This window comes from Kocuria sp. SM24M-10 (assembly GCF_001027955.1).
Classification (GTDB): domain Bacteria; phylum Actinomycetota; class Actinomycetes; order Actinomycetales; family Micrococcaceae; genus Kocuria; species Kocuria oceani.
This window is the reverse complement of record NZ_LDNX01000176.1, coordinates 1-56245: the sequence shown is the minus strand read 5'-3', so window position 1 is coordinate 56245 and position 56245 is coordinate 1. Positions and strand designations below refer to the sequence as shown.

The following is a 56245-nucleotide window of genomic DNA, read 5'->3' as shown; positions in this document are numbered from 1 at the left end:
AGGAAGGTGGCGACCACCGCCACGAGGGCCAGCACCAGGGCGATGCCGGTGGTGACCGTGCCGCCCGGGGTGCGGTAGCCGCGCGGGAGGTCGGGTTCGCGCACCCGCAGCACGATGTGGGAGAGGTTGAGCAGCACGTAGGAGACGGTGGCGCCGAACACCGCGATGTTGATGAGCAGCCCGCCGTCGCCGGTCGCGGCCGCGAGCACGAAGCCGATGGTGCCCGGCACGATGAGCGCCACCCAGGGGGTCTTGCGCTTGCCGGTCAGCGAGAGCCAGCGGGGCAGGTAGCCGGCCCGGGAGAGGGCGAACAGCTGCCGGGAGTAGGCGAACATGATGGAGAAGAAGCTCGCCACCAGCCCGGCGAGGCCGGCGTAGTTGACGATGTTCGCCATCACGCTGTCCTGCCCGGCGACCGTGCGGATCGCCTCCGGCAGCGGGTTGTCCGAGGTGCTCATCGCCTCCGCGCCAGCAGCGCCGGGCACCAGGACGAGCATCAGCGCCCCCGAGACCAGCAGGAAGGCCATGGCCACGATGATCCCGCGCGGCATGTCCCGGCGGGGGTCGGCGGTCTCCTCGGCGGCCAGCGGCACGCCCTCGATCGCGAGGAAGAACCAGATGCCGTAGACGAGCGCCGCCATCGCCCCGGCCCAGCCCATGGGCAGGAACGCGCTCGCCCCCACCGCGTCGTCCGGGACGATGTCGAAGAGGTTCGCGGTGTCGAAGTGCGGTACGAGCGCGACGACGGTCACCCCGAGCGCGAGGACCGCGATCACCGTGATGCCGAACATCAGCTTGAGCGCCTCGCCGACCCCGTACATGTGGATGCCCATGAACACGAGGTAGGTGACCAGGTAGACGGGCCAGGAGTTGGTGATCCCGAACAGGCCGAGGGCCTCGATGTAGCCGCCGATGAAGGTCGCGATCGCCGCCGGGGCCACGGCGTACTCGATGAGCACGGCCATCCCGGTGGCGAAGCCGCCCAGCGGGCCGAGGGCGCGGCGGGCGAAGCCGTAGCCGGCGCCCGCCGTGGGCAGCGTGGAGGAGAGCTCGGCGAGGCCGAACACCATGCAGGTGTACATCAGGCCCATGAGCACGAAGGCGATCAGCAGCCCGCCCCACCCGCCCTGGGACAGCCCGATGTTCCAGCCGGAGAAGTCCCCGGAGATGACGTAGGCGATGCCCAGGCCCGCCAGCAGGACCCAGCCCGCCGCCCCGGACCGGAGCTGGCGGTGCTGGAAGTACTCGTCGGTGCGCGTCGGCTGTGCTGGGGAGTCGGGCATGGGACGATCCCTCCGGATTCCGCAAAGGTCTGAAAACAGACATATGGCGTCGGTGCTGACAGTCTGTGGGGTCGACCGGGGGCCGTCAAGACCCTGCGGGCCGCGACCGCCCGCCGCCGGGGGCCAGGCACCGGCCGGCCGGCGCGGCCGTGGCACGATGGGCGCAGGACCGAGCGCGAGGAGGTGCACGACCGTGAGCGACCCCGTCCAGCACCCGCTGATCCGGCCCGTCCGGCAGGGCAACGCCTTCGAGGAGGCCGTCGAGCGGATTCTGGACTCGATCCGCCTCGGCCTGTTCCGCCGGGGCGAGCGGCTCCCGCCGGAGCGGGAGACGGCGGCCCTGCTGGGCATCTCGCGCGCCACGCTGCGGGAGGCCCTGCGCGAGCTCCAGGCGGCGGGCGTGCTCGAGGTGGTGCGCGGCCGGTACGGGGGGACCTTCGTCACCGGGCGGACCGCCCTGCCGGACGAGGACCTCCCCCGCGTGGACCCCGCGGAGGTCGAGGACGTGATCGTCTTCCGCGCCGTGGTGGAGCCCGCGGCGGCCGAGCTCGCCGCCCGGGCCGCGCTGAGCGCTGCGGCACGCAGCCATCTGCGGGCCTGCCTCCGTCAGGTCGAGGAGAGCCCCCCGGAGGACTACCGCCCCGCCGACGCGCGGTTCCACATCGCCGTGGCCGAGCTCGGCGGCTGCCCCAGCCTGGTCCGGGCGGTCGCGGAGGTCCGCTCGCGGGCGAGCGACCTGCTGGACCGCATCCCGGTGCTGCCGGTCAACCTGGAGCACTCCGACCGCCAGCACCGCGAGATCGCGGACGCCGTCCTCACCGGCGACGCGCCCGCCGCCCGGGCCGCGGCCCTGGCCCACCTGGAGGGCACCGCGGCGCTGCTGCGGGGCTTCCTCGGCCACGGAGCCGGGGAAGCCGCCTCGGCCCGGGGCGAGGCCGGGGACCGGGGCGGCGCCGAGGCCGGCACGCGGCCCGAGGACGCGGACGGCGGTCCGACCGAGGGGCGGGGCGGCGCCGGGGCCTGAGCCGCCTCAGCCGCCGGCGTCGGACATCCCGCCGCCCTGCTCCGTGCCCTCGGCCCGGCGCCGGCGGTAGGCCGTCATGTTGGTGCGGTTGGCGCAGCGCTGGCTGCAGAAGCGCTTGGAGCGGTTGCGGGAGAGGTCCAGGAGCACCCCTTCGCAGTCCTCGGCCTCGCACACCCGCAGCCGGTCGGTCTCGCCCGAGCGGATCACGTCCACCAGGGCGAAGGCCGACTCCAGGCGCAGCCGGGTGGCCAGGGGCGCGTGGGACGGAGAGGCGTGCAGGTGCCAGTCCTTGCCGTCGTGCCGCGCGAGCTGCGGGGCGACGTCGTCGGTGTCCAGGACGGCGTTGACCGCCGCCACCATGGCGTCCCGCTCCAGGGCCCAGATGCGGCGCAGGTCGTGCCGCACCCCCAGCACGTCGGACAGCTCCTGCTCGTCGCGGTCGAAGCGCCCGGACCAGCCGTGCTCCGCGAGGAGGAACCGCAGCTGCTCGGTGTCCACCAGTTCCTCCTCCCCGGAGCGGGAGGCGCCGGGGGCGGTGTTGAGCAGCGCCACGTCGAACTCGAGGACGTCCTCGGTGTCATAGGCAAAATGCACTTGACTACTTATCCTTTCCAGGCCTAGCGTGAGTGGCGTAGTGATTTTAGACCATTACGCGACATCGGTCGCGAGAAGGAGCCCCTCATGGCCGGCGGAGTCTACATCCTGGTGCTGCTCGTCCTCCTCGCCACCGTGGGGAGACTGTCCGTGCCGCGGCGGGAGCGCACGGCGCTGCGCACCTGGACGCTGCGGGACGTGTACTACAACGTCCGGCGCGGGCTGGCCGTGCTCGGCGCTCACGGGCCGTCCTACCCGGCCCTGCACGAGGCCGCCCGGCCGGCGGCGCAGCGGCGGAGCTGATCCCGCGGCGGGCGGCGAGGGCACGGCACCCCGCAGGGTCGCTCAGCCGTCGAAGTGGGTGCTGGTCGGCCCCTGGGACACGGTGGCGACCAGATCGGCGGCCAGGTTGCGCAGCTTCACGTTGCGGTGGCTGGAGGCGGCCCGGAGGATCTGCACGGCCCGCTCCTGGCTGCAGCGGTTCTGGGCCATCACGATGCCCACGGCCAGGTCGATGGTGGTGCGGGACTCCATCGCAGCCCGCAGGTCGGTCTCGGTGTCGCGGTGGCGGGCCAGGCGCACGGCCAGCGCCAGCGACGCCGACACCGAGGCCACCTGGCGAGTGACGACCTCGATGGTGGCCGCGTCGAAGGTCCCGGGCCGCTCGGCGTAGACGTTCAGCCCGGCGGCCGCCTCTCCCCCGAGCTCCAGGGGCACGCCCAGGGCGGCGCCGATCCCGGCCGCGGCCGCGGCCTTCCCGTAGTCCGGCCAGCGGGTGTCCGCGCTGGTGTCCTCCACGTGCACCACCCGGTGCTCGCGGGCGGCGGCCAGACACGGCCCGTCGCCGTAGTGGTACTGGATCTCGTCCAGGGCCTCGGCCCGCGGGCTGGAGGAGGCCACCGTGGCCGAGCGCCGCGGCCGCAGCAGCGCCACCGCGCACCACACCTCGTCCCCGTCGGTGGACAGGGCCTGGGCCATGGTCGCGGTGAACTCGTCGAGGAACGCGGTGATGTCCTCGGACTCCAGCAGCAGCTCCTGCAACTGGGCCACCGGCACCCCGCTCGGGTCGTGCTCGGTCATGGGGTCCCCTTGTCGTCGGTACGGGTGCCGGATCGGCGGCCGCCCCGGAGGTCCGTGGCGGTCTGGCTCCATCGTGCCAGGAATCCGGGCCGGTGCGGACGGCCGGCGGGTGCGCCCGCGGCGGGGCGCACCCGCCGGCCGGGACCCTGCGCGGCGGATCAGACGAAGAGGGCGGTGACCTTGAGGGCGGTCTGGGTGATCCCGTAGAGCAGCGGGACCCCGACGAGGACCCAGCCGAGTGCCAGTCGTGCACGGCTCATGTCATGCCTCCTTCGCGAGGATCTTGGTGTCGGACGGGGCGGTGTCGGGCTCGTGGTAGCGGGCGTCCACGGGCTTGACCAGGAGGTTGGCGACGAAGCCCACGACGAGCAGTCCGACCATGGTCAGCAGCGCGGGCTGGTAGGCCTGCGCGGTGAGCTCCCCGGGGGTGCCCTGGGCGTCGAGGAACGCGTTCACGATGAGGGGCCCGGCGACGCCGGCGGCGGACCAGGCCGTGAGCAGCCGGCCGTGGATGGCCCCGACCTGGAACGTCCCGAAGAGGTCCCGCAGATAGGCCGGCACCGTGGCGAAGCCGCCGCCGTAGAAGGAGATGATGACGAAGGCCAGCAGCACGAACAGGAGCGTGGAGCTCGACCCGAACAGGGCCAGCACGGTGTAGAGGACCGCCCCCACGCCCAGGTAGATCATGTAGATGCGCTTGCGCCCCAGGACGTCCGAGGTCGTCGACCACACGAAGCGCCCGCCCATGTTGCCGATGGACAGCAGCCCGACGAACCCGCCGGCCACCCCGGCGGTCACGAGGGACGCGCCGTCCGCCTGGCGGAAGAAGTCCTGGATCATGGGGGCGGCCTGCTCGAGGATGCCGATGCCGGCCGTGACGTTGCAGAACAGCACGATCCACACCAGCCAGAACTGCCGGGTCCGGATCGCGTTGTTCGCGGAGACGTGGTTCTTGGTGACGAGCGCCTTCGTCTCGACCGTGGACGGGTCGAAGCCCTCGGGCTTCCAGCCGTCGGCGGGGACCTTGATGGTGAACGCCCCGAAGAGCATGTAGGCGAGGTAGACGACGGCGAGGGTCAGGAAAAGCTTGCCCACGGCGTCGCCGCTCGCGACCCACCCCTGACCGCCGGACTCCGGGTCGTAGGCGTTGAGCAGCGCCGCGGAGAGCGGGCTGGCGATCAGCGCGCCGCCGCCGAAGCCCATGATCGCCATGCCCGTGGCCAGTCCCGGGCGGTCCGGGAACCACTTGATCAGCGTGGAGACCGGAGAGATGTAGCCGATGCCCAGGCCGATCCCGCCGATCACGCCGTAGCCGAGATAGACCAGCCACAGCTGCTCGGTGAAGATCCCGGCCGCACCCACCAGGAACCCGCCGGACCACAGCAGGGCGGCGGTGAACATCGCCTTGCGGGGCCCGTTGGTGTCCACCCACGTACCGAAGACGGCCGCGGACAGGCCCAGCATGACGATCGCGATGGAGAAGATGATGCCGATCTCCGTGAGGCTCGCGTCGAAGTGCTCCACCAGCGCGGTCTTGTACACGCTCGTGGCGTAGGCCTGGCCGATGCACAGGTGCACCGCCAGGGCGGCCGGAGGTATGAGCCAGCGGTTGAAGCCCGGGGGTGCCACCGTGTGCTCTCGATCCAGCCAGCCCATAACCCCACTCCTCGTGTCGACGTCCGGCAGGCGCGGGCCGGATCGATGCCGCCTGGGCCCGCGTCCCTGTGCCAGTGTGAAGCATGGCACAGCCTGCTGATCATCGGAAGGGACGCGCCGTCCGGCCCCATGGAGAGGGCGGCGCGTCCCGTGCACGGCCCTGCACGTCGCCGTGGGACGCTGCTCCGCGGTCAGGGAGTGAGGCGCGGATCGCCGATCACGAGCACGGAGTCCCCGGCGCCACCCCCGGTGCGGGTCACCTCGATCTTCAGGCGCAGGCCGTTCTGCACGTCCACGGAGAAGTCCGTGGCGGCACCAGCCGTGACAGTCGTGGTGAACTTCTCCGTGCCGTCCACGAAGAACTTCACCGCGTACTCCGCCGAGGAATCTTCGGTGAGCTCGTCGTCGAGTCCCAGATGGCCGCTGAAGGTCGTGTAGTCGCGGCTCAGGTTGTACTCGGTGGAGGAGGTGGAGTTCTCCGCGGTCATCGCGCGGGTGATCGAGTTCGGGTAGGCGGTCCCGCCGATCGTCGCGCCCCCGGCGTAGAACATGTCGTCCACCACGGCCTGGAGCTCGGCGAGGTAGCCGGCCGAGGGCGCCTCCTCGACCGCGGCCGTGGGCAGAGGCTGCGCCCCGATGACGAGGCGGACACTGCCCAGGACGCCGGCCGAGGACTGCTCGCCACCCTGCAGACGGGTCACCTTGATCTCCAGGGTCCTCACCCCCGTGACCGGCACATCGACGGGAGCCGTCGCGCCGAAGGCGACCTCCTGGGCGCTGAGCAGCTCGCCATCGCCGAAGACCTCGTACCGGAAAGTGCCCTGGGTGCTGAGACTCATGTCGCTGACACCCAGCACGGCCTGGAACCGGTCGTACTTGGCCGCCAGGTCGTAGGAGACGGCCTGGGGGACGTCGTCGTTGAGCACAGTGGTCATGACGGAGTTCGGGTAGGTGGAGCCGTCGACCCCGGCGTCCCCCCACGGAACGAAGTGCTCGGTCTCGACCAACGGCGTGAGCTCCGTCAGGTACGCCGGCATCCCGTCGGCCGGGACAGCGTACCGATACAGGAACGCAGCCATGGCGTCGCGCGCGATCGGCTGCAGCGGCCGGAAGGTGCGGATCGTGTCCGACTCCGTCCAGCCAGTGGTGATGCCCATGGACTCCAGCCAGTGGATCTCCTTGTAGAACTGCTGGCCGGGAACGATGTCGATGAATTCGGACTCGGCAGGGGCGGTGTGCTCGGGCTCACCCGCGTAGCGGTACATGAAGGCGGCGATCGCGTCGCGGTTGATCGACTGCAGCGGCCGGAACGTTCCGTCCTCGTAGCCGGTGGTGATGCCCCGGTCGTGCGCCCAGGTGATCTCCTTGTAGAACTGGTTGGTCGTGGGCACGTCCTCGAACGGAGACTCGGCCGGTGCTTGGAAGTCCGGCTGGCCGGCCAGTCGGTACAGGAACGCAGCCATCGCGTCACGATTGACCGGCGACAGCGGCCGGAAGGTGCCGTCGGGCCAACCCGTGGTGATGCCCCGGTCGGCCAGCCACTGGATCTGGGTCCGGTACTGGTTGTTCGCGACGTCGCTGAGCTGCACCGCGCTCGCGACCGAGACCATCGACTGCGACAGGGCCGCGGGTGGCTGGGGGACCGCCTGGGCGGGCGCGAATCCGCCCAGCATGGTGACTGCCACCGCTCCCGCAGCGACCTTGACGGCCATGGACGTTCGGCATTGCTGGTACATGAGACTCCCCCGATGTGTTGAACGTTGTCGGCGAGCGCGGACCCCGATCCGCTCCGCCCACGGCCTGCAGCCAAGGCCGACAACAACCATGCATATGTTTGCAATAGTGATGATCTCATCGGAATATCGCGCGTTTGAGAACCCCCACATGTGGGGACACCGGCGCGCGACCGGGGGCACGGGAGGCGATGCCCCTCCGGCGGTCCAGCTCAACGGCGGACGAGCCTGCGCCATTTCCGTTTGAGATAGCCGAAGAAACTGTTGTCCGCGACCACGTTCTCCAGCACCGCGATCCGCTCGTTCTGGTGACGCACCAGATCGAGCAGCTCCCGGGCGAGTTCCTCGGAACGGTCCATCCTGTGATGCAGGCTCACCGCCTCCCTTTCCACCGCCTTGGTGAGGTACAGGGGCAGGCCGATGCCGTTCTCGTCCACCCACTGCTGGAAATGGCGCTCGCGCACCTGGAGGTCGTAGGTGTGGTGAGCGTGGGAGGGATCGAAGACCGAGTTGCGCAGAGGGCCTGTCTGGCCGGGACGCTGGTTCCAGATCGCCAGCGGACGCCCGTCGAGGAAGCCGATGGTGAACGTCTGCACGAACCGGAGATGAAACTCCCAGTCGCCCACGACCGGCAAGGACTCGTCGTAGTCTCCGAGCACTCCGTGCACGGCACGTCGATAGAGGAAGGAGATGGGCACTCCACGGTTCGCCTTCATGAGGTCGACCAGGGTGATCGATCGGAGGTCGGGTTCGAGGATCTCGCGTCCTCGCTCGATGACAGAATCCCCTTCGACCTCTTCGTAGACGATCACGGTCCGCACCATCACCCCGTCGTCGGTGGTACGAGGGTCCTCGAGGTGCGCCACTGTGCGCTGGAGGAAGGTGGGATGCCACTGGTCGTCGTCATCATGGACGACCACGAATTCGGAGTCCAGGGCTCGCAGGCCCCGATTGGTGGCTGCCTCCATGCCCACCGAGCGCCGGTGGTGCAGCACGGTGGCGCGGCCGGCGAAGGCGTCGGCGCGCCGGGCGATGAGTTCGTCCACCGGCCCGGGCGCCCCACCGTCGTTGACCACCACGAGCCGCCAGTCGGTGAACGTCTGCAGCAGAACGTCGTCGAGCGCGCGACGCAGTAGGACGGAGCGGTCCTTGGTGCGCATCACGATCGCCACCGCGGGCCGTTCGGAGGGCACCTGCGGCGTCGTGTACCGGTGGCGCAGGGCGGCCGGCAGTTGCGCGCCGACGCCCCGAGGCGGCGCACTCACCGCGGTGGGCAGGTTGTTCGGGCGGCCGCCGCCGAGGACGTCCACAACGGCGTCCCACCACTGCCCGTACTGGGACCGGACGTGCGGCACTGTCTCAGTCAGCGCCAGATGGACGGCCTCGCGTCGCTCGACGGCCTCTGCGGCCCACTGCTGCACCGCGGCGTGGGTGTCCCAAGCGTTGTCACCGGGAGTCAGGAGAGCAGCCAGCGGGACGGCTTGCTCAGCGAACCCCCAGTTATCCAGTGCCCCTTGCATACGAACATCGGCATATGTGTCCACGGCGACCGGGAGCACCGTAGCGCCCCCGGTCAGGCCGAAGACGACAGGGTGGTAGCGGGAGGTGACGACATAGTCGGCCGAGGCGGTCAGCTCGGCGGTGCGCCGGGCGGAGTCGATCGTCTGCAGCTCCGCGCCACTGGTCATGAGCCCGGCCACCTGCGCGTGGAAAGCCTCGTCGCCGTCGCCCTGGCCCGGGTGCGCCATGTGGGGCAGGAAGGAGACTGTCGCTCCAGTGCGGCGCACGAGCGCATCGAGCAGAGCCGCGTACGCGGCGGCCGCCTCCTCCGGCTCGAATGGACCGCTGCCCGGGGCGAAGGTCGCAACGATGCGAGGTCGACCGGACTTCTCGGACCCTTCGGCCTCCACGGCGAGAATCTTCCGGGGCCCTCCATCAGGGCCGGGCGCGTCGATCTGGACGGAGGAGCGCGCTCCTGCTTCGGCATCGTCGCCGGATGGCCTGCCGACGGGGCCCTCCGCGATGAAAGTGGCATCGTCGTAGCCGCCGTGGAGTGCAGGGTGGTCAGGACACAGCCGCCGGGCGAGCGCCAGGGAGCGGGACTCCCTCAGGCCCACCAGGGCGGAGGCCTCCAGCAGCTCTTTGAGCACAGGGGTGTCGGCGTCCGACAGGACCGGGCCCAGCGTTTGCCCGCTCACCACCACGCGCTTGCCCAGCGCGGAGGCGATCCTGACGATGGCAGCCCTCTCGTAGAGCAGCCATCCGTAGGTCGAGTTGAGATTGCCCCCTCCCGCCACGAGCAAGGCGTCGACATCCCGTAGTTGCTCCAGGAGGGCGTGGACCGGATCCTCAGGCGGCAGTGCTGCGGTATTCCCGGCTATCACGGCCAGAACCCGTTGCAGGTGACGCCTCCTTTCCGCCGGCTGCCACGGGAACTCCAAGGTCCTGGCCGTGGCGATGCCGGCACCGAAGAAGTGCCGGGTGTGCTCCTCGTCCCGCGTCAGCAACAGCACGTCAGTGACACCGCGCACCTGCAGCTCCGCGACGGCCGCGTGCGCCATCGCCTCGTCGCCGACGTGGTAGCTCGGCTGGCCGATGTCATTCAGTACCGCTACGCGCATGCTGGCTCACTCTTTCCTCGGGGATGGCGGGTGCCATTGTCCCAAACTTCGCCGCGGCTGCTCGTGCACGCCCCCCGGTAGTGGATGGGGCGTACGGAGTTGCAGGTCCGCACGGATAGCCCTTGCCCGTGCGCAAGTCGGTCCGCCATCGTGGAGGGGAACAGTCCACAGCCTCCGCCGAGGGTGATTCGCCGCGAGCATGCCGCATCGAACGGTCCCCGCTTCGCAACGTCATGTATGCATCCGTCGACATACAGTGGGCCGGGCGGAACCGACCTCCGAGCACGATCCGCCCGCCGGGACGAGCCGGCCACCCTCGGCTCCGGAGGCCCCGCCCACCATTGCGCGGAAGACGTCTAGGAGCCCACCATGTTGACCGCCGCCGTCGTCAGCCCCCAGCCCATGACCCGCATCGCGATGCAGCGGGAGTCCCTGGAGCACCCCGAGCACGGGGTGCGGATCGGCACCGTGGCGGGGACGGTCCCGGAGTTCCTGGCCCAGAACGCGGCGGAGGCCGCCGTGGTGCTCCTGAGCCTCAACACCCAGGACGGCCGCACCCTGGTGCAGAACATCACCGACCTCGTCGCGCACGAGCACACCGTGGTGGTCCTCACGCCGCCGGACGAGCTCGTCCGCGTCCGCTCGGCCTTCACGTGCGGGGCTTCGGGTGCGGTGGGCAAGTGCGAGCCGATCAAGGCGGTCTTCCGGACCATGCGGCTGGCCAAGCAGCTGGGCCACTTCGTGAGCGACGGCCTCCAGGCCTCCCTCGCGGAGCTGCCCAGCCGGGCCCCGGCCAAGCTGTCCGCCCGGGAGCGCGAGGTGCTCTCGCTCTACGTGGACGGCCTCCAGGAGCAGGAGGTGGCCACCCGGCTCCGGATCGCGGAGTCCACGGTCGAGGAGCACCTCAAGCGGATCCGGCGCAAGTACGCCCTCGTGGAGCGCCCGGCGCGCACCAAGCTCGAGTTGTACAAGCGGGCCATCGAGGACGGCATCATCCCGCCCGTCCTGCCGCTCGCCTGAGGTCCGCCGCACCGGGACGGACACCGCTGCGGCGGGCCGGAGCCGGGCGGGGCCACCGTGACCGGCCTGTTGCGCGCCGGCCGTTGTGCCTCCCCACGACCCGTTCCTAGACTGGGACCGGCACCATCGTGCGCGGGTCCGCGTCCTGCACCGGACCCGCGTCCCCGGCCCGGCCCACGCGCACGACCAGGGCGGCCCGGACCGGCGTCGTCGGCGGTGGCGTGCGCGCCGCCGATCGCAGAGGTTCGTCCGGGGGCGAGCGCCTCCGCACACAGGAAGCCAGTCCGATGGGGATCGTGGACCGTGGGGAACATGACGACGAGGTCTCGCGGGCGCTCGAGGCGCTGCGGACCCGACTGACCGGCACACTGGTCGAGCCCGACGATCCTCTCTACGACGAGGCACGGCGGGTCTGGAACGGCATGATCGACGTGCGGCCGCGCGCCGTCGCCCGGGTGGGCTCCGTGGCGGACATCGACCCGGTGCTGGCCACGGCCCAGCACACGGGCCTGCCGCTGGCCGTGCGCGGCGGAGGGCACAACGTGGCCGGGCACGGCACGGTGGAGGGCGGGCTCGTCCTGGACCTGAGCGCGCTGCGCCGGGTGCACGTGGACCCCGGGACCCGGCACGTAACCGTGGAGCCCGGCGCGACCCTCGCCGACGTCGACCGCGCCACCGTCCCGCACGGACTGGCCGTGCCCCTCGGCGTGGTGAGCGCCACCGGCGTCGCCGGCCTGACCGTGGGCGGCGGCGTGGGCTGGCTGACCCGCAGCAACGGTCTCACCCTCGACAACCTCGTCGGCGCCGAGGTGATCACCGGAACCCGGGAGCACCTGCACGTCGACGCGGAGCGCAACCCGGACCTGTTCTGGGGAATCCGCGGCGGGGGCGGGAACTTCGGCGTGCTGACCTCCTTCACCTTCCTCGCCCGGCGGCTGCCGCCGTCCGTGCTCGGCGGGAACCTGTTCTACCGACGGGCCCAGTGGCGGACCGCGCTGCAGGCCTACGCCCGCTGGACCGCGGACCTGCCGGACGAGATGAACAGCATCATCTCGATCCTGCGCCTGCCGCCCGGCTTCGGCATGGGCGACGAGCCGTTCCTCATCGTCGGCTTCGCCTGGATGTCGCCCGACCACGAGGACGGCCTGCGCCTGGTCGAGCGCCTGCGCGCGGACGCGCCGCCCGACGAGGAGGAGGTCGGCCCGGTGCAGTGGCCCGAGTGGCAGTCGGCCATGGACGAGCTCTTCCCCCGGGGCGCACGCGGCTACTGGAAGAACGCCTCCTTCTCCCGCCTCGACGACGAGGTGATCGACGCCCTGCTCGGCTTCGCCACCGAGGTCACCTGGTTCGGCACCGGCATCGACATCCACCACATGGAGGGCTTCTTCGGCCGGGTGCCCGCCGGGGCGACGGCCTTCCCCAACCGGTCATCGCGGTACTGGCTCAACGTCTACGGCTACTGGCAGGACCCGTCCGAGGACGCCCGCCTGACCGCCTTCGCCCGGAGGGCCCACGCCGCCATGGCGCCGTTCGCCGAGCTCGGCCAGTACGTGAACTTCCTCGGCGCCGAGCAGGGCCCCGTCACCCCCGAGGCGGCCCGGCTGGCCTACGGGGAACGGACGCACCGGCGGCTCGTGGAGCTGAAGGATCGCTACGACCCGGGCAACATCTTCCGGCTCAACCACAACATCGTGCCGAGCGCCGCCTGACGAGCCCGGCGGAGGAGGGCAGACCCGTGGGACAGCACGTGCGCGCCGGAGAGCTCGAGATCTGGACGGAGCAGGTGGGCAGCGGACCCGACGTCCTGCTGATCGGAGGGCTGGGCGACACCGTCGAGTCCTGGCAGTTCCAGTTGGACGGGCTGGCCGACCGGTACCGGCTCACCGCCTTCGACAACCGCGGGGCGGGACGCACCGCCATGCCCGGCGGCCCCGTGTCGGTGGCGGCCATGGCCGACGACGCCGCCGGGGTGCTCCGGGCCCTCGGCGTCCCCGCCGCCCACGTGGCGGGCTTCTCCGGGGGCAGCATCATCGCGCAGGAGCTGGCGCTGCGCCACCCGGAGCTGGTCCGGAGCCTCGTGCTGCAGAGCACCTGGTCGGTCCCGGACCCCTACCTCCGGTCCTGGGGTCGCTTCGTCGGCTGGCTGGTCGGGGCCGCCCCCGGGGAGCGCGAGTTCCTGGAGTGGTTCTTCCTGTTCATCTACACGCCGCGGGCGCACAACGACGGCACCGTGAGCCGGTTCATCGACGAGGTGCTCGCCTTCCCGTACCCGCAGCCGGCGGAGAACGTGCAGCGCCATCTGGATGCATTCCTCCGCCACGAGACCACCGACCGTCTGCCCCGGATCGCGGTCCCGACATACGTCCTGGCCGGTGGTCTGGACGTCACGGCCCGGCCCGAGCTCTGCCGAGCCGTCGCGGACCTCATCCCCGGCGCCCGGTTCCAGGTGCTCGAGGAGGAATCCCATCAGCCCTTCCAGGAGGCCCCGGAGCAGTGGAACGCGCTGGTCGACGCCTTCTGGCGGGACCTCGACGCGCCGGACGCCCCGGACCCCGGCTGAGGACGCGGCTCAGGCGGCCCCGAGCAGCCGCAGCACGGCCGCCGCGGCCGCGCCCAGGACGACGACCAGCAGGAACGGCGCCCGCAGCATCAGGGCGACCCCCGCGACCAGCAGGGCCCCGAGCCGGGCGTCGAGCACCAGCGCCTGGCCGGAGCCGAAGGCGTTCATCACCACGAGGGCGGCGAGCAGGCCCACCGTGACGGTGCCCGCCATCCGTCCCACCCGGGGGTCGTCCAGCACCCGGTCCGGCACGAGGTAGCCCACGAGCTTGAGCCCGTAGGCCAGCGCGCACGCCGCGAGGACCCAGAACCACATGCTCATGCCCCGGCCTCCGTCCGGCCGGGCGCGGCCGCGCCGGCCCCCCGGCGGCGGGAGCGGCCGAGGAGCGCGGCGACCACCGCGGCCACCAGGATCGGCAGCCCCGGCGGAAGCACCGGGATGGTCAGCGCCGTGACGAGGGCGCAGACCACCGCGACGGCCACGGGCTCCCGGGCGCTGAGCCGGGGCCACAGCAGCCCGAGGAAGGCCGCCACGGCGGCGCCGTCCAGACCCCAGCGGGCGGGATCGCCGAGGGCGTTGCCGAGCAGGGCGCCGACCACGGTGAACAGGTTCCAGAGCAGGAACACCCCGACCCCCGCGGTCCAGAACCCCCGTCTCTCCTCGACGGGGTGGGTCTGGGAGGACGCCGCCGCGTTCGACTCGTCGATGGTCACCTGCGCGGCGAGCAGCCGGAGCCCGCCGCGGGGGCGGACCAGGGCGTTCATGCTCATGCCGTAGACGGCGTTGCGCACCCCGAGCAGGGTCGCAGCACCCAGCGCGGAGGCCCCGGCCCCGCCGCCGGAGACCACCCCGATGAACGCGAACTGGGACCCGCCCGTGAACATGAGCGCGGACAGCGCCACCGTCTGCCAGAAGCTCAGACCCGCCGCCACGGACAGCGCGCCGAAGGAGATCCCGTACAGCCCGGTGGCCACGGACAGGGACAGCCCGATCCGCACCGCCGGCGAGCTCCGCCAGCCGACGGGGAAGGTGTGGCTCACGGGGTGACCCCCGAGGCCTCCCGGGGCTCCGGCGCGGTGCGGCGCCCCTGTGCGGCGTCCAGGGCGTCCATCGCCTGGACGAGGGCCAGGTGGGCGAAGGTCTGCGGGAAGTTGCCCGTCATCCGCCGCCGGTCGGGCGACCACTCGGTGGACAGCAGGCCGAGGTCGTTGGCGCGGGAGAGGACCAGGTCCACGAGCTTGCGGGCGCTGTCGGTGCGCCCGGAGCGGGCGTACTGGGCCGCCAGCCACAGGGACGCGCCGAGGTGCGGGTTGTCCTGGCCCGAGAACCCGTCCACGCCGATCACCCCGGCGTAGGCGTCGGGGTCCTCGGGGTCCACGGGCCCCAGGACGTTGCGGTAGCGGTGGATCAGCCCGCACGGGTGCCGCAGCTCCTCCTCGATCCGCCGCACGGTGCCCAGCATCCGTTCGTCGTCGTGGGCCACGAAGCCCACCTGCGGCAGCTGCAGCAGGGAGGCGTCCACGGCCTTCGACCCGTAGTACTGCACGAAGGAGCCGACCTCCGGGTCGTAGCCGCTCGTCCAGATCTCCTCCGCCAGGGCGTCCCGCAGCTGCTCCCACACCGGCGCGTCCCCGGGCAGCCCGTGCAGGCGCACCGCGTCCACGCCGGACTGCAGGGCCGCCCACATGAGCACCCGGGAGTGCGTGTAGTACTGCCGCTCGCCGCGCATCTCCCACAGGCCCTGGTCCTTGACCTCGTAGTTCTCCACCACCGAGCGCAGCATCGCCTGCTGGAGCGGCCAGGAGAGGTGGTCCTCCACCGCCCCGCGCCGGCGAAGCTTCTCGAACACGACCATGACATGGCCCACGGCGTCCGTCTGGTGCTGGCCCGCCGCGCCGTTGCCCTCGCGGACCGGGCGGGAGCGCTCGTAGCCGGGCAGGTCCAGCTGGTGCTCGCGGCCGCGGCGCTCCCCGGCGACGCCGTAGATGTTCTGCAGGTCGTGGGGGTCCCCGGCCACGGCCCGCAGCAGCCAGTTGCGCAGCTGCACGGCCTCCCGGTCGTGGTCGTGGTCGAGCATGATCTCCAGGGCCATCGCCGCGTCCCGCAGCCAGGAGAAGCGGTGGTCCCAGTTGCGCTCGCCGCCCACCACGTCCGGCAGCGAGGTGGTGGGCGCGGCCACCAGCCCACCCGTCTCCTGGTGCATCAGGGCCCGCACCACGAGCAGCGAGCGCCGGACCACGTCCGAGCGCCGGGCCACGGCGTGGCCGCGGACCGGGACGATGTGCACCGGCTCGTCCTGCTCGGCGGCGGGCGGGGTGTAGAGCCCGGACCAGTCCTGCCACAGCTCCACGGTGCGGGTGAGCTGCTCGTTGACGTCCACCGGCGCCGGCGGGGTGCGGTGGGACGGGAAGTGGGTCAGGACGAAGTCCCGGGCCTGGCCGGCGGAGACCGTGAAGGTCCCGCGGTGGCGGCGCACGTCGTCGTCGGAGGACTCGGGCAGGGGCTCGCCGCGCAGCACGAGCGCGTCCGGCCCGGCCATGGCCACGAGCATGGGCGGGGCGGGGTCCCCGCCCTCGGGGTCCTCCTCCCCCTCGAAGCGGCTGACCCAGGGCACCACGGCGCCGTAGCCGAAGCGGACCCGCAGCTCCTGGTACATCTCGACCTCCCCGGTGAGGCCCTCCACGCGGCGGATGAGATCCGTGCGGGAGGTCAGCGGGAGGAAGTCGGTGACGCGCACGGAACCGGAGTCCGTCACCCACACGGTCTGCAGCACGAAGGTGTTCTCCACGTAGAACCGCTCCGCGACCTGGGCCCCGCTCTCCTCCTCGTCGAGCACCTCCCCGCCGGCCTCGTCGGCGACCGTGCAGGAGGGGGCGAGCAGCCAGCGCCCGTGATCGGCCTCGCCCAGCAGGGCCCCGAAGAACGAGGGGGAGTCGAAGCGCGGGGCGCACAGCCAGTCGACCGATCCGGTGCGGGAGACGAGCGGACCCGTGCGCATGTTCGAGAGCAGGGCGTAGTCCTCGATCAGTGAAGCCATGCCTCAAGATTGGCACATCGCCGCGGTGCTCCCGGCCCATCCCTTGAACCATACCCCCAAGGGGTATACAGTGTCGGCAGGACGACCGAGGAGGACCCATGACCCAGACCCTGCCGCCGCACGGGTACACCCAGGACAAGGACGCGTACCTCAAGCGCCTGCGGCGCATCGAGGGCCAGGTCCGCGGCATCCACCGGATGGTCGAGGAGGACAAGTACTGCATCGACGTCCTCACCCAGATCTCCGCGATCCAGTCGGCGCTCAAGGCCGTGAGCCTCGGCCTGCTGGACGAGCACCTCAGCCACTGCGTCGTGGGCGCCGTCGAGGCCGCCCAGGAGTCCGGGGACGTCGCCAGCGTGGACGACAAGCTCCAGGAGGCGTCCGCGGCCATCGCGCGCCTGCTCAAGAGCTGACCCGCCCCGCGCGCGCTCCCCGACCCGCACCCACCGAAACCCCAGAGGAGACCACCGTGCAGACCACCACGCAGACCACCGTCAACGTGTCCGGAATGACCTGCGGGCACTGCGTCATGTCCGTCACCGAGGAGCTGACCGAGCTGGACGGCGTCCAGTCCGTCGACGTGGACCTGGTCGCCGGGGGCGTGTCCCCCGTCGTCGTCACCGCCTCCCGCGAGCTGACGTCCGAGGAGATCGCCGCCGCCGTCGAGGAAGCGGGGTACTCGGTTGCCTGAGACCCGCACGCGCGCGGCGGTGCCCGGCCGGGCGGCCGGGCCCCTGCGCACCCTCGAGCTGGAGATCACCGGCATGACGTGCTCCTCGTGCGTGAGCCGGGTCGAGAAGAAGCTCGGCAGGCTCGACGGCGTGGACGCCTCCGTGAACCTCGCCCTGGAGACCGCCACGGTCCACGCCCCGGAGGGCGTGACCGACGAGCAGATCCTCGGGACGGTCGAGAACGCCGGCTACGGGGCCGTCATCAGGACGGCGCCCCACCGAGGGCCCGACGACGACGGGAGCGGCGGCGGGTCCGTCTCCGCGATGGAGCGGATCTCCGGCCGGGAGGCCTCCTCGCTGCGCTCCCCCGACTCCCTGCGCCGACGCCTGGTCGTGGCCGGCGCCCTCTCCGTGCCGGTGCTCGTGATCTCGATGCTGCCCGGCTTCCAGTTCCCGCACTGGGGCTGGGTGGCCGCGCTGCTGAGCCTGCCGGTGGTGACCTGGGCCGCCTGGCCGTTCCACCGCTCGGCCGCCCTCAACGCCCGGCACCTCACCTCCACCATGGACACCCTCGTGTCCCTGGGCGTGTCCGCCGCGTACCTGTTCTCGCTGTGGAACCTGCTGCGCGACCCGGCCATGACGGCCGGGGCGATGCTCGGCCACACCATGGACATGAGCGGGCACCAGCTGTACTTCGAGACCGGCGCCCTCGTGACCGCCTTCCTCCTGCTGGGCCGCTACCTCGAGGCCCGGGCGAAGGCCCGCTCCGGGGAGGCGCTGCGCGCGCTGCTCGAACTGGGCGCCAAGGACGCCGTCGTCCTGCGGGACGGCGTCGAGACGAGCGTGCCGGCCGAGCAGCTGCAGCCCGGGGACCGGATCGTGGTGCGCCCCGGGGAGAAGATCGCCACCGACGGCGTGGTCCTCGAGGGCCGCTCCGCCGTGGACACCTCCCTGCTCACCGGCGAGTCCCTGCCGGTCGAGGTGGGCGTCGGCGACACCGTGACCGGGGCGACGATCAACACGAACGGCCGGCTGCTGGTCGAGGCGACCCGCGTGGGCGCCGACACGACCCTGGCCCAGATGGGCCGTGCGGTCGCCCGGGCACAGACGAGCAAGGCGCCCGTGGCCCGGCTCGCCGACCGGATCTCCGGGGTCTTCGTCCCGGTCGTGCTCGTGCTCGCCCTGCTCACGCTGGTGGGCTGGCTGGTGCTCACCGGCGACGTCGACGCCGCGTTCGTGGCGGCGGTCTCCGTCCTCGTCATCGCCTGCCCGTGCGCCCTCGGCCTGGCCACGCCCACGGCCCTGCTCACCGGCACCGGCCGCGGCGCGCAGCTGGGGATCCTCATCAAGGGCGCCGAGGTGCTCGAGGACACCCGCACCGTGGACACCGTGGTGCTGGACAAGACCGGCACGGTGACCAGCGGCCGGCTCTCCGTGGCCGCGGTGACCCTCGTGGGCGCCTACTCCCGGGACCAGGTGCTCGACCTCGCCGCCTCGGTGGAGCAGCACTCCGAGCACCCGATCGCCCGGGCCGTGGCCGAGGCCACCCCGCACCGGTTCCCGCTCTCCGGCTTCGTCTCGGCCCCCGGCGGCGGCGTCCGCGCGCACGTGGCCGACGGGATGCACTCCCGCTCGGTGGTGGTCGGGCGCACCACCTGGCTCGCCGAGAACGGCGTGCGCCTCGACACCGCCCAGCTGGACGCGCTGCGGCGCGCCCAGGAGGGCGGGTTCACCACGATCCTCGTGGCCGTCGACGGGGCCCTGGCCGGATTCGTGGACCTGCGCGACACCGTGAAGGACGACGCCAGGCAGGCGATCGCGCGGCTCCAGGGCCTGGGGCTGCGGCCCCTGCTCCTGACCGGCGACAACGAGCCGGTGGCCCGCGCGGTCGCGGCCGAGGCCGGCATCCCCGCCGGGGACGTCGTCGCGGACGTCAGCCCGGAGGGCAAGGTCGCGGTGGTCCGCGACCTGCAGGACGAGGGGCGTGTGGTCGCCATGGTGGGCGACGGCGTCAACGACGCCGCCGCGCTGGCCCAGGCCGACCTCGGGATCGCGATGGGCTCCGGCACGGACGCGGCCATCGAGGCCGCGGACATCACCATCGTGCGCAGCGACGTGGGGTCGGTGCCCACCGCCATCGCGCTGTCCCGCCGGACCTTGTCGATCATCAAGTCCAACCTGTTCTGGGCCTTCGCCTACAACACGGTGGCCATCCCGGTGGCGGCCGCCGGACTGCTCAACCCGGTGATCGCGGGCGCCGCCATGGCCTTCAGCTCCGTGTTCGTGGTGCTGAACTCCCTGCGGCTGCGCGGCTTCGGCCGCTGAGCCGGGCACGGGCCCGAACACGCGGACGCCCCGGGAGGACATCGGTCCTCCCGGGGCGTCGCCGTGTGCGCACTCCGCGGGTCAGGCGTCGCTGCTGCCCGGGGTGGCCACGCTGTCCTCGTCCTCCTCGAGGACCGGCAGGTCGCTCTTCTGCCCCTCCTGGGGAGCGTTCGAGTAGCTGCCCTCCGGATCGGCGTCCGGGGTGTCCGCCATCCGCTGCTCGACCTTCTGCTCGAACTCCTCGTCGCCCTCGGTGGGCGGCTCCGGCTGCTGGCTCATGCTGCTTCCCGTCCTTGCGTCTGGAGCGGGGGCGCGGGTCGGCCCGGCTGCTCAGGTGGTGCCCAATCTACTGAGCGGGCGGACGGCGGCCAAGGCCCCGGAGCGGGGGCCCGAGGCCGGCCGCCGGGGCTCAGGGGCGGGGGGCTCCGTCGTCGCCGCCCGTGCGCTCGCCCGTGCCGCCGGCCGTGTCCCCGCCGGTGTCCGGGGCCGGGTCCTCGGCGGGGCGCTGGCCGAGCAGGTCCTCGCCGCGGGTGTCGGGACGGACGCGCTGGCCGAACTCGGCCTCGCCGGGCGGCTGTGCGGCGGCCTCGCGGCGGGCGCGCGCCTCGGCGTAGAGCTTGGCCGAGGAGCGGTTGACGCCGGTGCCCTCCCCGAGATGGGGGTCGTTGGGCTTCTCGACGATCATGAGCGTGGCGCTGACCACCAGGGCCACGATGAACACGATGCCGGCCGCGGTGAAGGCCAGGTCCAGCCGCAGCTGGTTCTCGGTCCCGCCGCTGGCGAGGACCGCGACGCCGCCGAAGGTCACGGCCGCGAGCACGGCGGACAGGATCAGGGGGCCCTTGACGTCGGCCCGGAAGCCGCCTCGCGAGCCCTTGCGCTGTGCCACTCGTCCTCCTCGTGAACCGGTGTCGTCGGCAGGTCGGGGCCTGCTGTGCGGTTGACCAGTCTACGCCGTTCCGGCAGGGGCCCGGCCCTGCCGGTCCTCGTGCCGCAGGCTCAGCGCGGCGAGCAGGTGGGTGACGCCGATGACCACCGCGGCGGCGCCCACCACGCCGAAGAGGGCCTTGGCGCCGAGATCGGCCACCAGCACGAGGCCCGTGGCGGCGAGGACCGTGACGAGCCCGGCGATGGTCCAGTCCCGGCCCAGCGGGAAGGTGGTGCGGGACGACAGCCCGAGCGCGAGCTCGGTTAGCCCGGCGACACCCATGACGAGCCCGGCGTAGAGCACGAGGCCGCCGGGGCTGTCCGCGCCGAGGACCGTGAGCACCCCGCCCACGGCGTAGAGCAGGCCGTAGGACTGCGGGCCCTGCCGGCTGCGGCCCAGGTCCACGTGCTCGTTGCCGTTGAGCCGCAGCTGCAGCAGGATGCTCGCCGCACCCGTCAGCAGGAGGTAGAGGCCCACGCCCCAGACCACCACGCCCATCGACGGCTCCTGCCAGAAGATGGTCACGGCGGCGAAGCACAGGGCCACGAGCGCGCGCAGCAGCGTGGGCGCGAACAGGTCGCGGTGGATGCCGGTGCTCGGTTCGGGGTTCACGGTGAGGCCTTTCGGGGACGGCGCGGCGGGCGGGGCCCCGGTGCGGCGGCCCGGGCGGGGCGGCCCGGGCGGGGCCCGCGGGCCACGGCACAGTCTAGCGAGCGGCCCCGACTGCCGGTCCGGGCGCCGGTCCGGGCGCCGTGAGCACCCGGGCCAGCACCGCGAGGGCGTCCGGCAGGGCGTCGCCCTCCGGGGCGGCGCCGGTGGCGCCGAAGCCCACCACGACGCCGCGGCGCCCACCGCGCGCGCCCTCCGCCCAGTAGGAGCCCAGCGCGGCGACCCGCACGCCCGCCGCCGCGGCGCGGGCCACGACGTCCTGCTCCTCGAAGGCCACCTCCCCGGTGAACTCCAGGACCGCGTGCAGCCCGCCGTCCATGGGCACGGCCCGCACCCCGCGGACCCCGGCGAGCGCCGCGCCGAGCAGGTCCCGCCGGCGCCGGTACTCCCGCCGCATCCGGGCGGTGTGCCGGCGCAGCCCGCCGTCGGCGAGGAAGCGGGCCATCGCGTCCTGGGCCACCGCCGAGGCGGGGTTGCCGAGGTCGGTGCGCAGCCGCAGCAGCTCCTCCCGCAGGGCCGGCGGGGCGACCAGGTAGCCGACCCCCAGCCCCGGCGCGAGGACCTTGGTGAAGGAGCCGAGCGTGGCCACGTGCCCGCCGCTCCCGAGCCGCCGGCCCGGGGCGGGCGGGCGCGCCACGGCGCCGGGCCCGTGGTCGAGGGCGGACAGCGCGGGGAGCGGCTCGCCGACGTAGCGCAGCTCCGAGTCGTAGTCGTCCTCCACGATCAGGGCGTCGTGGGCGCGGGCCCAGTCGAGCAGCTCGAGGCGGCGGGCCGCGGGCATCGAGGCCCCGAGGGGGTACTGGTGGCTGGGGGTCACCACCACGGCGTCGGGGGCCCGGTCGATCTCCCAGTCCCCCGACCACGCCCCCGACCACGCGCCGGACGGCAGCCGGGCGGGGTCGAGGCCGTGGTCGTCGATCGGCACGGGCAGCACCCGGTGGCCGAGCCGTTCCGGCACCCGGCGCAGGGAGGGGTATCCGGGGTCCTCCACGGCCACGCGCAGCGGGCGGCCGGCGAGGCCGCCCAGGGCGGCCAGCAGCAGCTGCAGCCCGTCCCGCGCCCCGGCCGTGACGAAGAGGTCCTGCGGGTCCCGGACCACGCCGCGCATCAGCCGCAGGTGCTCGGCGATCTGCTCGCGCAGCGGCTCCGCCCCCTGGGCCGGGGGCGCGGCCGCCCCCGCGGCGGCGGCCGCGGCGTCCCGCCACGCGGCCCGCCAGCCGGGGGTGGCCAGCCGCGCGGTGTCGGGGCGCCCGGGGGTGAGGTCGATCATGGGCCGGTCCCGGGCCCGCCGCGGCGGCGGCGCCGTCGGCCGGGACCCGGACCGGTCGTCCGGGCGGGGTTCCGCCCGCTCGACGCGGGAGCGGGCGAGGTCGGGATGGACGACGGTGGCCCCGTTGGTCGCGTGCAGATAGCCCTCGCCGTGCAGCTGGTCGTAGGCGGTCACCACGGATCCCCGCGAGACGCCCAGCCGGGCGGCGAGCCCCCGCGTGGAGGGCAACGGGTCCCCGGGGCGCAGCACGCCGGAGACCACCAGCTCCCGCAGCTGCTGGACGAGCTGGGCGGGCAGCGGGGCAGGGTCGGCGCGGTCGACGCGCACGGGCAGGTCGACGTCGTGGGAGTGGCGCACGGGCACCTCGGGTCCTGGTCGGGGCCGGGCGGAGCCGGACCGCAAGTGGTCCAACGAATTCTACCGTCGGTGGACCTGTTGGTGGACCACTCAGGGGCGGAGGATGGTCGCATGACCGATCTGCAGACCACTCCTGCCCAGAACTCCGCCCGGACCACCTCCCCCGCGGACGCCACCCCGCTCACCGGCTCCCCGCTGGTCAAGCGCGGCCTCGCCGACATGCTCAAGGGCGGCGTCATCATGGACGTCGTCACCGCCGAGCAGGCCCGCATCGCCGAGGACGCCGGCGCCGTGGCCGTCATGGCCCTCGAGCGGGTGCCCGCCGACATCCGCGCCCAGGGCGGCGTGGCCCGCATGTCCGACCCGGACCTGATCGAGGGCATCCAGGCCTCCGTGTCGATCCCCGTGATGGCCAAGGTCCGCATCGGCCACTTCGTGGAGGCCCAGGTCCTGGAGCACCTGAAGGTCGACTACATCGACGAGTCCGAGGTCCTCTCCCCCGCCGACTACGTCAACCACATCGACAAGCAGCGCTTCACCGTCCCGTTCGTGTGCGGTGCCACCAACCTGGGCGAGGCCCTGCGCCGGCTCGCCGAGGGCGCCGCCATGATCCGCTCCAAGGGCGAGGCCGGCACCGGGGACGTCTCCGAGGCCACCAAGCACATCCGCACCATCCGCGGCCAGATCGCGGAGCTGCAGGCCCTGTACGCGGTCTCCCCCGACGCCCTCTACGTGAAGGCCAAGGAGCTCGCCGCCCCGTACGACATCGTCCTCGAGGTCGCCCGCACCGGAAAGCTGCCGGTCGTGCTGTTCACCGCCGGGGGTGTGGCCACGCCCGCGGACGCCGCCATGATGATGCAGCTCGGCGCCGACGGGGTGTTCGTGGGCTCGGGCATCTTCAAGTCCGGCAACCCCGCCGCCCGGGCGCAGGCGATCGTGAAGGCCACCGCCTACTACGACGACCCCGAGAAGATCGCCGAGGCCTCCCGCGGGCTCGGCGAGGCGATGGTCGGGATCAACGTGGGCGACCTCCCCGCCCCGCACCGGCTCGCGGAGCGCGGCTGGTGAGCTCCGCGCCCCGGGTCGGGGTCCTCGCCCTGCAGGGCGGGGTCGCCGAGCACGCCGCGATGCTCCGGGAGCTCGGCGCGGAGGCCGTGCTCGTGAAGACGGCCGAGCAGCTCTCCGGGCTGGACGCGATCGTGCTGCCCGGCGGGGAGTCCTCCACCATGGACCGGCTGCTGCGCCTGTTCGGGCTGCGCGACCCGCTGCGCGAGGCCGTGCTCGGCGGGCTGCCGACCCTGGGCACGTGCGCCGGGCTGATCCTGCTCTCCTCCGGCATCGAGGACCCGGCCCCCGGCCAGCGCACCCTCGAGGTCCTGGACGTCACCGTGGCCCGCAACGCCTTCGGCTCCCAGACGGCCTCCGAGGAGGCCGTACTGACCTGGGGCGACGACGGGGCCACCGTGCGCGCGGCCTTCATCCGCGCCCCCGTGGTGACCCGCGCGGGCGAGGGCGTCACGGTGCTGGCCCGGCACCGCGGCGAGGTGGTCGCGGTGGCGAGCGGCAGCGTCGTGGGCATCTCCTTCCACCCCGAGCTGACCGGGGAGACCGCCGTGCACCGGCACCTGCTCTCCCTCGTCGCCGCACGGCAGGCCCTGCCCGCCTGACGGGAGCCGGCGCGGCGCCGCCCACGGGACGGTGCCGCGCCGGCGGGCGCCCGGTCAGTAGCTGCCGGAGGCCCCGCCGCCCGTGAAGCCGCCGCCCCCGCCGAAGGAGGACCCGCCCGCGCCGCCGCCGTCCGTGCCGCTGCCCGAACCGCCGGAGTACAGTCCCGGGTTGGCCAGGTGGAGCGGCAGCCACACGGCGGGGTTCGTCACGGCGTCGTCCTTGCGGTGGTGGTAGCGGTACGTCCGGTACGCCTTCTGCTGCTCCTCGGTGAGCCGCAGGTCCGGGTCCCGCTGCCGGGCCGCCCGCAGCTCCTCGTCGGCGATCCGCCGCCGGCGGCGCAGGTCCGCGGCGATCCACCAGGCGACGAGCACACCGACCAGGCCGAATCCGCCGGCGACCCCGCCGAACAGCGCCCAGTCGAAGGGTTCCTGCGGGGGCTCCTCGCCCCGCGCGTAGACGTAGACCTGCTCCACGGCCTCGGCCAGGCCCTCCGCATAGTGCCCGTCCGCGAAGGCGGGCTCGAGCACCTCCTCCACGACCCGCTCCGCCTCGTCGTCCGTGAACTGCTCCCGCACCCCGTCCGCCGACTCGATCCGCAGCTCCCGGTCCCCGGTGGCCGCGAGCACGAGCACGCCGTTGTCCGCCCCGGCGTCGCCCACCTCCCACGCGGTGGCGATCTCGCGGGCGCGGTCCTCGATCGGCCCGCCCGTCTCCTCCACCGTGAGCACGGCGACCCGCGCGGCGTCCGTGGCCGCGTTGTGCTCCTGGATCAGGGCGTCGAGCTCCCGCTCCTGCGCGTCCGTGAGGACGCCGGCGGCGTCCAGGACGTCGGAGTCGACGGGCGGTGCAGGAACTCCCGGCGCCGGGGCGGAGCACGCGGTGAGGACGGCGCCGCCCAGAGCGACCGCGGCCAGTGTCCGTCGGCGCACGGCTCCTCCTTCCCGGCCCCGGCGGTCCGGGGCTCGTCCCCACCGTCGCAGACCGCGGCCGCGAGCGGATCCGCCTGCCGGGCGAGCTTCGGCGCCGCGGGGCCGGGCACGCTCCGCCTGCGGGCGGACGGCGCCCGGACGGACTCAGCCCTTCCGGCGGGTGGGGACCACCATCACCGGGCTGCCGCCCTCGTTGAGCACGGCCTGGGAGACGGAGCCCATGAGCAGGCCCCGGAAACCGCCGTAGCCGCGGCTGCCGACCACCACGAGGTCCGCCGTCCGCCCCGCCCGCACCAGCTGGTCCGCGGGCGAGCCCGAGAAGACGTACGTCTCGACGTCCAGTCCCGGGTGGTCCTCCCGCACGCCCGCGGCGACCTGGTCCACCAGGGCCTGGGCGGGCTCGGTGAGCTGCTCGCGCACCGCCCGGTCCAGGTCCGCGGAGCCCGTGGGCACGCTCGCGGCCTCCGGCACCACCGTGACCAGCGTCAGCCCGGTGCCGTGCCGCGCGGCGTACCGTGCGGCCGCGACGACCGCCGGGTTGTCCCGCCCCAGTCGGTCCACGCCGACGAGCACCCGGCCCCTGAACGGACCCTCGGCGCCGCGGTCGGCCCGCGGGTCCCAGCGCTCCGGGAGCACGACCACCGGGCACCGGGCGTGCGCCGAGGCCGCCGCCGAGACCGAGCCCAGGCGTCCGCGCACCCCGCGGCGGCCGCGGCGGCCGAGCACCAGCGCCGCGGCGTGCTCGGACTCCTGCACCAGCACGCCCGCCGCGTCACCGCGCTCGGCGACGCCGACGGCCGGGACGCCGGCCTCCCGGGCCCTCGCGACGGCGGTGCCGGCGACCTGGTCGGCCTCCGCCTCGATCGCCTCCAGGAACGGCCCGTACAGGCTGGGGTCCACGGCCACGGGCCGCCCCATGGAGACCACCACCCTCAGCTCGGACCCGAGGGACCGCGCCTCCTGGATGGCCCAGTCGAGGGCACGGTCGCTGTTCTCGGAGCCGTCGTAGCCGACGACGATCTGCTCTGCCATGGGTGGCTGCTTCCTGTTCTCGCGGCGCGCACCCCCGGAGGAGTCGCTCAGGCGGGGTGGGCCGGCACGATCATGACCGGTCCGGCGGCGTTCTCCAGCACGGCCTGGGAGACCGAGCCGAGCAGCAGCCCGCGGAACCCGCCGATGCCGCGGGAGCCGACCACGACCAGGTCCGCGGAGTGCGTGGCGTTCATCAGGATGCGTCCTGGGCGGCCGACGAAGATGTGGTGCTCCACGGTGAGGCCGGGGTGCTCGGACGCGATCTCCCGCGAGATCTCCTCGAGCTTGCGCTCGGCCTCGCGGAAGTACCGGGCCTGGTTGAACTCGTCCTGGAACCAGGAGGGCGTGCCGGACAGGGCCCCGTTGACGGAGACCAGGGCCAGGGGCTTGCCGTGCTCCTCGGCGTACTGCACGGCCTGCCACAGCGCCGGGTTGCGCGAGCCGAGGGCGTCGAGACCGACGACCACCCGCCCCGAGAAGTCGATCTCCTCCGCCTTGACCGGCCCCTGGTCCTCCAGCGCGTAGTCGGTGCCGCCGCGGCTGCGCTCGCCGTGCTTCTTCTCCGCCGGTTCCGGGACGACCACGACCGGGCACTTGGCGTGCGCGGCGACCGCCGCGGACACCGAGCCGAGCCGGCCGCGCAGGGCCCCGCCGCGGCCGCGCTTGCCCATGACGACGAGCGAGGCGCTGCCGGACTGCTCCACGACGGCCTTGGCCGCGTCCCCGGCGGCCTCGACGGTCTCCACGGGCAGCCCCGCGTCCTCCACGACCCGCCGGGCCTCGGCGAGGTGCTCCGCGTTCTCCTTGGTCACCGCCTCGGTGAAGCGCTGCTCGAGCCCGGGGTCGCCCACCCCGATGACCGGATAGGCGCCGACCAGGCGGACCGAGAAGTCGTGCGCCCGGGCCTCCTCGACCGCCCGGTCGAGGGCGTGCCGGGCCTGGTCCGACCCGTCGATCCCGACGAGCACGACGTCGTGCCCGGCAGCGGGCTGGTTCTGCGTGCGGGAGTCGTTGTCCATGGGCGCAATTTTAGGTGATCCACCGCACATCCCGCCGTGGGTTCCCGGTTGTTACCGCGCGTTCCGGAGCAGCCAGGCGTCACCGCGGGCCCGCAGCCCGAGGGTCAGCGCCCGGGCTCCCAGATAGCCTCCTGCGTAGGCGATCCACAGCCACACGAGTCCGCCGGTGCCCGAGCCGCCGGAACCGGCCACGAGGGCCAGCAGCGGGGCGTAGACGGCGAGGTTGAGCACCCCGGCCACGGCGAGGTAGCGGGCGTCCCCGGCTCCGATGAGCACCCCGTCGAGGACGAAGACGTAGGCGGCCAGCGGCTGGCCCGCCGCGATCACGAGCAGGGCCGCCGCGAACAGGGCCTGCACGGCCGGGTCCGGGCTGAGCAGGAAGCCCAGACGCGTCCCGAGCACGGCCACGGCCAGACCGGTCACCACCCCGAAGCCGAGGCCCCAGAGCACCAGCCGGCGCATCAGGTCGCGGATCGCCTGCCGCTCGGCCGGCTCCGCCAGGTCCCGGGCGCCCATGTCCCGGCCCAGCAGCGCCTGCGCGGCGATGGCCAGGGCGTCGAGGGCGAAGGCCAGGAAGCTGAACACCGTCATCACGAGCTGGTGGGCGGCGAGGTTCTGGGCGCCCTGGGCCGTGACCACCAGGACGGTCGCGAGGATGGCCACCCGCAGGGACACCGTGCGGAGCATCAACCAGGACCCCACGGCCAGGTGGGAGCGCAGCCGGGCCCACGAGGTCGCCGGCCCCACCCCGTGCCGGCGGGCCAGCCGGTGCACGATCCGCAGGTAGGCCAGGGCCATGGCCCACTGCACGGCGCTCGTGCCGATCGCGGCGCCGGCCACGCCCAGGCCGGCGCCGTGCACCAGCACGAGGTTGAGCACCGCGTTGGCCGCGGCCCCGATCCCCGCGATGAGCAGCGGGGTCCTCGTGTCCTGGAGCCCGCGGAGCACGCCGGTGGCCGCGAGCACGAGGAGCATGCCGGTCAGCCCGGGCAGGGACCAGTGCAGGTAGGCGACCGCGTGCTCCAGGACCTCGCCGCGGGCACCCATCCGCTCCAGCAGGGGCCGCCCGAGCACCCAGCCCGCCGCGGAGAGCAGGACGCCGAGCCCGGCGGCCGCCCAGAGCCCGTCCCGGCCCACCGCCACGGCCTCGGGGAGCCGGCCGGCGCCGAGGTGCCGGGCCACCGCCGGCGTGGTGCTGTAGGCCAGGAAGACCATCAGCCCCACGACCGTCTGGACCAGGGCGGCGGCCACGCCCACCCCGGCCAGCTGCGGGGTGCCCAGGTGCCCGACGATCGCCGAGTCCGCCAGCAGGAACAGCGGCTCGGCCACGAGCGCGCCGAAGGCGGGCACCGCGAGGGCCAGGATCTGCCGGTTGAGCCCACGCGGGCGTGCGGTGGTGGTCACCGGACCAGGGTACCGACGCCCCCGCACCCGCCGGTGCGGCCGGCCGTCCCCCCGGAGCCGCTCACAGCCCCCGGAGGCGATCCATCTCGCGGCGGTCCTTCTTGGTGGGACGTCCGGCGCCCCGGTCCCGGCGCGGCACGGCCGCGTGCAGGGCGGGGGGCGGGGGCGGGCTGTGGTCCACGTAGGCGGCCGCGGCCACGGGAGCGCCGACGCGCTTGGTCAGCAGCTGCACCACCTCCAGGACCTGCTCGTGGCCGGGACGCCGCACGGTCACCCGCTGGCCGGGCCGCACGGGCTGGGCCGCCTTGACCGAGGTGCCGTCGATCTTGACGTGGCCCGCCCGGCACGCGGCCGTGGCGGCGGACCGGGTCTTGAACACGCGCACCGCCCACAGCCACGCGTCCACGCGCACGCTCGCCGGTGCGACCGTCATCGGTGTGCCCCCGCGGCGAGGATGTCGTCCGTCCGAGTCATGAGCCCATTGTGCCGAAGACCGGGCTCCGGTGCGGACCCGGCCACCGGTCCGCGTGGACAGCAGTGGGGACAGCTGATGTGCTACCGGCCAGTGGTGCGCAACACACCGGCAACCCCGGACGCCCTACACTGAGGCACATTCAGCAGTGGCTCCCTCTCCGGCACGACGCCGCGCCGGGGGCGGACGAGCCAACACCTCCCGAGGGAAGGAAAGATCCATGAAGAGCAGGTTCCACGGGGCAGCGACCCTGTCCGTGCTGGCCGTCTCCGCGCTGGCGCTGAGCGCGTGCTCGGACACGGGCGGGGGCGAGCAGGCCGGCGGCGAGGCGACCGGCGGGGAGATCAGCCTGATCAACGAGGGCACGCTGACGGTGTGCTCGGACATCCCCTACCGCCCCTTCGAGTACACCGAGAACGGGGAGACCGTCGGCTTCGACATCGACCTGGTCAACAACATCGCCGAGGACATGGGGGTGGAGACGGAGTTCATCCGCACCGCCTTCGAGGGCATCCAGTCGGGTGTGGCCCTGGACTCGGACCAGTGCGACCTCGCCGCCTCCGGGATGACCATCACCGAGGAGCGCGAGTCGGTCATGGACTTCTCCGAGCCCTACCTCGACGACAACCTCGCCCTGCTGGTGGCCCCGGACGCCGACATCGACTCCCTGGCCGACGTCGAGGGCAAGCGCGTGGGCGTGCAGCAGGCCACCACGGGCGAGACCCAGGCCCAGGAGAACAACGCCGAGGTCGTGCAGTACGAGGACTCCGCCCTGATGATCCAGGGGCTCAACACCGGCGACGTCGAGGCCGTGATCGGCAACATCTCCGTGATGGGCCCGGCCATCACCGACAACCCGGAGCTGCGCCTGGTCGAGGAGATCGAGACCGGCGAGCAGCTGGGCCTGGCCGTGAAGACCGGCAACACCGCCCTGCTCGAGCAGGTCAACGAGTCGCTGGCCACCATGGAGGAGAACGGCACCCTCGAGGAGCTCGAGGGCAAGTGGCTGGGCACCGGGGAGGCCGCCGGCTCGGCGAGCCCGGAGCCGTCCGCGAGCTGATCCGCCCCGCGCCCACCCGGGTGTGACCACCACCACGGACGCCGTGGCCCGCCGACCGCGGGCCACGGCGCTCCCGTCCGTAGGCTGGGACCGGGCGGGCGGCGTCGTCGGCCCCGTGCGTTCCGACACGCCCCACGACCACGACAGGGGATGCGCCCGTGACGACCGCCTCCGGCCTGGACCTGCAGCACCTCCACCCCGGCGTCCGCCCGCAGGACGACCTGCACCGGCACGTCAACGGCGGCTGGATCGACGCCCACGAGCTGCCCGCGGACCGCGCCTCCGACGGCGCGTCCGCGCTCCTGACCGAGCTCAACGCCCGGAGGGTGCACGAGATCGTCCGGGCGGCCCCGGCCGGGTCCCCGATGGCGGTCCTGCACCGCTCCTTCCTCGACGAGGGCGCCGTCGAGCGCCGCGGCCGGGACGCCCTGGACCCCGACCTCGAGCTGCTCGGCGCCGCGCGCGGCAAGGATCAGCTCGCCGGGGCCTCGGCGGCCCTGCAGCGCACCGGGGTGGACGGCCTGCTGTCCTTCTTCGTGGAGAACGACTCCGGGGACTCCTCCCGCTACTCCTTCTTCCTGTGCCAGGACGGACTGTCCCTGCCCACGCGGTCCCACTACACCGACGCCGTGCACGGGCCGCTGCGCGCGGCGTTCACCGGCCACGTCGCGGCGATGCTCGAGCTCGCGGGCCTGCCGGCGCGGTGGGGCGTGACCGGCGAGGAGGCCGCCCGCACGGTGCTGGCCATGGAGACGCAGCTGGCCGCCGCGAACTGGGACACCGTCGCCGCGCGGGACGTGGCGCAGATGCACAACCCCGTGGACGTGCCCGGCCTGGTGGCCATGGCCCCCGGCTTCCCCTGGGCGGCGTGGCTGGCGGGCATCGCCCCGCAGCGGGGCGCGAGCGCCTTCGACCGGATCATCGTGCGCCAGCCCTCCTTCACGTCCCGGCTCGGCGAGCTCTGGGCGGAGTGGTCGGAGCAGCAGATCCGGATCTGGCAGTCGTGGCGGATCGTGTCCCGGCGCGCCCCGTTCCTGCCCCAACCCTTCGTGGCGGAGAACTTCCGCTTCTACAGCACCGCCCTGTCCGGGATCACCCGCCCCCGGGAGCGGTGGAAGCGCGCCGAGTTCCTGGTCACCCGGGTCCTGGGCGACGACGTGGCCCGGGCCTACGTGGACCGCTGGTTCCCGCCCGCGCACCGGGCCCGGGTGGAGCAGCTCGTGGAGCACCTGCTGGCCGCCTACCGGGAGCGGATCGGCCGGCTCGAGTGGATGTCGGAGGCCACCCGGGCCCGGGCCCTGGAGAAGCTGTCCACGTTCACCGTCAAGGTCGGCTGTCCCAGCACCTGGCGGGACTACTCGGGCCTGGACCTGGACCCCACGGACCTGCTCGGCAACGTCCGCGCCGGCCTGGCCCTGGAGCACGACCGCGCCGTGCGGAAGATCGGCACGCCCGTGGACCGCGGCGAGTGGCTGCTCCACCCGCACTGGGTCAACGCCTACTTCCACCCCGTGCTCAACGAGGTGGTCTTCCCCGCCGGGATCCTGCAGCCGCCCTACTTCGACGCCGACGCCGACGACGCCGTGTGCTACGGCGCGATCGGGTCCGTGATCGGCCACGAGATCGGCCACGGCTTCGACGACCAGGGCGCCCGGTACGACGCCCACGGGCACCTCGTGGACTGGTGGACCGACGAGGACCGCGCCGAGTTCGCCCGGCGCACCGCGGCGCTCGTGGCCCAGTACGACGGCTTCACCCCGCGCGGCCTCTCCGCCGAGCACCACGTCGACGGCGCCTTCACCGTGGGCGAGAACATCGGGGACCTCGGCGGTCTGGAGATCGCCCTGGTGGCCTACCGGATGGCGCTCGCGGAGCAGGGCCTGGACCTGGCCACGGCGCCGGTGCTGGACGGGCTCACGGGCGCCGAGCGGTTCTTCTACGCCTACGCCGGGCTGTGGCGCTCCACCGCCCGGGAGCAGGAGCTGATCAACCGCCTGGCGGGCGACCCGCACGCCCCGGACGAGTTCCGCTGCAACGGCGTGGTCCGCAACATGGACGCCTTCCACGAGACCTTCCGCACCCGCCCCGGCGACGCCCTGTGGCTCCCCCCGGAGGACCGCGTCACCGTCTGGTGACCACCCCCTCCCCTTCCCCCTCCCACTTGCCCGCGAGACGGCACGTGGCGGCGACCGCAGCGTGCTGGGTCCCCGCCACGTGCCGTCTCGCGGGCAGGAGAACCGGGAGGGCCGGGCGGGTCAGGCGGGCAGGGGTGGGGTGCGCGGGGGGACGGTGCGGCGGGCGCCGGTGGCCTCGAACGCCGCGGCGAGGCGCAGCAGGGCGGTGTCGTCCCACGCGCGGCCCGCCAGGGTGAGGCCCACGGGCATGCCGGTGTCGGCCATCGTGCCCATCGGCACCGTGACGGTCGGGATCCCCAGGTGCCGGGGCACGAGGTTGCCGTTGGCCACCCACACGCCGTTGCGCCAGGCCAGGTCCGCGGAGACCGGGTCGACGTCGGCGTCGGCGGGCCCGACGTCCGCGACGGCGGGGAAGACCACGGCGTCCAGGCCCAGCTCGTCCATCCACTGCTCCAGGTCGACGCGGCGGGTCTCCTCGAGCCCGCGCACCCCCTCCGCCAGGTGCGGGATCCGCGTCAGCACGGGCACGCCGTGCTCGCGCACGAAGTCCGGGTAGTCGGCGATGTCGTCGTCGAACCCGTCGTAGCGGTCGGGCAGGGCGCCGGCCGGGTGCGGGAAGATCCGGGAACCGTCCACGTCGGCCAGCCGGTGCAGGGCGGGGTCCCCGTTGGCCTCGAGGAAGTCGTGCCACGCCCAGGCCGAGAGGTCCACGATCTCCCGGTGCAGGTACTCCGCGCTCACCAGTCCGCGGGTGGCGAGGGTGGGCGCTCCGGGCCGGTCGCCCTCGTAGTTGCTCACCACCGGGAAGTCGACCTCGACCACCGTGGCGCCGGCGGCCTCGAGGTCGTGCCGGGCCGCCTCCCACAGCGCGATCACGGAGGGGCGGGTCTCGATGCGCCGGCCGGTCGGGCCGCCGATGCCCGGGGACTCGGCGGTGCCGGCCCCGGGGTCGGCGTTGACGTACATCCGCGGCACGCCCAGCCGCCGTCCCGCCAGGACGACGGCGGCCGCGGCGGCGTCGGGCACCGCCAGGGCCGGGTAGGAGGCCGGCCGCACCGCCGAGGCGGCCGGGATCTCGATCCAGGGCTGCACGCGCCAGAAGTCCCCGCGGGTCTCGGGGTCGTCGGCGACCACCACGTCGAGGACCTCGAGCAGGTCGGCCACGGTGCGGGTGTGGGGGACGACGACGTCCATGGTGGGCACCAGCGGCCAGTTGCCGCGCACCGAGATGACCCCGCGCGAAGGGGTGTAGGCGCACAGGGCGTTGTTGGACGCCGGGGCGCGGCCCGAGGACCAGGTCTCCTCGCCGAGCCCGAACGCGGCGAAGCTCGCGGCCGTGGCCGTCCCGGAGCCGTTGGAGGAGCCGGACCCGAAGGCCGCGGTGAGGTAGGCCCCGTTGTAGGGGCTCTCGGCCCGGCCGTAGACGCCGCGCTGCATGCCGCCGTTGGCCATCGGGGGCATGTTGGTCAGCCCGAGCAGCACCGCACCGCCGGCCCGCAGCCGCTCGATCGTGAAGGCGTCGCGCTGGGCCACGAGGTGCTCGAACGCGGGCGAGCCGGCCGCCACGGTGAGGCCGCGGACCTGGTAGCTGTCCTTGGCGGTGTACGGGATCCCGTCCAGGGGACCGAGCACCTCCCCGCGGGCGCGGCGCGCGTCGGAGGCGCGGGCCTCCTCCAGCGCCGCGGGGTTGTCCACGACGACGGCGTTGAGCTCCGGGCCGCCGCGGTCGTAGGCCGCGATGCGGGCCAGGTAGGCGGTGACCAGCTCCTCGCTGGTAGTGCGCCCGGCCTCCAGTGCCGCGCGCAGCTGCGCGATGCCCGCCTCCACGACGTCGACCCCGCGGCCGGTCCTGCCGCCGGGCCTGCCGTCGGCCGGGGTGCCGGGCCGGTCGTCCGGGCCGCCGGAGGTGCTCATCGGGTGCCCTCCCCGTCCGTGGCGGCGCCGCGGGGCGCCGGCTGCTGCTGGGTGATGCAGTGGATGCCGCCGCCGAACGCGAAGATGTCGCGGGCGTCGACCAGCTCCACCGCCCGGCCCGGATAGGCCTCGGCGAGGATCTCCGCGGCGAGGGCGTCGTGCGGGTCGTCGAAGGCGCACAGCACGACCACGCCGTTGGCGACGTAGTGGTTGATGTAGGAGAAGTCCACGAATCCGTCGCCGGCGTCGAGCACGGTGGGGGCGGGGACGTCGACGACGCGCAGCCGGCGCCCGCGGGCGTCGGTGGCGGCCTCGAGCACCGCACGGATCTGCCGGGACACCTCGAAGTCGGGGTGGGCGGGGTCGTCCTGCCGGTGCACCAGGACGGTCCCCGGCCCGGCGAAGGCGGCGACGATGTCCACGTGGCCGCGGGTACCGAACTCGTCGTAGTCGCGGGTGAGCCCGCGCGGCAGCCAGATCGCCCGGGACGTGCCCAGCCGGGCGTGGACCTCCGCCTCCACCTGCTCCTTCGTGGCGCCGGGGTTGCGGCAGGGGTCCAGCTGCACGGTCTCGGTGAGCAGCACGGTCCCCTCGCCGTCGACGTGGAACCCGCCGCCCTCGTTGACCAGGGTGCTGGCCCGCACCGCGGCCCCGGCGCGCTCGGCCACGAAACGGCCCAGGTGCTGGTCGTGGCCCCAGGCGGCCCACTCCTGGGCGCCCCAGCCGTTGAACACCCAGTCCACGGCGACCACGTCCCCGGCCGGGTCGTGGGCGAAGGTGGGCCCGGAGTCGCGCAGCCACGCGTCGTCGAGCGGAGCCGTCACCACGTCGACGCCCTCCCCCAGCGCGGCGCGGGCGTCGTCCGCGTCGGCGGGCGCGGCCACCACGGTGACGGGCTCGTGACGGGCGATCGTGCGGGCCACGGCCACCCAGGCCCGCCGGGCACGGTCGAGGGTCTCGCTGCCGGCGGGGCCGAAGGTGTCGTTGGGGGGCGGGAAGGCCATCCAGGTGCGGTCGTGGGGACCCCACTCGGCAGGCATCACGGTGGTCGCCGCAGCGGCCGTGGCAGCAGGGTCGGCGGGGCGGGTGGCAGGGTTCATGGTCGTCGTTCCTCGGGTCGTCGGGCGGACAGGGGGCGGGGGCGCGCCGCTCACGGCGCGGCGGGCTCTGCGGTGGACGCGAAGGCGACGCGGCCGGCCACGACGGTCAGCCGCGTGCGGTTGCTCAGCAGCTGCGCGGCCTCGGCGGCGAAGGGGTCCGCGTCGAGAACGGCGAAATCGGCGAGGTGGCCCGCGACGATCCGCCCCTCCTGGTCCTCGGCGCGGCAGGAGAAGGCGGCGTCGCGGGTGGCGTGGCACAGGGCGTCGGCCAGGTCCAGGGCGTAGCGGGGCAGGTTGGCGGGCAGCGAGGGATCCAGCGCGGATCGGCGGGTCGTGGCCACGTACAGATTGGGCAGCGGCTGGTGGGGCGCGGTCGGCGCATCCGTGCTGATCGCCAGGGTGGCACCGGCGGCGAGGAACTCCGTCCACGGGTAGGCGCGCTCGGCGCGGTGGTCGTCCAGCACGGCCCGCCAGTTGTCCTGGATGGCCGGGTCGGCGTGGACGGGCTGCACGGAGGCCACCACGTCCAGGGCGGCGAGCCGCCGCACGTTGGCCTGGGTGACCGTCTCCAGGTGCTCGATCCGGTGCCGGCGGTCCTCCCGGGGGCCGTTGATCCGGTGGGCCTGCTCGAGGGCATCCAGAGCGATGTCCGAGGCCTCGTCGCCGATGGCGTGCAGGGCGACCTGCAGCCCGGCGGCGTCGGCGGCGACCACCACCGGTGTCAGCGATTCCCGGTCCCAGATGGGCCCGCAGGTGCTGCCGTCGGCGTAGGGCTCCTTCATGGCCGCGGTGCAGCTGTCGATCACGCCGTCGACGACGACCTTGATCCCGCAGATCCGCAGCCAGTCCCCGGAGAGCTCCCCGGCCAGTTGCACCGCCCGGGCGACCTGGGCGAGGTTCTCCGCCTCGGTGCCGCGGCGGTGGACGAGCCAGTGGCCCTTCACCCGCAGCGGTAGCGTTCCGCCGTGGCGTTCGGCGGCGCGCCGGAATGCGGCGAGGTCGTCGTCCTGGACGGCCATGTCCACCGCGCCCGTCACGCCGACGGCCAGGTAGTGCTCGAACGCGGACTCCAACTGGGCGTCCCGGTCGGCATCGCTGGCCGCCCGCGCCAGGGCCGGCCAGACGATCTGCTGGGCCGCAGTCTCGTGCAGCATCCCGTCGGCCGCCCCGGTGACCGGGTCCCGGCTGATCCGGCCCCCGATCGGGTCCGGCGTGGTGTCGTCGATGCCCAGTTCGGCCAGGGCGGCGCTGTTGACCCACACCGAGTGCAGGTCGTTGGCGTCGAGGTACACGGGGCGGTCCGGAACGGCGTCGTCGAGCAGCTGCCGGGTGGGCGCCGTCCCGCCGAGAGCGCTGTAGAGCCAGCCGGAGCCCAGGACCCGGGGCGCGTCCGGATGGTCGTCGACCGCCCGGCGCAGCCGCCGCTGGATCTCGGTGAGGTCCGCGGCGTCGCGCAGCGCCACCTTTTGCAGGGACTGTCCGGTCATCAGCAGGTGGGTGTGGGCGTCGATGACGCCCGGGAGGACGAAGCCCCCGGCGAGATCGACCTCGGTGGCGCCGGGACCGGCCGCCCGCCGGGCGGAGTTCTCGGTGCCGACGTACAGGAAGCGCTCGCCCTCCACGACGAAGGCCTCGGCGTCGGCGCCGTCGGCGGTGAAGACGGTCGCGTGGGTGTAGAGGGTGCGTGCGGGCACGGAACTGCTCTCTGCTCGTGGGGAGGGGGACATCAGACGATTGCCGCCTGTGGGAACTCGGTCTCTGCAGCCCGACGGGCTGCAGTAGCTTCGGTGCGGACGGAATGTCGGGAGATGAGGGCAAAGGGGATCAAAAGTACGAACGTCATCCCGGCCAGCACCGCACCCAGGGTGGTGTAACCGGCCGCCGCCGAGATAGAGGTGCCGAATACGGGGGCGAAGGAAGACCCGATGAGGTAGACCCCCAGCACCGGAGCCGACCACTTCCCCGAGGCGTCCAGGGCCGCTGCCACGGCGATGATGTAGATGAAGGACAGCATGTAGAGGGTGTTCCAAGCGATGACCACGACCATGTACCACCCCGGGTCGGTCACGCTCCCGGCGAGCAGCTTCAACGCCCCGCCCGCCACCAGGGCCACCACCAGCGGTGCCGTACGGCCCAAGCGCGGGCCCGCAAGTCCCACCAGGGCCGAGGCGATCAGCCCCCCGAGGGTGGACAGGCTCAGCACCAGCCCCATTCCGGTCTCGTCCAGTCGGGCCTGTTCGGCGCCCATCGTGGCCGCCACCGCCCACAATGAGTCCTCGCTCAGCGCCCACAAGGCGAAGCAAACCAGCAATCCGAACCCAGCGACCGTCGTCGTCCGTGAGGTCGGGGTGGCAGACACAGCGGAGGACTCCCCCGTGGCGCCCACTTCCGGGGCCGGACGGTCAGGCAGCCACCCGGTGGTGAACAGGGCCGCTAGGGCGAGGCCCGCGAGCAGTCCGAAAGCGCTGCCCATACCGGCACCCAACACTGGGATCACAAACAACACAACTGAGACGATCGCGCGGTTGGTGAAGCCGTTGATGCCCGAGGCACGGTCAGGATTGCGCAGGGCGCCGAGTGCCGCCCCACCGGCGGAGACCGCCCCACCGGCGCCCACCCCGCCGAGCACGACGCCGGCAACAACCATGGGCACGGAGGGAACGAATGCAGCCACACCGAAGCCCATGGCAGTCAGGCCCAGCCCAGCACGGGCCACGATGTACCGCCCGGACCGGGCCGACCAGCGGGAGGTCAGCAGGCAGGTTACGGCGCACACCAGAAGGGACGCCGTCATCAACGCCCCCGCTCCGGTGACGGAGAAACCGGGTTCCCCCGTGAGGGCCACGATCATGACCGGAATCAGATTGGCGGTCATGAACCCCACCACGCTGATCCCGAAGACCGACACGGCGCGTGTCGTCGTCAGGGGCACACGGCCGGCGTTCTCCGGTGCCGCTGCGTTCTGGGACATGGTCTTCCCCCTCGTGGCCGGGATGTGAGTGCCATCACCTTTAATGAAAGGCTTTCATTATTATGTAGCCCGTGTCCTGCGGCCACAAGACCTTGGTGAAAGGTTTTCAGTGAATGGCGCGGAGCACCTGCTCGCGCACACCTGCGACGAGCACGTCCAGGCCGAAGGCGAAGGCCGCCTCCGCCCGCTCCTCCACGGAGCCGAGCCCGGCGATGGCCCGACTCAGAGCGGGGAACCGACCTTCCGGCGGCGCCCAGACGACCTCGGGCCCCGTCAGGTCGAGCGCGGAGCCCAGGGCCAGGTAGTCGATCGCGGAGATGGCCGGGACGACCGCCTGCCGTGCGAGCCCGGCCCGCTCCAGGACGACCGCCATGTCCTCGTAGATCCCGATCACCCCGAGGTCCTGGACGGTCTGGGTGATGAGCAGGGGCACCAGGCGCGGATGGGCGACCATGCAGTCCCGGTAGGTCCGCACGAGCGCCCGCAGCGCCTCCTCCCACGGCAGGTTCTCGCAGTCCACCGGAGCAGGGGTCGCGAACACCCGGCCGCGCATCAGCTCCACGATGTGCTCCCGGTTGGCGATGTGGTTGTACAGCGCCGACTGGCTGACGCCCAGGCGGCGGGCGACCTTCGGGAAGCTGAAGTCCCCTGTCTCGTCGACGAGCGCGAGGGCGGCGGTGACGATGGCGTCGACCGACAGGAGCGGCGAACGGGGACGGGCCATGGGGAACTCCTCGGACGGTGCGGGTCCTGTCGAATCTACCGAGGATCCGCCCGGCCGGTCAGCCGCGCCCACGCCGGGGCCGCCGACCGGTCGGCTCAGTCGAGGACCGGCAGCTCGGTGGTCTCGAAGCGCTCCCGGAAGAAGGACGGGTTGCGCCGGTACTGGACGAGCATGACGACGATGCCGAGCAGGAGCATGCCCACCCCGAGGACGAACACCAGGCCGACCCCGCCGATCGACGACCCCGAGCCGTACTCCGGGTCCATGGAGTCGTAGGACGTCTGCACGAAGAAGACCAGCAGCAGGATCCCGCCGAGCAGCGGAGCCAGGAACTTCGTCAGGAACGCCTTCGCGGTGCGGAAGGCGTCGCGGCGGAAGTACCACACGCAGGCCAGGGCGGTGACGCCGTAGTAGAAGCAGACCATCATCCCCAGGGTGGTGATGGTGTCCCACAGGACGTTCTCGGAGACCACGCGCATCACGGCGTAGAACACCGAGGCGATGACGGCCGCCGCGATCGTGGCGTAGCCCGGGGACTGGAAGCGGGAGGTGATCCGGGCGTACTTCGCCGGCAGCGCCCCGTAGTGGCCCATGGCGAGCATGGTGCGCGCCGGGGAGATCATCGTGGACTGCAGCGACGCCGCGGAGGAGGAGAGCACCGCGAGGGACATCAGGATCGCGAACGGGCCCATGACCGGACCGGCGAGCGCCGCGAAGACGTTCTCCTGGATGTCCTCGTTGCCCAGGCCGAGCTCTGCGGCACCCACCCCCGAGTAGGACAGCACGGCGAGCGAGACGGCCATGTAGAGGGCGACGATGACGAGGATGGTGGCGATGGCCGAGCGGCCGGGCCCGGTGGCGGAGTCCTTGCTCTCCTCGTTGAGGGTGAGCACCACGTCCCAGCCCCAGTAGATGAACACGGACAGGGACACGCCCGCGGCGAACGCGGAGAAGGTCTCCACGCCGAACGGGTTGAACCACTCGGCGCGCACGGCGAGGCCGTCGAAGGCCGTGCCGCCGGCGACGTGGCCGAAAGCCGCGGCGGCGAACCACAGCAGGACCAGCAGCTGGAAGACGACCAGGACGTACTGCACCACCTTGGTGGCCTCCATGCCGCGGTAGGAGATCCAGGCCGCGACCGCCACGAACGCCAGGCAGGTGGCCACGTTGACGGGCACGTTGCGGGTGAGCTCCGCGATGGCGTCGTTGCCGGTGATCTGGGCGATCGCCAGGTAGAAGAAGTCCACCGCGATGCCGGCCAGGTTGGACAGCACCAGGATGGTCGCGGCGAGGAGTCCCCAGCTGCCCATCCACCCCACCCAGGGGCCGAAGGCCTTCGACACCCAGGTGAAGGTGGTGCCCGAGTCGGGCATGGCCCGGTTGAGCTGCCGGTAGCCGACGGCCACGAGGAGCATGGGCACGAAGCCGACCAGCAGGATCGCCGGGAGGTGGGTCCCCACCGCGGCGGCGGTGGGCCCGAGGGCGCCGGAGAGGGTGTAGGCGGGCGCGATGGTGGACACGCCGATGACCACGGAGCCGAGGAGGCCCACCGAGCCCTTGCTGAGCCCCTTCTCGTGGCCGGTCCTCTGCTCGTGGGCGAGCGGTGCGGTGCCGGTGCTCATGACGCGGCCTCCTTCTCGGTCTGGTCCGGAGCATCCTCCGGGAGGGGCCGGGGCACGACGACCATCGGCACCGGGATGTGCTTGAGCAGCCGGGCTGCGGTGGTGCCCAGGAAGGTCTGCCGTCCCTGGGCCAGGCGGGACGAGCCGATGAGCAGGATCCCGCCCGGGGCCCAGTCGACGTCCTGGGCGGCTTTCTTGAGGGTCCGCCCGGAGGCGACCCGCACGGTCACGGGCCGCGTCCGGCGGGCCTCGGCCGCCGCGGCCTCCAGGTGCTCCTCGACGCGGCGGCGGGCCTGCTCGGTGGCGTCCGGGTCCGCGGCCTGCCCCTCGAGGAAGGAGATCAGCTCCAGCTCCAGGCCGGAGCGCTCGACGGCCTCGACCGCCTCCCGGATGACCTGGTGCGCTCCGGGGCGGGTGCCCACCGCGGCGTAGAGCCGGGTGAGCGGCTGGTCCCCGGCATACCGGCGCGGAGCGAGGGCCACCGGGACCGGTGAGCTGTGCAGCAGCGAGTTCACCACGGAACCCAGGGTCGGGCGCCCGCCGCCCGTGCCGGCGCCGACCACGATCATCGCGGCCCCGAGCTCGGTGGCGGCCTCGACCAGACCGGCGGGCACGGACCGGGCCTCCCGCACGTGGGTGCGGGCCGTGACCCCCTCGGGCACCAGCGCGGCGGCCTCGCGCAGCCACTGGTGGGCCTGCCGGCGGAGCACCTCCGAGATGTCCCCCACCGGCGGGTAGACCTGCTGGTACGGGTCGTCCGTGCGCAGCACGAGGACGATCTCCAGCTCGGCGCCCACGTCGCGGGCGAGCGCGCCGCCCAGCCGCACGGCGTCGCGGCTGCGGCGGTCGCCGCTGCAGCCGACGACGTAGCGCGGCACCCCGGCGGTGCTCATCGCCCCGCGCCCGTCAGCGAACCGGCGCGGAGGATCCCGTCCGCCGCGGCCCGGCCCTGGCGCAGGGCCCCGTCGACGTGCTGGTAGCCCTCGGCGGCGAGGTCGGAGCAGGCCCAGCGGATCGGGCCGACCGGGGTGGCCTGGTGTGCGCCGTAGCGGTGCAGCCCGCCGAGGTCGTAGCTGGCGGCGTAGGCCCCGCGGGTCCACTCCTCGGAACCGAAGTCGGACTCGTAGTAGACCACCGGCTCCAGCGCCTCCTCACCGAGGTAGCGGGCGAGGGACTCGAGGATCAGCCGGCGGCGCTCCTCGGCGGGCAGGGCGAGGACCGCGTCGGCCTTCTCGTCGGAGACGAAGCCCACCAGGGTGCCCCGGGGGTCCTCGTGGTTGGTGTTGTCGTAGACCTCCTGGCAGAGCTCGTGGGCGCCGAAGCCGGTCCCGGAGAGGCCCTTGGCCCGCCAGAACGGCGTCTCGTACACCGCGTGCACCTTGATCACCAGGCCCAGGGACTGGTGCTGGTGCATCTGGTGCTGCAGCCGCGGCAGGGGCGGCTCGAAGGAGATCCGGGAGTAGAGGTTCGGCGGGACGGCCACGACCACGTCCTTCGCCCGCACGGTGAGCCGGTCGGACCAGACCGTGACCTCCGTGCCGGGCACGTGCTCGGCGTAGGTCTGCCCCTCGCCGGCCCAGCGGATGGTGCGCACCGGGGTGTCGAGGAACACGACGTCCTCCCCGAGCTCGGCGGCCATGGCCTCGGAGACGGACTGCATGCCGCCGACCACGCGGCGGTCCAGGATGAAGTCCTCGTCCACGAGGTTGGAGAAGGACCCGGCGGAGGCGGCCATCAGCACGGCCTGCAGGGTGGAGAAGGCGTGGGACGGCTTGGTGAGCATCGCCCCGGCGATGAACATGCCGATGTTGGTGCAGGCCTCCTCGTCCGCCGACTGCTGCCGCAGCCAGTGGTGGAAGGAGATCGTGTCCAGCTCCCGGGCCAGCGGGTGCGCCCACGGCTGCGCCACGCCGATCTGCTCGACCAGTCCGTCGAGGATCCCGACCAGCCGCTCCATCTCGGCGATCGTGGACTCCCCGGCGGGGAACATCGACCCGGTGTAGGTGTGGCGGACGCCGTCCGGGGCGAGGTAGACGGACTCGCCCTCGCGGTAGCGCTGGTAGGTGCCCAGGCCGAGCTCGTCGACGAGGGCCAGCAGCTCGGTCTGGTCCGGGGAGATCCACTGCCCGCCGAGCTCCAGGAAGGCGCCCTCGACGGTCCGCGACCAGGTGCGCCCGCCCACGCGGTCGCGGGCCTCCAGGACGGCCACGGTGCGCCCGGCGGCCACGAGCGCGCGGGCGGCCGTCAGCCCGGCGGGACCGGCTCCGACGACGACGACGTCGCGCTCGATCGCGGTCTCGCTCCCGAGGGTTCGTTGATCGGTCACTGTGTTCTCCTTCACGCTAAAATGAACTTAATTCATTAAGCGGGAGCGCACAGGAGCCCGTCAAGAGCCGCAACAAGAAATTCACACGGCGGGAGCGCTACTTCTTGGTCCGGCGGCTCCCGGCGTGCCAGTCCTCCTCGGTGCCGGGGCGGTCCGGGGCGGCGCCGAGCCCCCGCAGCTGCGGCTGCTCCCGGAGGCTGCGCTTGAGCTCGGCGAAGCCGGGGAAGCGGGCGAGCGCCACCACGTGGTCCCACAGCTCGAGGGCCTCGTCCTCCCCCGGCAGCCGGCTGATCACCGGGCCGAAGAAGGCCACGCCCTCCGGGGGGCCGAAGTGGATGATCGGTGTGCCCACGTCCCGGCCCGTCAGGGCCAGCGCCTCCTCGGTCTCCGCGCGCACCACCGAGTCCAGGGACTCGTCGTCGAGGGCGGCGGCGAGTCCGGCCGGGAGCCCGGCGGCCTCCAGGACCGGCGCGAGGAAGGCCGGCGTGGCCCGGCGGTCCTTCTCGGGGGTCTCCGGGCCAGGCACCGGGTCGGCGTCGAAGCTGTGCGCCCCGAGTGCCGCGTACAGCCGGCCCACGGCCTCGGGACCGTGCTCGGCGCGGGTGCGGGCGGCCACCCGCAGCAGGTACAGGCCGGCCATGTGGCCGGCCTCGTACTCGGGCGGGAACCATGCGTCGTAGTCCACGTGCTCGTTGAGCAGGCGCAGGGAGATGAACCGCCAGTCGACCCGGTAGTCCCTCCGGGCGGCGACCGTGCGGACCCACTTGCTGGTCAGCCAGGCGAAGGGGCAGGTGGGGTCGAAGTAGAAGTGCAGGTCGGCGTCCGTCATCGTCCACACGCTAGGAGCACCCCCGGCGACGGTCAAGGATCCGCCGGCCGCGGCGCGGCCGCCCGGCCGCGGACCTAGACTCGACCTGACCGCCCGCCCCCGGCGGCCGCCGCCGGCGGCGCCGGGCCCCGCAGCACCACCTCCAGGAGGACCCCGCCCATGGCTCCCGCCCGAACCCCTCCTCGCCGCCGCGGGCGCCCGAGCCAGCCGGTGCTCTCCGAGGAGCGGATCACCAGCGCCGCCATCAAGATCGTGGCCACCCGGGGCTACCGGCACCTCACCATGACCGAGCTGGCCCGCGAGCTGAAGGTCTCCACCTCGGCGCTGTACAACCACACGTCCTCGAAGCGCGACGTGCTGATCCGGGTCCAGGACCGGATCAACCAGGGCATCGACCGCTCCGGCTTCGACTCGCTCCCGTGGGACCGGGCCCTCGAGCGCTGGGCACGGTCCTACCGGGACTGCTACGCCCAGCACACGGCGATGATCCCGATCATGGCCGTGCTGCCCGTGGCGGACTCCCCGCACACCCTGGAGATGTACGAGGCCGTGGCCCGGGGGCTCGCGGACGCCGGCTGGGCGCGCGGCGACATCGCCGACGTGATCGTCTCGGTCGAGTCCCTGGTCTTCGGCGCCGCCTACGACGCCACCGCGCCGGCCGACATCTTCGACCCCGGGGAGCGCTCGGACCTGGCCCCGGTGTTCACGGACGCCGTGCGGGCCCGCCCCGCGGACGCGGCGGCGGCGGCCGACGAGGCGTTCGACGTGGCGCTGCGCGCCATGCTGGACGGCCTGCGCCTGCGCCTGGCGGCCGGGCGGGGCTGACCCGCCCGGCCCGATCAGGCGTCCAGGGCGTGCATGACGTGCTTGACCTGGGTGTACTCCTCCACCGAGTAGAGGGAGAGGTCCTTGCCGTAGCCGGAGTTCTTGAACCCGCCGTGCGGCATCTCGGAGGTCAGCATGACGTGGGTGTTGACCCACACGCAGCCGAACTCGAGGTCGCGGGACACCCGCATGGCCGTGCCGTGGTCGGTGGTCCACACGCTCGAGGCCAGCGCGTAGTCCACGTCGTTGGCGAGCTCGAGCGCCTCCTCCTCGGTGCTGAAGGGCTGCACGGTGAGCACCGGGCCGAACGTCTCCTCCTGCACGAGGGCGTCGTCCTGGTGCACCCCGGTCACCACGGTGGGCTCGAAGAAGTAGCCGGGGGCTCCCTCGACCGGCTTCCCGCCGGCGACCACGGTCGCGTGCCCGGGCAGGTCGGCGAGCTTGCGGCAGACGTCCTCGAAGTGCCGGACGTTGTTGAGCGGGCCGTAGAAGTTCTTGGACTCGTCCGGGTCCCCGGTCACGATGTCCCGGGCGGCCGCGGCCAGCAGCCGCACGAACTCGTCGTGGGCGCTGTCCTGGACCAGGATGCGGGTCACCGCGGTGCAGTCCTGGCCGGCGTTGAAGGTGCCGAACTCGACGAGGGCCTTGGCGGCGGCGGGCAGGTCGGCGTCCGCGAACACGACGGCGGGCGCCTTGCCGCCCAGCTCGAGGTGGCCGCGGGTGAGGTTCTGCGCCGCGGCCAGGGCCACGGCACGGCCGGCGCGCACGGAGCCGGTGATGGAGACCATGGAGGGCGTGCGGTGGGCGGTCATGAGCGCCCCCGTGGAGCCGTCCCCCAGGAGGACGTTCACCACGCCTGCGGGGAAGATGCCGTCGATGAGCCGGGCCAGCACGAGGGTGGACTCGGGAGTGGTGTCCGAGGGCTTGAGGACCACGGTGTTGCCCGCGGCCAGCGCGGGGCCGAGCTTCCAGACGGCCATCAGCAGCGGGTAGTTCCAGGGGGTGACCTGCGCGACGACGCCGACCGGCTCCCGCCGCACGTAGGAGGTGTGCTCGCCCATGTACTCCGCCGCGGCCTTGCCCTCGAGGGTGCGGGCCGCACCGGCGAAGAAGCGCAGGTTGTCGGCGCCGGCGCCGACCTCCTCGTCCGCGATCATCTGGCGGGGCTGGCCGGTGTTGCGGTGCTGGGCGTCGACGAGCTCGGAGCTGTGCGCCTCGAGCGCGTCCGCGAGCCGGAGCAGCATGAGCTGGCGCTCGCTCGGGGTGGTGCGCTTCCAGGTCCGGAAGGCCTTCTTGGCGGCGGCGAAAGCCTGGTCCACGTCCGTGGCGTCGGAGACCGGGGAGACGGCCACCGTCTTCCCGGTGGCCGGGTCGACCACGTCGATCCGGCCGGTGCCGTGGGCGTCGACGAAGGCGCCGTCGACGTAGTTCTGCAGGACGTCGCTCATGGTGGGGTCTCCTCTGTGGGCGGGAACACGGTGCCGCCCACTCTAAATGATCGGCTTTCATTTTAGTAGGTTCCGGAGTGACCGGCAGCACAACTCTAGCGCCGCTCCGGCGGGCAGGAATCCCCCTGGTGCGGCCTCACCAGCCCCGGCTGCCCGGGCCACCCTTGAAGGGGCCGACCACCCGCGAGGTGATCCAGCCCCCGTAGAACCCGCCCTCCTGCGGGACCACCCGTTCCCCGTCGACCAGGCACCGGTCCATCGCCCCGGGCAGCACCGCCACGTGCCCCCGCAGGGGCGCGAAGCCGGGCGCCGGGGCGGGATAGGTCCACGCCGCGCGCGGGGCGCCCCGCCGCCCGCCCTGCACGTCGAACCAGGCCGCCGCGCCCTTCCACTCGCACCACGAGGATCCCTCGCAGGGGCGGAGGCTGCCCTCGGCGAAGGCGGCGCGGGGCAGGTAGTAGGTCGGCGGATGGCTGGTCTCCAGCACCCGGAGGGCGGCCGTGGTGGCGGCGATGCACGTCCCGACCAGCCACACCTCCACCTGCTCCGGGGTGGGCTCGACCCGGGGCGGACGCGGATAGTCCCACACGGACTCCTGGCCGGGACCCGGGATCCGGGGCCGAGGTCTGCTCATGCGCGCTCCGTCCGGACGCCCCGCCCGTCTCGGCCGACCGGCCGGCCACGGGACGTCACAATGTGCTGAGGGGTGCATCACTATGCTACGGCGCGTGACGGCACCCTGGAAGTGCTTGCCGCGGAAATAATATGATCTCCGGGTGCTTATCTCAGGTCTCCTCATCGGCGCCGCCCTCGGGTTCGTCCTCCAGCGCGGCCGTTTCTGCGTCACCGGCGCGTTCCGCGACGTCTGGATCGCGAAGAACACGTGGTGGCTGTCCGCCCTGTTCGTGGCCATCGCGGTCCAGTCGGTCGGCGTGTGGGTGCTCGACGCCCTCGGCGTGATCACCCTCTCCTCCACCGGCTTCGCGTGGCTGGCCACGGTCCTCGGCGGCTTCGTCTTCGGCTTCGGCATCGTCCTCGCCGGCGGCTGCGCCACCGGCACGTACTACCGGGCGGCCGAGGGCCTCGTCGGCTCCTGGTTCGCCCTGCTCTTCTACGCCCTGTTCGCGGCGATCTCCAAGTACGGCCCGCTCGCCGGGACCACGCAGGCGCTGCGCGGGATCACGACCGAGAACGGCACGATCCACGAGACCCTGCACGTCTCCCCGTGGATCCTCGTCGCGCTGCTGGTCGCGGTCGCGGCGCTCTGGGCACGCCACCACCTCACCAAGCCCCGGATGAAGGTCGCCACCCTCCCGCCGGAGCGGACAGGCCTCAACCACCTGCTGTTCGAGAAGGCCTGGAACCCGTTCGCGACCGCCGTGGTGATCGGCCTCATCGCGCTCGTAGCCTGGCCCGCCAGCTGGGCCACCGGCCGGGAGTTCGGCCTCGGCATCACGGGCCCCTCCGCCAACATCGCCAACTACCTCACCACCGGTGACTTCGAGATGGTCGACTGGGGCGTGCTCCTGGTGGTCGGCATCCTCGTCGGGTCGTTCGTCGCGGCCGCGGGATCCGGGGAGTTCAAGCTCCGCGTCCCCGACGCGCAGACCATCGTCCGGTCCATCGCCGGCGGCGCCCTGATGGGCATCGGCGCGGCGTGGGCCGGCGGCTGCACCATCGGCAACGGGCTCGTCGAGACCTCGATGTTCTCGTGGCAGGGCTGGATCGGCCTGGGCGCCATGATCCTCGGCACCGGGGCCGCCGCCAAGATCTTCATCGCCCCCCGCAAGAAGTCCGCCGCCCCGGGCCGCGTCCCGGCCGGCGTCTGAACCCCACCGACACCGACCCCCAGGAGGCACTCCTCATGGCACAGCACATCCTCGAGACCGACGGTCTCGTCTGCCCGTTCCCCGTCGTCGAGGCGAAGGCCGCGATGGCCGAGATGCCCGCCGGCGACGAGCTCGTCATCAACTTCGACTGCACGCAGGGCACCGAGGCCATCCCGCGCTGGGCGGCCGAGAACGGCTACCCGGTCACGCAGTTCTCCAAGCGCGGCGCGGCCGAGTGGTCGATCACCGTGCAGAAGGCCTGACCCCCGGGCACCCCACGGCGGACCCCCGCGGCCGAGCTGATCGGCCGCGGGGGTCCGTCCTTGCAGTGCGTGACCGCCCGGAATGCCCGGGGCCCGAGCAGCGTTCCCCCGGCATGGCGGTGATGCGGACCACGATCCTTCCCCTGGCGCTGGCTGTCCTGCTCCTGGTCGCCGCGTGCACGCCCAGGGCCTCCGGCGGAGCCGGACCACCGACCTCGGGGCCGACCGAGGGGGCGGGCACGGGGTTCACGCTGCCGGCCGAAGGGCTCGTGCTCCAGGTCGTGCACACCGGCGGCTTCCTCACCCCGCAGCTGCTGGCCGCCCGGCTGCCGCTCGTCAGCGTGTACGCCGACGGGCGGGTCATCACGCAGGGCCCGCAGATCGAGATCTTCCCGCCTCCGGCCCTGCCGAACCTGCAGGTGCAGCACGTCGACGCGGAGGCCGTGTCCGTCCTGGTCGACCGTGCGCTCCGGGCGGGGGTCGCCGGCTCCGCGGACCTGGGCCGCCCGCCGGTGGCAGATCTCCCCACGACCCGCTTCACCGTGGTGACGCGGGAGGAGACCCATGTGCGGGAGGTCTACGCACTGGGTGCCGAGAGCCCGCCCGGCCCGCCGGGCGGGGACCAGCCGGGCAGCGCCCCGCCCGGCGGCCCGGGCAGCGGCCTCACCCCGGAGCAGCAGACGGCCCGGGCGGAGCTGCAGGACCTGCTCCGCGCGCTCGTCGACCCGGCGTCGGTGCTGCCCGCCGAGGCCGTCGGAGAGCAGGAGCAGTACCTCCCTGCGGCGGTCGCCGGCATCGTCACGGAATGGACGGACCCGCAGACCGGCCTGGACACCGAGCCCGTGCCGTGGCCCGGTCCGCCGCTGCCCGGAGCACCGTTCGAGCCGCGACTGGGACTGAGCTGCGTGCTCGCCGACGGGGAGCAGGCCCAGGAGGTCCTGGCGGCGGCGCGCTCGGCCAGCACCGCCACCCCCTGGCTCTCCGAGGACGGCCGGCGCTGGTCCGTGGCCCTGCGCCCGCTGCTGCCCCACGAGAAGGACTGCGCGGACCTGGCGCAGTGGTGACTGCGCACCCGGAGCCCGCCCCGTGAGCCCAGGGTCTCTCCGGTCCCGCCCCGCTAGGCTCGGGAGGACGATGCACCGCTTCCCCGGAAGGAGCCACCCGTGAGCCTCCGTTCGGCCCTGCTGGCGCTGCTCTCCTCGGGCCCGCTGACGGGCTACGACGTGGTCAAGCAGTTCAGCACCTCGGTGGGCCACGTCTGGCACGCCCCCGACTCGCAGATCTACCCCGAGCTGCGGAAGATGCGTGGGGAGGGGCTGCTCTCTAGCCGCCCGGTCCCGTGGGGGTCCCGCGGGTCCACCAAGACCGAGTACTCGATCACTCCCGAGGGCGAGCGCGCCCTGCGGGAGTGGCAGGACACCCCGCTCAGCTACGTCAGGGCGCGTGATCCCGCCCAGCTGAAGGCCGCCTACTTCGAATGGGCCTCCCCCGGGGCGGCGGCCGCGCAGCTGCGCGCGCACCTCGAGCACTACCGGCAGCAGCGAGCCCAGGCCCTCGAGCAGATCCGGGCGCTGGAGGACCGCACGAACCCCACCCTCGCCCGGCGCCTGGCGGCCAACCCGGAGGACCAGTGGGAGCGGATCACCCGGTTCAAGGTCTTCGCCTACGAGGGGCAGGTGGCCCGCGCCGAGCAGGAGATCGCGTGGGCCGAGCGCGGCCTGCGGCTGCTCGCGGAACTGGGCGAGCCGGACGACCCCGGCACGCCGGAGGCGCCCTGACACCGGCCCGGGACGCGGGTGCGTAGGCTGGCCGCAGCCCCACTCCCGGCCGAAGGACCCGCCATGACCCGCGCGCCGCTGCCCCGTCTTCTCGCCCCCGTCCTGTGCGCCGGGCTGCTCCTGGCGGGCTGCGCCCAGGACACCGGCCCGGGGGCTGCGGCCACGCCCGCCGCGGGCGGGAGCTCGTCGTCGTCCGTCCCTTCCCCGACCCCCTCCCCCACTCCCACCCCCACCCCCGAGGAGCCCGCCGAGCTGATCGGCGGGGGCACCGAGGTGTTCCCCGGGCGCCGGATGGTGGCGCTCTACGGCCACCCCGGCACCCCCGGCCTGGGGGCGCTCGGCGAGCAGGGCCCCCGGGAGTCCGTCACCCGCGCGAAGGAGCTGGCCGCGCAGTACGAGCCCTTCAGCGAGGAGCCGGTGGTCCCGGCGTTCGAGATCATCGCGACCACGGCGTCGGCAGAGCCCGGCGAGGACGGGGACCACTCCCGGGAGTCGACGGTGGAGGACCTGCGCCCGTACGTGGACGCCGCGGCGGAGCACGACGTCTACGTGGTGCTCGACCTCCAGCCCGGGCACCAGGACTTCCTGAGCCAGGCGCAGCAGTACGAGGAGCTGCTGCGCCTGCCCAACGTCGGACTGGCCCTGGACCCGGAGTGGCGGCTCGCCCCGGGGCAGGTGCACATGGTCCAGATCGGCTCGGTGGACGCGACCGAGATCAACGCGACGACGGCGTGGCTGGCGGACCTCACCGCCCGCCACGACCTGCCGCAGAAGGTCGTGCTGCTGCACCAGTTCGCGGACTCGATGATCACGGACCGGCACCTGGTGGACGCCTCGCGCCCGGAGCTCGCGCTCGTGCTGCACGCCGACGGCCACGGCACCCCGGACCTGAAGATGGGGACGTGGGCGCGGCTGCAGCAGGGGCTGCCCCCGGGGATCCGGATGGCCTGGAAGAACTTCTACGACGAGGACACCCCCACCTTCACCCCGGAGCAGACGTTCGCGATCGAGCCGCGGCCCTGGTTCGTCTCATACCAGTGACCCCTCGGCCCCCGGGGAGCTCCTGCCTACGATGAGGAGGGCGGACGGGCAGCCCGCCGGTCCGCCGATCGAGGAGGACCCCATGAAGGCGCTCGTCCACCACGGACCGGGGCACAAGGCGTGGGAGGACGTCCCCGCCCCCACGATCCAGGACCCGACCGACGTGATCGCGAAGGTCGACACGACGACCATCTGCGGCACCGACCTGCACATCCTCAAGGGCGACGTCCCGGCGGTGACCGACGGCCGGATCCTGGGTCACGAGGCGATCGGCACGATCACCGAGGTCGGCGCCGCCGTGACCGGCCTGGCGGTCGGCGACCGGATCATCATCCCCGCCGTCACCAACTGCGGGAAGTGCTCCTACTGCAGGAACAACCAGCCCTCCCACTGCCAGACGCTCGGGGGCGTGGGCTGGGTCTTCGGCCACCTCGTCGACGGCACGCAGGCCGAGTACGTGCGCGTCCCGTTCGCCGAGACCTCCGTGCACCAGGTCCCCGAGGGCCTCGACGACGAGGACGTCCTGTTCCTCACCGACGCCCTGCCCACGGGCTTCGAGATCGGCATCCTCAACGGCAGCACGAAGCCCGGGGACACGGTGGCGATCGTCGGGGCGGGCCCGGTGGGCCTGGGCGCGGTGATGACCGCCAACCTCTGCGGCGCGGGACGGGTGATCACCGTGGACCTGGACGAGAACCGGATGGACAAGGCGCTCGAGCTCGGCGCCACCGACAAGGTCGATGCGGGGGACCCGGACGCCGTCGAACGGATCAGGGCGCTGTCCCCGGACGGGCTCGGCGTGGACGTGGCCATCGAGGCCGTCGGGATCCCGCAGACGTTCCGGACGTGCCTGGACGTCGTGCGGCCCTACGGGACCGTGGCCAACGCCGGGGTGCACGGCAAGCCGGTCGAGCTGCCGCTGGACCGGCTGTGGATCTCCAACGTCCGGATCACCACGGGCCTCGTCGACTGCCGGACCGTGGGCAGCCTGCTCAACATGGTCCGCTCCGGCCGGCTCGACGCGAAGGCGATGGCCACGCACCGCTTCACGATGTCCCAGATGGAGGAGGCCTACGACCTGTTCGGCAACGCCGCGCAGCACCGGGCGGTGAAGGTCGTCATCCGCGCCGACTGAACGGTTGCTAGCGTGTGGCCGTGCGGACCGACAGACTCCAGAGCCCCCGGCAGCGGAAGACCATCGACCGGCTGGCCCGCTGGCTCACGCGCGCCCACGGAGCGGACCCGGGGTGGGACGCCCTGGTGCTGGACGTCCTCAGCGTGGGCCGGGACCTGCGCCTGCAGGTGCGGGAGGTCCGCGGCGGCACCACGTCCCACCACCCCGTGGACGTCGCCGGGCGCGGCGCCCCACGGCGGCTGGTCCGCGCCCTCCAGGACGACTACGCCGACCTCGTGGACGGGACCTGGCTCTCGGCCACCCTGCTCGTCACGGTCTCCGAGCGGCGTTGGGCCCGGCCCGGGGTGGAGCTGGTCCTGAACTACGCCGACGAGCCCCGTCTCCCGGCGCACGCCCCGCACCCGGTCGCGGCCGAGGACTGGCGGCGGCACCTGGCCCGCTACCGGCGGATGGACCGGAAGATCCCCGGCTGGCTGCGGCAGCGCCTGGCCGAGGCCGGCCTCGACGTGCCCGAGCGCTGAGCCGGGCCGTTCGCCGTGCGGGAACATCCGGCTCGCCGCCCCGGATGCTGTTCCTTCAGCATGCTGAGGGGTCTACGCTGGGGGCATCTGTTCACCGACGGAAGGAGATTCCATGGGACTCGGAGACAAGATCAGCAACGCCGCGGAAAAGGCGGGCGGTGCTGCCAAGGAAAAGGTCGGCGACGCCACCGACAACCGCGACCTTCAGGCCGAGGGCCAGGCGGACAAGCTGTCCGGCAGCGCCAAGCAGGCCGGCGAGAACGTCAAGGACGCGGGCAAGAACTTCAAGGACGGCGTCTGAGTAGTACGGTTCAGCCGTCGAACCACCAGGAGGGCCCCGGTGTCGTGCGCGACACCGGGGCCCTCCGCCGTCCGGGCTCAGCCGCGCGGGTCGTCCCGCCCGGACTCCACCCCGGCGAGCTCCTCCTGGGCGCCGTGCCCGGTGCGCGCCCGGGTGCGGGCGTCCACGGCCAGGAGGACGAGGACGACGACGCACCCGGCCGCGGCGGCGAGCAGCTGCAGCCACCAGTCCCCCTCGGGAGCGAGCAGGGTGCGGTCCTCGAGCTGCCACGGCCACAGGGTGCGCAGAGCACCGAGCATCAGGCCGGTCAGCGCCAGCATGGTCACCCGGTGGTGGTGGTCCAGCAGCCACTGCAGGCCCTTCACGATCACCACCATGCCGAGGGCTGCGCCCAGCAGGAACAGGGACAGGTAGCCGAGGTCGAGCTCGTCCACGGCACGCAGGGTCGGCTGGTACAGCCCGATGGTCAGCAGCAGGAAGGACCCGGAGAGGCCGGGCAGCAGCAGCGCGGACACGGCGACCATGGCCGCCAGGACCACGAGCACGGGCGTGGGGGTCACCGTGGTGGGCGGCACGGAGACCAGCACGAACGCCAGGACGGTCGCGGCGGCCACGACCGCCGCGTCCCGGGCGCGCAGGGCCCCGCCGGCCAGGCGCAGGGGCACGCCGACGGAGGCCAGGACCATGCCGAAGAACAGCGCGCGCATGGTGACCGGGTACTCCTCCACGAGGTGGCTCATCGGCCCGGCCACGGTCAGCAGGGCCGCGACCATGCCGATCGCCACGGGCAGCACGATCCGCCACTCGACCCGGGCCAGGTGGTGCCTCGCTCCGGCGGCGCGCTCGGGGCCCAGCAGGAGACGCTTTCCCGCGGAGACCACGTGGCCGGCCGAGTTGATGAGCTCGTCGTAGATGCCCACCACCAGGGCCACGGTGCCTCCGCTGACGCCGGGGACGGTCTCGACCACCCCGATCAGTGCGCCGCGCACCACGTTGCCCGGGAGGCTGCGGCGGACGGACCCTCCGGTGTCCGGCGCCCCGCCGGGGGCGGCACCGGGGGAACGGTCGGCACCGGCCTGCGCGGTGGACGGGACGCCGGAGGGCGTCGAGGGCTGGTCCGGGACGGGGGAAGCGGGCACGGGGGCTCCTGGGCGAGGGGACGGCATGGGCTCCTGCCAGGCTACCGGGGCCGGCCGGGCGTGCCGCGGCGGGGCCGCCCGTAGACTGGCCCGACCCTTCGTGCCCTCGACCCAGGAGCCCTCCCATGAGTCCCGACCACGTCGGTTTCGCCCTCGTCCTGCTCGCAGCGCTGTTCCTGGTGGGGAAGTGGCTGCGGGTCAAGGTCCGGTGGATCCAGAAGGTCTTCCTGCCCAGCTCCATCATCGTGGGCTTCCTCGCCCTCCTGGCGGGCCCCCAGGTGCTCGGCCGGGTCGGGGAGGCGGCGGGCGTCGGCTGGCTCGCGGACGGCGGGCTGTTCACCCCGCAGATCCTCGAGGTCTGGTCCGCGCTGCCCGGTCTGCTGATCAGCGTGGTCTTCGCGACCCTCTTCCTCGGCGCCACGATCCCCGGACCCCGGCGCGTGGCCAAGCTCGCGGGCCCGCAGCTGTCCGTGGGCCTGGCCTTCGGCTCCGGGCAGTACGTGGTGGGGCTGCTGCTGGTGGTGCTGGTGCTCACCCCGCTGTTCGGCATCTCCCCCATGGCCGGGGCGCTCATCGAGATCGGTTTCGAGGGCGGCCACGGCACGGCCGCCGGCATGCGCGGCGTCATGGAGGAGGTGGGCTTCGCCGACGGCGCGGACCTGGCCCTCGGCATGGCCACGATCGGCCTCGTGGGCGGGATCGTGATCGGCATCGCGGTGATCAACTGGGGCGTGCGGACCGGGCGCACCCGGGTGCTCCAGGGCGATGTCGAGCAGTCCGTGGAGGAGCAGAAGGGTCTCTACCGCCGCGACGAGAACATCCCCGCGGCCATGATGACCTCCCGTCCGGCGTCCATCGAGCCGCTGACGCTGCACGTGGCCGTCGTGGGCGTCGCGATCCTCATCGGCTACCTCATGCTCACCGCCCTGCAGTGGATCGAGCAGGCCCTGTGGGCGGACACCGTGGAGCTGCTCGCCTTCGTGCCGCTCTTCCCCCTGGCCATGCTGGGCGGGGTGGTGGTGCAGCTGGTCATGGACCGGCGCGGCATCGGCCACCTGCTGGACCACCAGATGATGCTGCGCATCCAGGGGCTCGCCCTCGACTTCCTGATCCTCGCCGCGATCGCCACCCTGTCCCTCACCGCGATCGCCGCGAACTGGGAGGCCTTCCTGGTCCTCTCCCTCGCCGGCGTGGTGTTCTGCACCGGCTTCCTGCTCTACTTCGTGCCCAAGGTCATTCCCGACTACTGGCTCGAGCGCGGCATCGGGGACTTCGGGCAGTCCATGGGGGTGACGGCCACCGGCCTGATCCTCATGCGCATCGCCGACCCGCACGACGAGAGCCCGGCCATGGAGGCCTTCGGCTACAAGCAGCTGTTCTTCGAGCCGTTCTTCGGCGGCGGCCTGGTCACGGCCGCCTCGGTGCCGCTGATCTACCAGTTCGGCCCGTGGCCGCTGCTCGTGGTCATGTCGGTGGTGTTCGTGGCCGCCCTCGGCGGCGGCATCGTCCACCGCCGCCGGCTCGTGGCGCGCGGGGACGCCCGCCCCCTGTCCGTCCGGGCGTAACCCGGTCCCCGTCCGTGGCAGGGTCCCCGGCGGGGTGGCAGACTCGGTCTCCACCGCCCGTCGAGGGGATCCGGCCATGACCACCGCGCTGCTCGCCACCGACCACGGACCGATGCCCGCCCACGTGGCGGTGCCCGCCGCTGAGCCGCCCTGGCCCGGTGTGGTCGTGGTGCACGACTTCACCGGGATGAGCCGGGACCTGCTCCACCAGGCGGACTGGCTGGCGGAGGAGGGCTTCCTCGCCGTGGCCCCCGACCTCTTCCACCGGGGCGGCCGGCTGCGCTGCCTGCGCACGGTGCTGAAGGACCTCGGCGCCCGCCGCGGGCGCACGTTCGACGACGTGGAGGCGGCCCGCCGCTGGCTCGCC

At 73.3% G+C, this 56245-nt stretch carries 53 protein-coding genes (1 of these 53 cut by a window edge); 23 read left to right on the top strand and 30 right to left on the bottom strand.

Annotation, left to right across the window (positions count from 1 at the left end; translation table 11 throughout):
- Positions 1 to 1283, bottom strand: the 5' portion of a protein-coding gene (eat, locus tag ABL57_RS20445; protein ID WP_047805319.1) for an ethanolamine permease. It extends 148 nt beyond the left edge of the window; only the first 1283 of its 1431 coding nucleotides appear in the window; it begins with the start codon at positions 1281 to 1283; its stop codon lies off the left edge, out of view.
- A gap of 193 nt (positions 1284 to 1476) precedes the next feature.
- Between eat and ABL57_RS20440 the strand changes: the two genes are divergently transcribed.
- Positions 1477 to 2307 (top strand): FadR/GntR family transcriptional regulator, encoded by an 831-nt coding sequence (locus ABL57_RS20440; protein ID WP_238986147.1) that lies wholly within the window; start codon positions 1477 to 1479, stop codon positions 2305 to 2307.
- A 6-nt stretch (positions 2308 to 2313) separates the two neighbouring features.
- On the opposite strand, the gene ABL57_RS20435 is transcribed toward ABL57_RS20440, so the two are convergent.
- Positions 2314 to 2901, bottom strand: a complete 588-nt coding sequence (locus ABL57_RS20435) for a CGNR zinc finger domain-containing protein (RefSeq protein WP_082157621.1) — start codon at positions 2899 to 2901, stop codon at positions 2314 to 2316.
- An 87-nt stretch (positions 2902 to 2988) separates the two neighbouring features.
- Here ABL57_RS20435 and ABL57_RS20430 point away from each other — a divergent pair, with 87 nt between their 5' ends.
- Entirely contained in the window at positions 2989 to 3204 is a 216-nt protein-coding gene (locus ABL57_RS20430) for a hypothetical protein (RefSeq protein ID WP_047805318.1), read from the top strand.
- A gap of 42 nt (positions 3205 to 3246) precedes the next feature.
- On the opposite strand, the gene ABL57_RS20425 is transcribed toward ABL57_RS20430, so the two are convergent.
- The 4 genes from ABL57_RS20425 to ABL57_RS20960 all read right to left on the bottom strand — a co-directional run bounded on the left by ABL57_RS20425 (position 3247) and on the right by ABL57_RS20960 (position 9991).
- Positions 3247 to 3981 (bottom strand): GAF and ANTAR domain-containing protein, encoded by a 735-nt coding sequence (locus tag ABL57_RS20425; protein WP_047805317.1) that lies wholly within the window; start codon positions 3979 to 3981, stop codon positions 3247 to 3249.
- A 261-nt stretch (positions 3982 to 4242) separates the two neighbouring features.
- On the bottom strand, positions 4243 to 5637 hold the full coding sequence (locus ABL57_RS20420) for an OFA family MFS transporter (RefSeq protein ID WP_047805316.1): 1395 nt from the start codon (positions 5635 to 5637) through the stop codon (positions 4243 to 4245).
- 191 nt (positions 5638 to 5828) lie between these two features.
- Positions 5829 to 7373 (bottom strand): NPCBM/NEW2 domain-containing protein, encoded by a 1545-nt coding sequence (locus ABL57_RS23625; RefSeq protein ID WP_371212504.1) that lies wholly within the window; start codon positions 7371 to 7373, stop codon positions 5829 to 5831.
- Positions 7374 to 7582: 209 nt separating this feature from the next.
- Complete coding sequence (locus tag ABL57_RS20960) at positions 7583 to 9991, bottom strand: polysaccharide pyruvyl transferase family protein (protein ID WP_053005232.1); 2409 nt, start codon at positions 9989 to 9991, stop codon at positions 7583 to 7585.
- 369 nt (positions 9992 to 10360) lie between these two features.
- On the opposite strand from ABL57_RS20960, the gene ABL57_RS23455 reads away from it, so the two are divergent.
- The 3 genes from ABL57_RS23455 (at position 10361) to ABL57_RS20390 (ending at position 13571) form a co-directional block, all read left to right on the top strand.
- A complete protein-coding gene (locus ABL57_RS23455) occupies positions 10361 to 11011 on the top strand; it encodes a LuxR C-terminal-related transcriptional regulator (RefSeq protein WP_053005230.1) in 651 nt (216 codons plus the stop codon).
- A gap of 287 nt (positions 11012 to 11298) precedes the next feature.
- Entirely contained in the window at positions 11299 to 12720 is a 1422-nt protein-coding gene (locus ABL57_RS20395; protein WP_047805315.1) for an FAD-binding oxidoreductase, read from the top strand.
- 26 nt (positions 12721 to 12746) lie between these two features.
- On the top strand, positions 12747 to 13571 hold the full coding sequence (locus ABL57_RS20390) for an alpha/beta fold hydrolase (protein WP_047805314.1): 825 nt from the start codon (positions 12747 to 12749) through the stop codon (positions 13569 to 13571).
- A 9-nt stretch (positions 13572 to 13580) separates the two neighbouring features.
- On the opposite strand, the gene ABL57_RS20385 is transcribed toward ABL57_RS20390, so the two are convergent.
- The 3 genes from ABL57_RS20385 to ABL57_RS20375 are packed head-to-tail and all read right to left on the bottom strand — an operon-like array spanning position 13581 to position 16608.
- Positions 13581 to 13892, bottom strand: coding sequence for an AzlD domain-containing protein (locus ABL57_RS20385; protein WP_047805313.1), 312 nt, complete (start codon positions 13890 to 13892; stop codon positions 13581 to 13583).
- Complete coding sequence (locus ABL57_RS20380) at positions 13889 to 14611, bottom strand: AzlC family ABC transporter permease (RefSeq protein ID WP_047805312.1); 723 nt, start codon at positions 14609 to 14611, stop codon at positions 13889 to 13891. Before ABL57_RS20380 ends, ABL57_RS20385 begins: the two co-directional genes overlap by 4 nt.
- Positions 14608 to 16608 carry a glycoside hydrolase family 15 protein gene (locus tag ABL57_RS20375; RefSeq protein WP_047805311.1) on the bottom strand — a complete coding sequence of 667 codons (2001 nt, stop codon included), beginning with the start codon at positions 16606 to 16608 and terminating at the stop codon, positions 14608 to 14610. Before ABL57_RS20375 ends, ABL57_RS20380 begins: the two co-directional genes overlap by 4 nt.
- Positions 16609 to 16706: 98 nt before the next feature.
- On the opposite strand from ABL57_RS20375, the gene ABL57_RS20370 reads away from it, so the two are divergent.
- The 3 genes from ABL57_RS20370 (at position 16707) to ABL57_RS20360 (ending at position 19604) form a co-directional block, all read left to right on the top strand.
- Positions 16707 to 17021: a metal-sensitive transcriptional regulator gene (locus tag ABL57_RS20370; protein ID WP_047805310.1), complete on the top strand. Its 315-nt coding sequence runs from the start codon at positions 16707 to 16709 to the stop codon at positions 17019 to 17021.
- A 95-nt stretch (positions 17022 to 17116) separates the two neighbouring features.
- Positions 17117 to 17299 (top strand): cation transporter, encoded by a 183-nt coding sequence (locus ABL57_RS20365; protein ID WP_047805333.1) that lies wholly within the window; start codon positions 17117 to 17119, stop codon positions 17297 to 17299.
- Between the two features lie 73 nt (positions 17300 to 17372).
- Positions 17373 to 19604: a cation-translocating P-type ATPase gene (locus ABL57_RS20360; protein WP_238986149.1), complete on the top strand. Its 2232-nt coding sequence runs from the start codon at positions 17373 to 17375 to the stop codon at positions 19602 to 19604.
- An 81-nt stretch (positions 19605 to 19685) separates the two neighbouring features.
- On the opposite strand, the gene ABL57_RS20355 is transcribed toward ABL57_RS20360, so the two are convergent.
- The 4 genes from ABL57_RS20355 to ABL57_RS20340 form a co-directional block, all read right to left on the bottom strand.
- Positions 19686 to 19883: a hypothetical protein gene (locus tag ABL57_RS20355; protein ID WP_047805308.1), complete on the bottom strand. Its 198-nt coding sequence runs from the start codon at positions 19881 to 19883 to the stop codon at positions 19686 to 19688.
- 130 nt (positions 19884 to 20013) lie between these two features.
- Positions 20014 to 20493: a hypothetical protein gene (locus tag ABL57_RS20350; protein WP_047805307.1), complete on the bottom strand. Its 480-nt coding sequence runs from the start codon at positions 20491 to 20493 to the stop codon at positions 20014 to 20016.
- 60 nt (positions 20494 to 20553) lie between these two features.
- Positions 20554 to 21144, bottom strand: coding sequence for a DUF308 domain-containing protein (locus ABL57_RS20345; protein ID WP_082157618.1), 591 nt, complete (start codon positions 21142 to 21144; stop codon positions 20554 to 20556).
- Between the two features lie 94 nt (positions 21145 to 21238).
- Positions 21239 to 22828, bottom strand: coding sequence for a PLP-dependent aminotransferase family protein (locus tag ABL57_RS20340; protein WP_082157623.1), 1590 nt, complete (start codon positions 22826 to 22828; stop codon positions 21239 to 21241).
- Between the two features lie 111 nt (positions 22829 to 22939).
- On the opposite strand from ABL57_RS20340, the gene pdxS reads away from it, so the two are divergent.
- Together pdxS and pdxT are read left to right on the top strand one after the other, a co-directional pair.
- Positions 22940 to 23896 carry a pyridoxal 5'-phosphate synthase lyase subunit PdxS gene (gene pdxS, locus ABL57_RS20335; RefSeq protein WP_047805306.1) on the top strand — a complete coding sequence of 319 codons (957 nt, stop codon included), beginning with the start codon at positions 22940 to 22942 and terminating at the stop codon, positions 23894 to 23896.
- Entirely contained in the window at positions 23893 to 24495 is a 603-nt protein-coding gene (gene pdxT / locus ABL57_RS20330) for a pyridoxal 5'-phosphate synthase glutaminase subunit PdxT (RefSeq protein WP_047805305.1), read from the top strand. Before pdxS ends, pdxT begins: the two co-directional genes overlap by 4 nt.
- Before the next feature lie 54 nt (positions 24496 to 24549).
- On the opposite strand, the gene ABL57_RS20325 is transcribed toward pdxT, so the two are convergent.
- From ABL57_RS20325 to ABL57_RS20305, 5 genes are all read right to left on the bottom strand, one after another.
- Positions 24550 to 25425: a YgcG family protein gene (locus ABL57_RS20325; RefSeq protein WP_047805304.1), complete on the bottom strand. Its 876-nt coding sequence runs from the start codon at positions 25423 to 25425 to the stop codon at positions 24550 to 24552.
- Positions 25426 to 25569: 144 nt separating this feature from the next.
- Entirely contained in the window at positions 25570 to 26457 is an 888-nt protein-coding gene (locus ABL57_RS20320) for a universal stress protein (protein ID WP_047805303.1), read from the bottom strand.
- Between the two features lie 47 nt (positions 26458 to 26504).
- Positions 26505 to 27476, bottom strand: a complete 972-nt coding sequence (locus ABL57_RS20315; RefSeq protein WP_047805302.1) for a universal stress protein — start codon at positions 27474 to 27476, stop codon at positions 26505 to 26507.
- A 51-nt stretch (positions 27477 to 27527) separates the two neighbouring features.
- On the bottom strand, positions 27528 to 28880 hold the full coding sequence (locus ABL57_RS20310; protein WP_047805301.1) for an MATE family efflux transporter: 1353 nt from the start codon (positions 28878 to 28880) through the stop codon (positions 27528 to 27530).
- A 61-nt stretch (positions 28881 to 28941) separates the two neighbouring features.
- Positions 28942 to 29313, bottom strand: a complete 372-nt coding sequence (locus ABL57_RS20305) for an RNA-binding S4 domain-containing protein (protein WP_047805300.1) — start codon at positions 29311 to 29313, stop codon at positions 28942 to 28944.
- Between the two features lie 259 nt (positions 29314 to 29572).
- Between ABL57_RS20305 and ABL57_RS20300 the strand changes: the two genes are divergently transcribed.
- The gene (locus tag ABL57_RS20300) at positions 29573 to 30412 is read left to right on the top strand and encodes an ABC transporter substrate-binding protein (RefSeq protein WP_047805299.1); all 840 of its coding nucleotides are present in this window, start codon (positions 29573 to 29575) and stop codon (positions 30410 to 30412) included.
- Between the two features lie 158 nt (positions 30413 to 30570).
- A complete protein-coding gene (locus ABL57_RS20295) occupies positions 30571 to 32547 on the top strand; it encodes a M13 family metallopeptidase (RefSeq protein WP_047805298.1) in 1977 nt (658 codons plus the stop codon).
- Positions 32548 to 32667: 120 nt separating this feature from the next.
- On the opposite strand, the gene ABL57_RS20290 is transcribed toward ABL57_RS20295, so the two are convergent.
- The 9 genes from ABL57_RS20290 to ABL57_RS20250 form a co-directional block, all read right to left on the bottom strand.
- Positions 32668 to 34461: an amidase gene (locus ABL57_RS20290; protein ID WP_082157616.1), complete on the bottom strand. Its 1794-nt coding sequence runs from the start codon at positions 34459 to 34461 to the stop codon at positions 32668 to 32670.
- Positions 34458 to 35561 carry an agmatine/peptidylarginine deiminase gene (locus ABL57_RS20285; protein WP_047805297.1) on the bottom strand — a complete coding sequence of 368 codons (1104 nt, stop codon included), beginning with the start codon at positions 35559 to 35561 and terminating at the stop codon, positions 34458 to 34460. Before ABL57_RS20285 ends, ABL57_RS20290 begins: the two co-directional genes overlap by 4 nt.
- Before the next feature lie 50 nt (positions 35562 to 35611).
- The gene (locus tag ABL57_RS20280) at positions 35612 to 37255 is read right to left on the bottom strand and encodes an amidohydrolase (RefSeq protein ID WP_047805296.1); all 1644 of its coding nucleotides are present in this window, start codon (positions 37253 to 37255) and stop codon (positions 35612 to 35614) included.
- Positions 37256 to 37287: 32 nt separating this feature from the next.
- Positions 37288 to 38532: an MFS transporter gene (locus tag ABL57_RS20275; protein WP_047805295.1), complete on the bottom strand. Its 1245-nt coding sequence runs from the start codon at positions 38530 to 38532 to the stop codon at positions 37288 to 37290.
- A gap of 106 nt (positions 38533 to 38638) precedes the next feature.
- Complete coding sequence (locus ABL57_RS20270; protein WP_047805294.1) at positions 38639 to 39256, bottom strand: TetR/AcrR family transcriptional regulator C-terminal domain-containing protein; 618 nt, start codon at positions 39254 to 39256, stop codon at positions 38639 to 38641.
- A gap of 95 nt (positions 39257 to 39351) precedes the next feature.
- Positions 39352 to 40878: an APC family permease gene (locus ABL57_RS20265; RefSeq protein ID WP_047805293.1), complete on the bottom strand. Its 1527-nt coding sequence runs from the start codon at positions 40876 to 40878 to the stop codon at positions 39352 to 39354.
- Positions 40875 to 41771: a universal stress protein gene (locus tag ABL57_RS20260; protein ID WP_047805292.1), complete on the bottom strand. Its 897-nt coding sequence runs from the start codon at positions 41769 to 41771 to the stop codon at positions 40875 to 40877. The genes ABL57_RS20265 and ABL57_RS20260 overlap by 4 nt, the downstream gene beginning before the upstream one ends.
- Positions 41768 to 43204 (bottom strand): NAD(P)/FAD-dependent oxidoreductase, encoded by a 1437-nt coding sequence (locus ABL57_RS20255; protein WP_047805291.1) that lies wholly within the window; start codon positions 43202 to 43204, stop codon positions 41768 to 41770. Before ABL57_RS20255 ends, ABL57_RS20260 begins: the two co-directional genes overlap by 4 nt.
- A gap of 97 nt (positions 43205 to 43301) precedes the next feature.
- Positions 43302 to 44033, bottom strand: coding sequence for a DsbA family protein (locus tag ABL57_RS20250; RefSeq protein WP_047805290.1), 732 nt, complete (start codon positions 44031 to 44033; stop codon positions 43302 to 43304).
- A gap of 159 nt (positions 44034 to 44192) precedes the next feature.
- Between ABL57_RS20250 and ABL57_RS20245 the strand changes: the two genes are divergently transcribed.
- A complete protein-coding gene (locus ABL57_RS20245) occupies positions 44193 to 44858 on the top strand; it encodes a TetR/AcrR family transcriptional regulator (protein ID WP_047805289.1) in 666 nt (221 codons plus the stop codon).
- A 14-nt stretch (positions 44859 to 44872) separates the two neighbouring features.
- On the opposite strand, the gene ABL57_RS20240 is transcribed toward ABL57_RS20245, so the two are convergent.
- Both ABL57_RS20240 and ABL57_RS20235 read right to left on the bottom strand, forming a co-directional pair.
- Positions 44873 to 46306 (bottom strand): gamma-aminobutyraldehyde dehydrogenase, encoded by a 1434-nt coding sequence (locus ABL57_RS20240; RefSeq protein WP_047805288.1) that lies wholly within the window; start codon positions 46304 to 46306, stop codon positions 44873 to 44875.
- 136 nt (positions 46307 to 46442) lie between these two features.
- The gene (locus ABL57_RS20235; RefSeq protein WP_047805287.1) at positions 46443 to 46940 is read right to left on the bottom strand and encodes a DUF427 domain-containing protein; all 498 of its coding nucleotides are present in this window, start codon (positions 46938 to 46940) and stop codon (positions 46443 to 46445) included.
- A 142-nt stretch (positions 46941 to 47082) separates the two neighbouring features.
- Between ABL57_RS20235 and ABL57_RS20230 the strand changes: the two genes are divergently transcribed.
- The 8 genes from ABL57_RS20230 to ABL57_RS20195 all read left to right on the top strand — a co-directional run bounded on the left by ABL57_RS20230 (position 47083) and on the right by ABL57_RS20195 (position 53174).
- Complete coding sequence (locus tag ABL57_RS20230; protein WP_047805286.1) at positions 47083 to 48135, top strand: YeeE/YedE family protein; 1053 nt, start codon at positions 47083 to 47085, stop codon at positions 48133 to 48135.
- 35 nt (positions 48136 to 48170) lie between these two features.
- Entirely contained in the window at positions 48171 to 48398 is a 228-nt protein-coding gene (locus ABL57_RS20225) for a sulfurtransferase TusA family protein (RefSeq protein ID WP_017833997.1), read from the top strand.
- 113 nt (positions 48399 to 48511) lie between these two features.
- On the top strand, positions 48512 to 49462 hold the full coding sequence (locus tag ABL57_RS20220; RefSeq protein ID WP_047805285.1) for a hypothetical protein: 951 nt from the start codon (positions 48512 to 48514) through the stop codon (positions 49460 to 49462).
- 99 nt (positions 49463 to 49561) lie between these two features.
- Positions 49562 to 50176, top strand: coding sequence for a PadR family transcriptional regulator (locus tag ABL57_RS20215; RefSeq protein ID WP_047805284.1), 615 nt, complete (start codon positions 49562 to 49564; stop codon positions 50174 to 50176).
- Between the two features lie 63 nt (positions 50177 to 50239).
- Positions 50240 to 51217 carry a hypothetical protein gene (locus ABL57_RS20210; RefSeq protein ID WP_047805283.1) on the top strand — a complete coding sequence of 326 codons (978 nt, stop codon included), beginning with the start codon at positions 50240 to 50242 and terminating at the stop codon, positions 51215 to 51217.
- 82 nt (positions 51218 to 51299) lie between these two features.
- The gene (locus tag ABL57_RS20205) at positions 51300 to 52352 is read left to right on the top strand and encodes an alcohol dehydrogenase catalytic domain-containing protein (RefSeq protein WP_047805282.1); all 1053 of its coding nucleotides are present in this window, start codon (positions 51300 to 51302) and stop codon (positions 52350 to 52352) included.
- A 20-nt stretch (positions 52353 to 52372) separates the two neighbouring features.
- A complete protein-coding gene (locus ABL57_RS20200) occupies positions 52373 to 52873 on the top strand; it encodes a hypothetical protein (protein WP_152683484.1) in 501 nt (166 codons plus the stop codon).
- Between the two features lie 112 nt (positions 52874 to 52985).
- Positions 52986 to 53174, top strand: coding sequence for a CsbD family protein (locus ABL57_RS20195; RefSeq protein ID WP_047805280.1), 189 nt, complete (start codon positions 52986 to 52988; stop codon positions 53172 to 53174).
- A 77-nt stretch (positions 53175 to 53251) separates the two neighbouring features.
- Here ABL57_RS20195 and ABL57_RS20190 read toward each other — a convergent pair whose 3' ends face one another.
- Positions 53252 to 54313, bottom strand: a complete 1062-nt coding sequence (locus ABL57_RS20190) for a DUF368 domain-containing protein (protein ID WP_371212503.1) — start codon at positions 54311 to 54313, stop codon at positions 53252 to 53254.
- Positions 54314 to 54438: 125 nt separating this feature from the next.
- On the opposite strand from ABL57_RS20190, the gene ABL57_RS20185 reads away from it, so the two are divergent.
- Complete coding sequence (locus ABL57_RS20185; protein ID WP_047805279.1) at positions 54439 to 55878, top strand: sodium/glutamate symporter; 1440 nt, start codon at positions 54439 to 54441, stop codon at positions 55876 to 55878.
- A 76-nt stretch (positions 55879 to 55954) separates the two neighbouring features.
- Positions 55955 to 56245: dienelactone hydrolase family protein (locus tag ABL57_RS20180; RefSeq protein WP_047805278.1), on the top strand; the 291-nt coding region annotated here is incomplete at its 3' end.

Bases quoted from the DNA above. Each gene is read 5' to 3' on its own strand.
- ABL57_RS20265 (WP_047805293.1), bottom strand. From the start codon at position 40,878: ATGAGCACCGGCACCGCACCGCTCGCCCACGAGCAGAGGACCGGCCAC.
- ABL57_RS20185 (WP_047805279.1), top strand. From the start codon at position 54,439: ATGAGTCCCGACCACGTCGGTTTCGCCCTCGTCCTGCTCGCAGCGCTG.
- ABL57_RS20290 (WP_082157616.1), bottom strand. From the start codon at position 34,461: ATGAGCACCTCCGGCGGCCCGGACGACCGGCCCGGCACCCCGGCCGAC.
- ABL57_RS20395 (WP_047805315.1), top strand. From the start codon at position 11,299: ATGGGGATCGTGGACCGTGGGGAACATGACGACGAGGTCTCGCGGGCG.
- ABL57_RS20320 (WP_047805303.1), bottom strand. From the start codon at position 26,457: ATGGCAGAGCAGATCGTCGTCGGCTACGACGGCTCCGAGAACAGCGAC.
- ABL57_RS20420 (WP_047805316.1), bottom strand. From the start codon at position 5,637: ATGGGCTGGCTGGATCGAGAGCACACGGTGGCACCCCCGGGCTTCAAC.
- ABL57_RS20235 (WP_047805287.1), bottom strand. From the start codon at position 46,940: ATGAGCAGACCTCGGCCCCGGATCCCGGGTCCCGGCCAGGAGTCCGTG.
- ABL57_RS20285 (WP_047805297.1), bottom strand. From the start codon at position 35,561: ATGAACCCTGCCACCCGCCCCGCCGACCCTGCTGCCACGGCCGCTGCG.
- ABL57_RS20300 (WP_047805299.1), top strand. From the start codon at position 29,573: ATGAAGAGCAGGTTCCACGGGGCAGCGACCCTGTCCGTGCTGGCCGTC.
- ABL57_RS20210 (WP_047805283.1), top strand. From the start codon at position 50,240: ATGACCCGCGCGCCGCTGCCCCGTCTTCTCGCCCCCGTCCTGTGCGCC.
- ABL57_RS20315 (WP_047805302.1), bottom strand. From the start codon at position 27,476: ATGGACAACGACTCCCGCACGCAGAACCAGCCCGCTGCCGGGCACGAC.
- ABL57_RS20370 (WP_047805310.1), top strand. From the start codon at position 16,707: ATGACCCAGACCCTGCCGCCGCACGGGTACACCCAGGACAAGGACGCG.
- ABL57_RS20245 (WP_047805289.1), top strand. From the start codon at position 44,193: ATGGCTCCCGCCCGAACCCCTCCTCGCCGCCGCGGGCGCCCGAGCCAG.
- ABL57_RS20425 (WP_047805317.1), bottom strand. From the start codon at position 3,981: ATGACCGAGCACGACCCGAGCGGGGTGCCGGTGGCCCAGTTGCAGGAG.
- ABL57_RS20260 (WP_047805292.1), bottom strand. From the start codon at position 41,771: ATGAGCACCGCCGGGGTGCCGCGCTACGTCGTCGGCTGCAGCGGCGAC.
- ABL57_RS20270 (WP_047805294.1), bottom strand. From the start codon at position 39,256: ATGGCCCGTCCCCGTTCGCCGCTCCTGTCGGTCGACGCCATCGTCACC.
- pdxS (WP_047805306.1), top strand. From the start codon at position 22,940: ATGACCGATCTGCAGACCACTCCTGCCCAGAACTCCGCCCGGACCACC.
- ABL57_RS20205 (WP_047805282.1), top strand. From the start codon at position 51,300: ATGAAGGCGCTCGTCCACCACGGACCGGGGCACAAGGCGTGGGAGGAC.
- ABL57_RS20960 (WP_053005232.1), bottom strand. From the start codon at position 9,991: ATGCGCGTAGCGGTACTGAATGACATCGGCCAGCCGAGCTACCACGTC.
- ABL57_RS20250 (WP_047805290.1), bottom strand. From the start codon at position 44,033: ATGACGGACGCCGACCTGCACTTCTACTTCGACCCCACCTGCCCCTTC.
- ABL57_RS20375 (WP_047805311.1), bottom strand. From the start codon at position 16,608: ATGGCTTCACTGATCGAGGACTACGCCCTGCTCTCGAACATGCGCACG.
- ABL57_RS20195 (WP_047805280.1), top strand. From the start codon at position 52,986: ATGGGACTCGGAGACAAGATCAGCAACGCCGCGGAAAAGGCGGGCGGT.
- ABL57_RS20365 (WP_047805333.1), top strand. From the start codon at position 17,117: ATGACCTGCGGGCACTGCGTCATGTCCGTCACCGAGGAGCTGACCGAG.
- ABL57_RS23455 (WP_053005230.1), top strand. From the start codon at position 10,361: ATGTTGACCGCCGCCGTCGTCAGCCCCCAGCCCATGACCCGCATCGCG.
- ABL57_RS20355 (WP_047805308.1), bottom strand. From the start codon at position 19,883: ATGAGCCAGCAGCCGGAGCCGCCCACCGAGGGCGACGAGGAGTTCGAG.
- ABL57_RS20240 (WP_047805288.1), bottom strand. From the start codon at position 46,306: ATGAGCGACGTCCTGCAGAACTACGTCGACGGCGCCTTCGTCGACGCC.
- ABL57_RS20225 (WP_017833997.1), top strand. From the start codon at position 48,171: ATGGCACAGCACATCCTCGAGACCGACGGTCTCGTCTGCCCGTTCCCC.
- ABL57_RS20360 (WP_238986149.1), top strand. From the start codon at position 17,373: ATGACGTGCTCCTCGTGCGTGAGCCGGGTCGAGAAGAAGCTCGGCAGG.
- ABL57_RS20220 (WP_047805285.1), top strand. From the start codon at position 48,512: ATGGCGGTGATGCGGACCACGATCCTTCCCCTGGCGCTGGCTGTCCTG.
- ABL57_RS23625 (WP_371212504.1), bottom strand. From the start codon at position 7,373: ATGTACCAGCAATGCCGAACGTCCATGGCCGTCAAGGTCGCTGCGGGA.
- ABL57_RS20385 (WP_047805313.1), bottom strand. From the start codon at position 13,892: ATGAGCATGTGGTTCTGGGTCCTCGCGGCGTGCGCGCTGGCCTACGGG.
- ABL57_RS20305 (WP_047805300.1), bottom strand. From the start codon at position 29,313: ATGACGGTCGCACCGGCGAGCGTGCGCGTGGACGCGTGGCTGTGGGCG.
- ABL57_RS20275 (WP_047805295.1), bottom strand. From the start codon at position 38,532: ATGTCCCAGAACGCAGCGGCACCGGAGAACGCCGGCCGTGTGCCCCTG.
- ABL57_RS20430 (WP_047805318.1), top strand. From the start codon at position 2,989: ATGGCCGGCGGAGTCTACATCCTGGTGCTGCTCGTCCTCCTCGCCACC.